At 47.0% G+C, this 57,671-nt stretch carries 56 protein-coding genes, 1 pseudogene and 1 riboswitch (2 of these 58 running past the window's edge); of the genes and pseudogenes, 30 read left to right on the top strand and 27 right to left on the bottom strand.

Going from position 1 to position 57,671, the window contains the following annotated elements; genetic code table 11:
• The 4 genes from P404_RS0107650 to P404_RS0107635 form a co-directional block, all read right to left on the bottom strand.
• Positions 1–553, bottom strand: partial view of a nitroreductase family protein gene (locus P404_RS0107650; RefSeq protein WP_014971677.1) — the 5' portion only. The gene continues 83 nt to the left of window position 1, outside the view; 553 of the gene's 636 nt are visible here — the first part of the coding sequence; the start codon lies at positions 551–553; the stop codon falls past the left edge of the window.
• A gap of 52 nt (positions 554–605) precedes the next feature.
• Positions 606–1,241 (bottom strand): nitroreductase family protein, encoded by a 636-nt coding sequence (locus P404_RS0107645; RefSeq protein WP_026830452.1) that lies wholly within the window; start codon positions 1,239–1,241, stop codon positions 606–608.
• Positions 1,242–1,256: 15 nt separating this feature from the next.
• Positions 1,257–1,712 carry a MarR family winged helix-turn-helix transcriptional regulator gene (locus P404_RS0107640; RefSeq protein WP_034774103.1) on the bottom strand — a complete coding sequence of 152 codons (456 nt, stop codon included), beginning with the start codon at positions 1,710–1,712 and terminating at the stop codon, positions 1,257–1,259.
• Between the two features lie 151 nt (positions 1,713–1,863).
• Positions 1,864–2,532, bottom strand: a complete 669-nt coding sequence (locus P404_RS0107635) for a YczE/YyaS/YitT family protein (RefSeq protein ID WP_014971674.1) — start codon at positions 2,530–2,532, stop codon at positions 1,864–1,866.
• Between the two features lie 150 nt (positions 2,533–2,682).
• On the opposite strand from P404_RS0107635, the gene P404_RS0107630 reads away from it, so the two are divergent.
• The 6 genes from P404_RS0107630 to P404_RS0107605 all read left to right on the top strand — a co-directional run bounded on the left by P404_RS0107630 (position 2,683) and on the right by P404_RS0107605 (position 8,390).
• Positions 2,683–3,468 carry a DUF817 domain-containing protein gene (locus P404_RS0107630; protein WP_014971673.1) on the top strand — a complete coding sequence of 262 codons (786 nt, stop codon included), beginning with the start codon at positions 2,683–2,685 and terminating at the stop codon, positions 3,466–3,468.
• 84 nt (positions 3,469–3,552) lie between these two features.
• A complete protein-coding gene (locus tag P404_RS0107625; RefSeq protein ID WP_026830450.1) occupies positions 3,553–4,815 on the top strand; it encodes a DUF2325 domain-containing protein in 1,263 nt (420 codons plus the stop codon).
• A 70-nt stretch (positions 4,816–4,885) separates the two neighbouring features.
• Positions 4,886–5,524 (top strand): DUF975 family protein, encoded by a 639-nt coding sequence (locus P404_RS0107620; protein ID WP_014971671.1) that lies wholly within the window; start codon positions 4,886–4,888, stop codon positions 5,522–5,524.
• Between the two features lie 123 nt (positions 5,525–5,647).
• Positions 5,648–5,753: riboswitch (SAM riboswitch) on the top strand.
• Positions 5,754–5,825: 72 nt separating this feature from the next.
• Positions 5,826–6,884 carry an LLM class flavin-dependent oxidoreductase gene (locus P404_RS0107615; protein ID WP_026830449.1) on the top strand — a complete coding sequence of 353 codons (1,059 nt, stop codon included), beginning with the start codon at positions 5,826–5,828 and terminating at the stop codon, positions 6,882–6,884.
• A complete protein-coding gene (locus P404_RS0107610) occupies positions 6,881–7,828 on the top strand; it encodes an ATP-grasp domain-containing protein (RefSeq protein ID WP_026830448.1) in 948 nt (315 codons plus the stop codon). Before P404_RS0107615 ends, P404_RS0107610 begins: the two co-directional genes overlap by 4 nt.
• Before the next feature lie 103 nt (positions 7,829–7,931).
• A complete protein-coding gene (locus tag P404_RS0107605) occupies positions 7,932–8,390 on the top strand; it encodes an SRPBCC family protein (protein ID WP_026830447.1) in 459 nt (152 codons plus the stop codon).
• Positions 8,391–8,490: 100 nt separating this feature from the next.
• Here P404_RS0107605 and P404_RS0107600 read toward each other — a convergent pair whose 3' ends face one another.
• On the bottom strand, positions 8,491–10,368 hold the full coding sequence (locus P404_RS0107600; protein ID WP_026830446.1) for a PhoX family protein: 1,878 nt from the start codon (positions 10,366–10,368) through the stop codon (positions 8,491–8,493).
• Positions 10,369–10,604: 236 nt separating this feature from the next.
• Positions 10,605–12,230 (bottom strand): ABC-F family ATP-binding cassette domain-containing protein, encoded by a 1,626-nt coding sequence (locus tag P404_RS0107595; protein WP_014971666.1) that lies wholly within the window; start codon positions 12,228–12,230, stop codon positions 10,605–10,607.
• 339 nt (positions 12,231–12,569) lie between these two features.
• On the opposite strand from P404_RS0107595, the gene P404_RS0107585 reads away from it, so the two are divergent.
• A complete protein-coding gene (locus P404_RS0107585; protein WP_236624350.1) occupies positions 12,570–13,403 on the top strand; it encodes a prohibitin family protein in 834 nt (277 codons plus the stop codon).
• A 102-nt stretch (positions 13,404–13,505) separates the two neighbouring features.
• Here P404_RS0107585 and pepT read toward each other — a convergent pair whose 3' ends face one another.
• A complete protein-coding gene (pepT, locus tag P404_RS0107580) occupies positions 13,506–14,741 on the bottom strand; it encodes a peptidase T (protein ID WP_026830444.1) in 1,236 nt (411 codons plus the stop codon).
• Positions 14,742–14,849: 108 nt separating this feature from the next.
• Between pepT and P404_RS0107575 the strand changes: the two genes are divergently transcribed.
• Positions 14,850–15,836, top strand: coding sequence for a zinc-binding dehydrogenase (locus tag P404_RS0107575; protein WP_014971662.1), 987 nt, complete (start codon positions 14,850–14,852; stop codon positions 15,834–15,836).
• Positions 15,837–15,946: 110 nt separating this feature from the next.
• Here the strand turns inward: P404_RS0107575 and P404_RS0107570 are convergent, their stop codons facing one another.
• Complete coding sequence (locus tag P404_RS0107570; protein WP_026830443.1) at positions 15,947–17,134, bottom strand: class I SAM-dependent rRNA methyltransferase; 1,188 nt, start codon at positions 17,132–17,134, stop codon at positions 15,947–15,949.
• A 355-nt stretch (positions 17,135–17,489) separates the two neighbouring features.
• On the opposite strand from P404_RS0107570, the gene P404_RS0107565 reads away from it, so the two are divergent.
• On the top strand, positions 17,490–17,897 hold the full coding sequence (locus tag P404_RS0107565) for a (deoxy)nucleoside triphosphate pyrophosphohydrolase (protein WP_026830442.1): 408 nt from the start codon (positions 17,490–17,492) through the stop codon (positions 17,895–17,897).
• Here the strand turns inward: P404_RS0107565 and P404_RS17435 are convergent.
• The 5 genes from P404_RS17435 to P404_RS0107540 form a co-directional block, all read right to left on the bottom strand.
• A complete protein-coding gene (locus P404_RS17435; RefSeq protein ID WP_051590471.1) occupies positions 17,872–21,030 on the bottom strand; it encodes a DUF3427 domain-containing protein in 3,159 nt (1,052 codons plus the stop codon). The genes P404_RS0107565 and P404_RS17435 overlap by 26 nt on opposite strands.
• A 145-nt stretch (positions 21,031–21,175) precedes the next feature.
• Positions 21,176–21,622 (bottom strand): OsmC family protein, encoded by a 447-nt coding sequence (locus P404_RS0107555; protein WP_026830441.1) that lies wholly within the window; start codon positions 21,620–21,622, stop codon positions 21,176–21,178.
• A gap of 106 nt (positions 21,623–21,728) precedes the next feature.
• Positions 21,729–22,661 carry an aldo/keto reductase gene (locus tag P404_RS0107550; RefSeq protein WP_026830440.1) on the bottom strand — a complete coding sequence of 311 codons (933 nt, stop codon included), beginning with the start codon at positions 22,659–22,661 and terminating at the stop codon, positions 21,729–21,731.
• 14 nt (positions 22,662–22,675) lie between these two features.
• The gene (locus tag P404_RS0107545) at positions 22,676–23,566 is read right to left on the bottom strand and encodes an aldo/keto reductase (RefSeq protein ID WP_026830439.1); all 891 of its coding nucleotides are present in this window, start codon (positions 23,564–23,566) and stop codon (positions 22,676–22,678) included.
• Between the two features lie 94 nt (positions 23,567–23,660).
• A complete protein-coding gene (locus P404_RS0107540) occupies positions 23,661–24,146 on the bottom strand; it encodes a cupin domain-containing protein (protein WP_026830438.1) in 486 nt (161 codons plus the stop codon).
• 145 nt (positions 24,147–24,291) lie between these two features.
• On the opposite strand from P404_RS0107540, the gene P404_RS0107535 reads away from it, so the two are divergent.
• The 3 genes from P404_RS0107535 (at position 24,292) to P404_RS0107525 (ending at position 27,089) form a co-directional block, all read left to right on the top strand.
• A complete protein-coding gene (locus P404_RS0107535) occupies positions 24,292–24,573 on the top strand; it encodes a putative quinol monooxygenase (protein ID WP_026830437.1) in 282 nt (93 codons plus the stop codon).
• 186 nt (positions 24,574–24,759) lie between these two features.
• A complete protein-coding gene (locus P404_RS0107530; RefSeq protein ID WP_026830436.1) occupies positions 24,760–26,163 on the top strand; it encodes a YfcC family protein in 1,404 nt (467 codons plus the stop codon).
• A gap of 104 nt (positions 26,164–26,267) precedes the next feature.
• On the top strand, positions 26,268–27,089 hold the full coding sequence (locus P404_RS0107525) for a DUF1028 domain-containing protein (RefSeq protein WP_014971654.1): 822 nt from the start codon (positions 26,268–26,270) through the stop codon (positions 27,087–27,089).
• Positions 27,090–27,158: 69 nt separating this feature from the next.
• Here the strand turns inward: P404_RS0107525 and P404_RS0107520 are convergent, their stop codons facing one another.
• Positions 27,159–28,790 (bottom strand): glycosyl hydrolase family 28-related protein, encoded by a 1,632-nt coding sequence (locus P404_RS0107520; protein ID WP_026830435.1) that lies wholly within the window; start codon positions 28,788–28,790, stop codon positions 27,159–27,161.
• Positions 28,791–28,935: 145 nt separating this feature from the next.
• Here P404_RS0107520 and P404_RS0107515 point away from each other — a divergent pair, with 145 nt between their 5' ends.
• The 5 genes from P404_RS0107515 to P404_RS0107495 all read left to right on the top strand — a co-directional run bounded on the left by P404_RS0107515 (position 28,936) and on the right by P404_RS0107495 (position 33,561).
• Positions 28,936–29,697: a hypothetical protein gene (locus P404_RS0107515; protein WP_026830434.1), complete on the top strand. Its 762-nt coding sequence runs from the start codon at positions 28,936–28,938 to the stop codon at positions 29,695–29,697.
• A 65-nt stretch (positions 29,698–29,762) separates the two neighbouring features.
• Positions 29,763–30,269 carry a hypothetical protein gene (locus P404_RS0107510; protein ID WP_026830433.1) on the top strand — a complete coding sequence of 169 codons (507 nt, stop codon included), beginning with the start codon at positions 29,763–29,765 and terminating at the stop codon, positions 30,267–30,269.
• Positions 30,270–30,558: 289 nt separating this feature from the next.
• Positions 30,559–31,542, top strand: coding sequence for a YhdH/YhfP family quinone oxidoreductase (locus tag P404_RS0107505; protein WP_026830432.1), 984 nt, complete (start codon positions 30,559–30,561; stop codon positions 31,540–31,542).
• A gap of 70 nt (positions 31,543–31,612) precedes the next feature.
• A complete protein-coding gene (locus tag P404_RS0107500) occupies positions 31,613–32,476 on the top strand; it encodes a hypothetical protein (protein WP_026830431.1) in 864 nt (287 codons plus the stop codon).
• Between the two features lie 146 nt (positions 32,477–32,622).
• A complete protein-coding gene (locus P404_RS0107495; RefSeq protein WP_026830089.1) occupies positions 32,623–33,561 on the top strand; it encodes an IS30 family transposase in 939 nt (312 codons plus the stop codon).
• Between the two features lie 71 nt (positions 33,562–33,632).
• Here P404_RS0107495 and P404_RS0107490 read toward each other — a convergent pair whose 3' ends face one another.
• The 3 genes from P404_RS0107490 to P404_RS0107480 all read right to left on the bottom strand — a co-directional run bounded on the left by P404_RS0107490 (position 33,633) and on the right by P404_RS0107480 (position 37,293).
• On the bottom strand, positions 33,633–35,168 hold the full coding sequence (locus P404_RS0107490; RefSeq protein WP_026830430.1) for a M4 family metallopeptidase: 1,536 nt from the start codon (positions 35,166–35,168) through the stop codon (positions 33,633–33,635).
• 178 nt (positions 35,169–35,346) lie between these two features.
• Entirely contained in the window at positions 35,347–35,778 is a 432-nt protein-coding gene (locus P404_RS0107485; RefSeq protein WP_014971647.1) for a GyrI-like domain-containing protein, read from the bottom strand.
• A 21-nt stretch (positions 35,779–35,799) separates the two neighbouring features.
• A complete protein-coding gene (locus P404_RS0107480; RefSeq protein ID WP_014971646.1) occupies positions 35,800–37,293 on the bottom strand; it encodes an HD domain-containing phosphohydrolase in 1,494 nt (497 codons plus the stop codon).
• Positions 37,294–37,571: 278 nt separating this feature from the next.
• Between P404_RS0107480 and P404_RS0107475 the strand changes: the two genes are divergently transcribed.
• From P404_RS0107475 to P404_RS0107455, 5 genes are all read left to right on the top strand, one after another.
• A complete protein-coding gene (locus tag P404_RS0107475; protein ID WP_026830429.1) occupies positions 37,572–39,956 on the top strand; it encodes an immune inhibitor A domain-containing protein in 2,385 nt (794 codons plus the stop codon).
• A gap of 268 nt (positions 39,957–40,224) precedes the next feature.
• Positions 40,225–40,425, top strand: a complete 201-nt coding sequence (locus P404_RS0107470) for a cold-shock protein (protein WP_012371797.1) — start codon at positions 40,225–40,227, stop codon at positions 40,423–40,425.
• A 127-nt stretch (positions 40,426–40,552) separates the two neighbouring features.
• Entirely contained in the window at positions 40,553–41,518 is a 966-nt protein-coding gene (locus tag P404_RS0107465; protein ID WP_026830428.1) for a ring-cleaving dioxygenase, read from the top strand.
• A 77-nt stretch (positions 41,519–41,595) separates the two neighbouring features.
• Entirely contained in the window at positions 41,596–41,895 is a 300-nt protein-coding gene (locus P404_RS0107460; RefSeq protein ID WP_014971643.1) for a DUF3817 domain-containing protein, read from the top strand.
• A gap of 102 nt (positions 41,896–41,997) precedes the next feature.
• Positions 41,998–43,230 (top strand): DEAD/DEAH box helicase, encoded by a 1,233-nt coding sequence (locus tag P404_RS0107455; protein ID WP_026830427.1) that lies wholly within the window; start codon positions 41,998–42,000, stop codon positions 43,228–43,230.
• Between the two features lie 51 nt (positions 43,231–43,281).
• On the opposite strand, the gene P404_RS0107450 is transcribed toward P404_RS0107455, so the two are convergent.
• The 3 genes from P404_RS0107450 to P404_RS0107440 form a co-directional block, all read right to left on the bottom strand.
• A complete protein-coding gene (locus P404_RS0107450) occupies positions 43,282–43,695 on the bottom strand; it encodes a DUF2231 domain-containing protein (protein ID WP_014971641.1) in 414 nt (137 codons plus the stop codon).
• Positions 43,696–43,771: 76 nt separating this feature from the next.
• Complete coding sequence (locus tag P404_RS0107445) at positions 43,772–44,944, bottom strand: sensor histidine kinase (protein ID WP_026830426.1); 1,173 nt, start codon at positions 44,942–44,944, stop codon at positions 43,772–43,774.
• Positions 44,937–45,614 carry a response regulator transcription factor gene (locus tag P404_RS0107440; protein WP_026830425.1) on the bottom strand — a complete coding sequence of 226 codons (678 nt, stop codon included), beginning with the start codon at positions 45,612–45,614 and terminating at the stop codon, positions 44,937–44,939. The genes P404_RS0107445 and P404_RS0107440 overlap by 8 nt, the downstream gene beginning before the upstream one ends.
• A gap of 112 nt (positions 45,615–45,726) precedes the next feature.
• Between P404_RS0107440 and P404_RS0107435 the strand changes: the two genes are divergently transcribed.
• From P404_RS0107435 to P404_RS0107425, 3 genes are read left to right on the top strand one after another with little or no spacing between them, the layout of a single operon-like run.
• Complete coding sequence (locus P404_RS0107435) at positions 45,727–46,041, top strand: hypothetical protein (protein WP_014971638.1); 315 nt, start codon at positions 45,727–45,729, stop codon at positions 46,039–46,041.
• A gap of 12 nt (positions 46,042–46,053) precedes the next feature.
• A complete protein-coding gene (locus P404_RS0107430) occupies positions 46,054–46,944 on the top strand; it encodes an FAD:protein FMN transferase (RefSeq protein WP_014971637.1) in 891 nt (296 codons plus the stop codon).
• The gene (locus tag P404_RS0107425) at positions 46,932–47,507 is read left to right on the top strand and encodes a ferric reductase-like transmembrane domain-containing protein (protein WP_014971636.1); all 576 of its coding nucleotides are present in this window, start codon (positions 46,932–46,934) and stop codon (positions 47,505–47,507) included. Before P404_RS0107430 ends, P404_RS0107425 begins: the two co-directional genes overlap by 13 nt.
• A gap of 11 nt (positions 47,508–47,518) precedes the next feature.
• Here P404_RS0107425 and P404_RS0107420 read toward each other — a convergent pair whose 3' ends face one another.
• The 5 genes and pseudogenes from P404_RS0107420 to P404_RS0107405 all read right to left on the bottom strand — a co-directional run bounded on the left by P404_RS0107420 (position 47,519) and on the right by P404_RS0107405 (position 50,987).
• Positions 47,519–48,304 carry an alpha/beta hydrolase gene (locus P404_RS0107420; RefSeq protein ID WP_026830424.1) on the bottom strand — a complete coding sequence of 262 codons (786 nt, stop codon included), beginning with the start codon at positions 48,302–48,304 and terminating at the stop codon, positions 47,519–47,521.
• 92 nt (positions 48,305–48,396) lie between these two features.
• Positions 48,397–48,534 (bottom strand): annotated as a pseudogene (locus P404_RS18210) (zinc ribbon domain-containing protein); the annotation flags it as partial.
• 162 nt (positions 48,535–48,696) lie between these two features.
• Positions 48,697–50,253, bottom strand: coding sequence for an ABC-F family ATP-binding cassette domain-containing protein (locus tag P404_RS0107415; protein ID WP_026830423.1), 1,557 nt, complete (start codon positions 50,251–50,253; stop codon positions 48,697–48,699).
• A gap of 27 nt (positions 50,254–50,280) precedes the next feature.
• Positions 50,281–50,454, bottom strand: coding sequence for a hypothetical protein (locus P404_RS18590; protein ID WP_014971633.1), 174 nt, complete (start codon positions 50,452–50,454; stop codon positions 50,281–50,283).
• An 86-nt stretch (positions 50,455–50,540) separates the two neighbouring features.
• Positions 50,541–50,987: a hypothetical protein gene (locus P404_RS0107405; RefSeq protein ID WP_014971632.1), complete on the bottom strand. Its 447-nt coding sequence runs from the start codon at positions 50,985–50,987 to the stop codon at positions 50,541–50,543.
• 142 nt (positions 50,988–51,129) lie between these two features.
• On the opposite strand from P404_RS0107405, the gene P404_RS0107400 reads away from it, so the two are divergent.
• The 4 genes from P404_RS0107400 (at position 51,130) to P404_RS0107385 (ending at position 55,042) form a co-directional block, all read left to right on the top strand.
• A complete protein-coding gene (locus P404_RS0107400) occupies positions 51,130–51,459 on the top strand; it encodes a hypothetical protein (RefSeq protein ID WP_014971631.1) in 330 nt (109 codons plus the stop codon).
• The gene (locus tag P404_RS0107395) at positions 51,456–52,679 is read left to right on the top strand and encodes a glutathionylspermidine synthase family protein (protein ID WP_026830422.1); all 1,224 of its coding nucleotides are present in this window, start codon (positions 51,456–51,458) and stop codon (positions 52,677–52,679) included. Before P404_RS0107400 ends, P404_RS0107395 begins: the two co-directional genes overlap by 4 nt.
• Positions 52,679–53,314, top strand: a complete 636-nt coding sequence (locus tag P404_RS0107390; RefSeq protein WP_014971629.1) for an NAD(P)H-binding protein — start codon at positions 52,679–52,681, stop codon at positions 53,312–53,314. Before P404_RS0107395 ends, P404_RS0107390 begins: the two co-directional genes overlap by 1 nt.
• Positions 53,315–53,548: 234 nt before the next feature.
• On the top strand, positions 53,549–55,042 hold the full coding sequence (locus P404_RS0107385; RefSeq protein WP_026830420.1) for a peptide MFS transporter: 1,494 nt from the start codon (positions 53,549–53,551) through the stop codon (positions 55,040–55,042).
• Between the two features lie 63 nt (positions 55,043–55,105).
• Here P404_RS0107385 and P404_RS0107380 read toward each other — a convergent pair whose 3' ends face one another.
• Positions 55,106–56,377 carry a purine/pyrimidine permease gene (locus P404_RS0107380; RefSeq protein ID WP_014971628.1) on the bottom strand — a complete coding sequence of 424 codons (1,272 nt, stop codon included), beginning with the start codon at positions 56,375–56,377 and terminating at the stop codon, positions 55,106–55,108.
• 160 nt (positions 56,378–56,537) lie between these two features.
• Here P404_RS0107380 and P404_RS0107375 point away from each other — a divergent pair, with 160 nt between their 5' ends.
• Positions 56,538–57,233 carry an alpha/beta hydrolase gene (locus tag P404_RS0107375; RefSeq protein WP_026830419.1) on the top strand — a complete coding sequence of 232 codons (696 nt, stop codon included), beginning with the start codon at positions 56,538–56,540 and terminating at the stop codon, positions 57,231–57,233.
• A gap of 203 nt (positions 57,234–57,436) precedes the next feature.
• Here the strand turns inward: P404_RS0107375 and P404_RS0107370 are convergent, their stop codons facing one another.
• Positions 57,437–57,671, bottom strand: partial view of a carbohydrate kinase family protein gene (locus tag P404_RS0107370; RefSeq protein ID WP_014971625.1) — the 3' end only. 701 nt of this gene lie beyond the right edge of the window; only the last 235 of its 936 coding nucleotides appear in the window; its start codon lies off the right edge, out of view; the stop codon is at positions 57,437–57,439.

The raw sequence follows: 57,671 nt of genomic DNA, 5'->3' as shown, positions 1-57,671 counted from the left end.
TGACAGGAAGGTAACGGTCTTTATCCATACCGAAGGCTTCAGCGATTTGATCTTTTTCGTAGCCGCCGATCGGATTTGTGTCATAGCCGTGCGCACGCGCGACGAGCATCAATTGCATCGAGACAAGACCTGAATCGATCAGGATGCTGTCACGAAGTGTATCCGTATCTTCCGGGCTGTAGAAGCCTTTGATAGCCGGTACTTGGCGATCGCGGACATCTTGTGGCATTAAGCCTTTTTCAACTGCCATATCGTAGATGGTATCGATGCTGTCGACGGCATTCATGTCACCGAAGACGGCGATGACAGCAGATGACGTCTCGACTTGGACCTGGTTGAACTTCGCAAGTGGAGCGAGTGTCGCTTTACCTTCTGCGCTGTCGATGACGAGGAAGCGCCATGGCTGCATGTTGACAGAAGATGGAGCAAGTGTCGCTTCTTCAAGGATGTGTGTCATCTCTTCTTTTGAAATCTTGACGTTTGTGTCGTAGTTACGGATTGAGCGGCGTCCTTTAACGATTTCCATAAAGTCTGTAGTTGTTTGAGTTGTCATAGTAATAATCTCCCTTTTATCTGATCTCTATTTTTTTTGAGTTACGTCGTACTTATTTCCAGTCTGTGATGTCGTTGATCGGCAGACGGACTGATGGGTATCCTGCGTCGACGGCTTTCCCGATTGATAAAAGCATGACCGGTACGTAACGGTCTTTATCCATGCCGAATGCTTCTTCGATTTGCTCTTTCTCGTAGCCGCCGATTGGGTTCGTATCATAACCGTGTGCCCGGGCAACGAGCATCAATTGCATCGAGACGAGACCTGAGTCGATTAAGATGCTGTCTCTCAGTGCGCTGGCTGGTACACTTTCATACATGCCTTGAATCGCAGGTACTTGACGGTCGCGGACATCTTGCGGCATGAGTCCTTGTGCGACGGCTGTATCATAAATGTTTTCAAGTTGGTCGACCGCATTCATATCACCGAAGACAGCGATGACGGCAGACGACGTCTCGACTTGGACCTGGTTGAATTTCGCAAGTGGAGCGAGTGTCGCTTTACCTTCAGCACTGTCGATGACGAGGAAACGCCATGGCTGCATGTTGACAGAAGATGGAGCAAGTGTCGCTTCTTCAAGGATTTGTGTCATCTCTTCTTTTGAAATCTTGACGTTTGTGTCGTAGTTACGGATTGAGCGGCGTCCTTTAACGATTTCCATGAAATCAGTCGTAGTTTGTGTAGTCATTTGAAAGTCTCCTTTTTAATTAACGGTTGTTTTAGGTAAAGTGAGGGCATTCGTTTCAATCCGTTGCATCATCTGTGTAAGCTGGTGTTGTTCGTCTGCCGTGAATCCTTCAAGCAACTGCTCGAGGAAGTCATCTTTTTGCTCACGTAACCGGGTGATCCGGGTTGCGCCTTCTGGCGTCAACGAAACGAGAATGACGCGGTTATCTGTTGCGGAACGGACACGTTCAATCATGCCGTTCGTTTCAAGATGCTTTAAGTGTCGTGTCACAGCTGCATTATCGACGTTGACCCGTTGCTGTAACTCTTTTTGACTAATCGTCGTGTCGACCTCGAGTTGGGCTAATAAGTCCATCCGGGTTTGGCTAAAGCCGTCCGTACAGAGATCGAATTTTTGAGCAATCGTCTTATTGACGGAGACGAGTGCATAAATCAGCCGTCCTTTTTCAGTACAGGAAATACTCAAGTTCATCACATCCTTCCCTTCGTTCGAAAAATCCTTGACGTATCAAAGATTGATATGTAAACGAATATAACGCGTCTGTTTCACTGTTGCAACGAATATGCTTGATCGACGCAAAAAAGATACCGTTTCAAGTGAAAGGGTATCCGAGTCAACCGACTTAACTGATTTTTTGTTGTTTCCGAGGAGTCGTCCCGGCATCAATCGCGGCAATCATCCGCCGGAAATGACCTAACCAAAACTGCAGGAACGGACCGATCAAGAAAATGGATAAGATCGTCCCGAAGAAAACCGGTCCACCGAGTAACCAACCGATTCCGCAGGCGGTGATTTCCATGAACGTCCGCATCATCCGGATCGACGTTCCAAAGCGTTCAGCAAGCGTCAAGGTCAGTCCGTCACGGGGTCCGGCGCCATACCCGACAGCGACATAAAGCCCCGCACCGATTCCAATGATGAAGATACCAGTGATCAGCCAAAGCGTATTTTGCCAAACGGATGAAAAGGAGGGTAAGAGACCAGAACCGAGGACTAAGTTCATGAACACCCCGACGAAAATCGCATTGACGAGTGTGCCGACCTGTGGGGTGATCCGGTCGAGCAAATACTTGACGAATACCAACAACAAGCCGACAAGGAGGATGATCGTCCCGACGGAAAACGGTGTTTTATTTTGGAGACCAAGGTGAAGAACGTCCCACGTCGAGACGCCAAGTTGTGCCGTGATCATCATCGATGAACCGACGGCAAGTAGAAAAAGACCAAATAAGAACAATGCCCATTTTAAGACGGAACGTAACAGCCAAGACGTTTGAAGGGTCTGCATCATTTACGGATAACACCTCACTTCTAGATTAAAATTGATTCATTAACTGTATCATGTTTGTGAACAAAATCGAAGCGAATCCGATATTTTCCATCTTTAGATGGAGGGAATGGGGATGTCGTATCCGTATACTAAGGAAAAGGGGGCGTCGTCTTGCAGAAAATTCGGCATTTCATCCGTTTTACATATCTTGAAGCCATCTGTTGTGTCTTCCCGGTCGCGATTTTCTTTGCGCTTGCAACATCCCGTTATCTGCCGTCTGAACCGATTGCCCGTTATGATTTGTTGCTGCTCTGGTGTCTCATCGTGCAAATTGTTTTGCTCGTGACACGGTATGAAACAAAAGAAGAGTTTAAACTGATCTTAATCTTCCATGCGATTGGTTTAGGTCTTGAATTGTTCAAGGTCCAGGTCGGTTCCTGGAGTTATCCGGAAGAAGCGTGGAGCAAAGTTATGGGTGTTCCGCTCTATGCCGGCTTCATGTATGCCAGTGTCGCGAGCTACATCTGCCAAGCTTTCCGCCGGTTTGATCTCCGTGTCACCGCGTTTCCACGTCCTGCACTCGCCTTAGTGATAGGTCTCTTAGTCTACTTGAATTTTTTTACCCATCACTGGTTACTTGATTTCCGCTGGATGTTGATGGGACTGGTTGCACTGGTCTTCTTAAAATCCTGGGTCTATTACCGCCTGAATGAGACCGTCTACCGGATGCCGCTTGTCCTGTCGTTCGGTTTGATTGCCTGGTTCATCTGGCTGGCAGAAAACATCGTGACGTTTTTTAAGGGATGGGTTTATCCGAATCAGGAGGAAGGCTGGGAACTGGTCGACTTCGGTAAACTCTCCTCCTGGTTCTTACTTGTCATCATCACGATTTTGATTGTTGCCGTCGAAAAATACCGCCTGGGTGATCCGTCAATCGAAATTAAACGTGAACCTTAAACAAAAAAATACCGGGTCATTTTTAGACCAACCTTGGCTAAACTCACTTGCTATAGTTGAAAAAAAGCAAAGGGGTTGTTGAAAATGATGCAACAGATCATGGAACGAGCGAAAGATTTGGTCGCAAGTAAATTACAGATTGTTGAAACGGCAGAAGACTGGGAGTTGCTGCTCGAGGAAATCCGGGGAATCGACGAATGGATCCAACTATCGCGTTATTACACACCACGCAAGAATCAATCCGGACTTGTCGAACCGGTAAAGGATGAACCGGCACCATTACTCAGTCAGAAGCGGGAAGTAGCGGAACCGACCTTCGAGCAACGATACGCGTACACGTTTGTCCGTGAGCTGAAAGGAGGCTCGTTACGGGAATGGCCGAACAGTCATATCTCCGAAAAAGAGATCCGTCAGTGGAATCTTGAGCATGGGATGGAAGTCCGTGTACAAATCAGCCATCAAGATCACCGCCGGACGTCACTGGAAGTGCTCGCCGTCATCGCAACCGATCAAATGAAGACGCTTGAGGAACGAATTGTCTTCGAGAAATGTATCGTCAAGAATCACGGTATCATCGAGTCGACAGTCGAAGGACCGTTGAAGGATGAGACGGGGAAACCGTTTTATTACGCAACACCGGTGGAAGACATGCGATACTTTCAATTGAAGGAAGGACAACTCGTCGATCTTGTCATGTGGAAAGGTCATCCGGAAACGCTGACGATTGTTTGGAAGTATGCCTTTCAATATGAAGAACCGATCGTCCAGCCGTTGAGCTCGTCACAGGATACGAAACGAGCAGGTTCAACCACCGAAGTGATCGTGACACCAGAATCAAAGAAATCTACCGGTCGTTACGCCAAACAAATGAAACGAAAACCAAACATCAAAAAAGCACGACAAGTCCGTCAGATCCGTGAAAAAAAGCAACAATCGATTGCGCCACTCGTCACGACTTCTTTACCGGGACAACCAATCGACTTCATCGATAAGAAGCCACTTGATTTTGCATCTTTTGAAGGAATGCGTCTCGTCATCGTCGGGAATGAACAACAGGCGCCCGTCTACCGGACCTTTTTCGCCGAGACAGGAATCGAATTGATTCATCTTGCGGGAGACGCCCAGTCGGCTAAGAAAATCGCCAGCCTGGCTAAAAAGACCGATGCCATCGTCGTTATCACGAGTCGTGTCTCCCATGCTGCGTCAGCACATGTCATTGCGCAAGCGAAAAAATATAATATTCCGTTTGCGATGGAACGACTGGACGGTCGCCGTTCACTTTATACGGCCTGTCAGCGTCAGCTTGAGAAAGCCCGCCTGAATCAGTTAAAAACAGGGAAATCCTGAAAATAACTGAAACTCCTTGTGCGATTAGCCGTAAATAGGAGTAGAACTTATTTTGAGGAGGATCTTATTCATGTCATCACAATTAAAAAAATCTGCGAAAGAAGCGCTGAGTGGTCGCTGGGGATTTACGATTCTCATGTTCGTACTGTTTTCTGTACTTCAAAGCATTCCAGGAAGTTTTGCATCCGATACAAATGATTCCTTTACTGCTGGTGATGGGGTTGCTTTTATCTTGATGATTGTCGCATTACCACTTTCAGTTGGTTGGACATGGATTACAATGTCGATCGCACGCAAAGAACAAACGAAAGTGACTGATTTATTTGAACCATACAAAATGTTCTTAAAAGTAGTCGGTCTAACCATTGTTCGCTCGCTTTTATTAGTTTTATGGTTCATGTTGTTAATAGTTCCCGGAATCATCAAGTCGTTTTCGTATATGTTAACGTTCTATATTCTACGTGATGAGCCGTCAATCGGTATTTTGGATGCGATTACGCGCTCACGCCAAATGATGGATGGACACAAGATGGAAGCGTTTCTACTGATTTTGTCGTTCATCGGTTGGTTTTTACTTGGTGTGATTACCATTGGAATCGGGTTCTTATGGATCATTCCTTATTTCAGCGTCACTCTTGCGAAATTCTATGACCGCATCCGCGGCGAAGAAGCACCCGTCGAACAATCGACGTTTGTAGCTCCGTATTAATTAATCAGGAACAGGATGAGAGCCCAGCTCTCGTCCTTTTTTATCGCTGTTTTTAATTCCGATTGGAAAACAAGGTTTAATGGTTGCTTTACTCTGCTAAAAAGTGTACGATAATTCCAATAATTCTTATCAAGAGAAGTCGAGGGAATGGCCCGAAGACACTTCAGCAACCCCGCAAGCAGCGGAAGGTGCTACTTCCTAAAGGAATCTTTTCCTTTACAGATAAGAGCAGACACGATCAATCCGTCGCTCTTTTCGATTTTCGAGAAGAGCGACTTTTTTAATGAGGGGGACATAGCGGATGGAGTATGGATTTTGGTTGCCGATTTTTGGAGGATGGTTACGGAATGTCGAGGACGAACAGATGCCGGCGACATTCGATTATGCGAAACAGGTCGCACAAACGGCTGAACGAATCGGTTTTTCGACGACGCTGATTGCGGAGTTAAATTTAAATGATATTAAAGGACTTGAAGCACCAAGCTTAGAAGCCTGGACGACGGCAGCGGCGATTGCCGCAACGACGGAACGACTGGAAATCATGACGGCCGTCCGCCCGGGGTTCCATAATCCGGCGACGACGGCGAAGATGGCAGCGAACATCGATCAACTCAGCAACGGACGATTTACGCTAAACGTCGTCTCGGCCTGGTGGGAAGAAGAAGCCCGGCAATACAACGGCATTTTTACGGCCCATGATGAACGGTACGCTCGGACCAAAGAATTCGTCACGATCATGAAAGGGTTATGGGCAGACGCCTCACCGTATAGCTTCGACGGCAACTACTATACGCTCGAGCAGACACAACTGCATCCGAAGCCGGTTCAACGACCGGGCATCAAGCTGTATGCCGGTGGAGAAAGCGAAGCCGGAAAGCAAACCATCGTCGAACAGTGTGATGCCTATGTCATGCATGGGGGAACGGTTGAGGAAGTGACCGTCAAGATTGAGGATATGAAAACGCGTCGACATGCAACAGGGCAACCACCGCTTGAAAGTTTTGGCCTTGCTGCCTACATCATCTGCCGGGATACAGAAGAAGAAGCGGTTCAAGAATGGCAACGGATCACGGACGTCAAAGAAGACAGTGCCGGTTACGTCGGCTACGACGACTTTGTCAGTAAATCGCAACTCGAGCAACAGGTAAAACGGAATGATTATTCGGTCTCAAACCGCGGACTCCGTCCGGATTTAATCGGGACACCGGAACAGATTGCCGAGCGGATTCTCGCCTTTGAAGACGTCGGTGTCACATTGTTGCTCCTGCAATTCTCACCGCAACTTGAAGAAATGGAACGCTTCGCACGCGACGTCATGCCGCTTGTCGAGGAAAAACGAAAGGTAGGTCAAACCAAATGACAAAAATTCATATCTTACACGAAAATCAGGAATGGACGGATCATCTGATTAAACGACTCGAGGAACTGGAGTTGCCGTATGAACAGTGGCATCTCGACGAAGGGCAAGTCCCGCTTGATGAAGTCCCGCCGGAAGGCGTTTTCTACAGCCGAATGAGTGCGTCGTCACATACGCGTGGTCACCGTTATGCACCGGAATTGACGGAAGGAGTGCTCGCTTGGCTTGAAGAACATGACCGGACCGTCTTCAACGGAACGCGTGCCCTACGTCTGGAAGTCAGTAAAATCAATCAGTATACGGCGCTTCGAAAAGCCGGTATCCGGGTCCCGAAAACAAGGGCTGCCGTCGGTCGCAATCAAATCGTTGAAGCGGCAAAAAATATTGGTGTGTCCTCGTTTATCACGAAACACAACCGTGCCGGAAAAGGACTGGGCGTCCAGCTGTTCCATTCGATTGAAGCGCTCGAGACGTATCTCGATGGTCCGACCTTTGATGAGCCGGTCGACGGCATCACGCTGATTCAAGAGTATATCCAGGCACCGGAACCATATATCACCCGCTGTGAATTCGTCGGCGGAAAATTCGTTTACGCCGTCCAAGTCGATACATCAGAAGGCTTTGAACTGTGCCCGGCGGATGCCTGTGTGATCGATGACTTGTTCTGCCCGGTCGGGGAAGAAGCACCGCAAACTCCGATGAAGTTTAAAGTCGTCGACGGATTTAATGATCCGATCATTAAAAAGTATGAAGCATTCCTGCAAGCGAACCAAATCGCGGTCGCCGGGATCGAGTTCATCAAGGATGCAGACGGAACGATTTATACGTATGACGTCAATACGAATACGAACTACAACTCGGATGCGGAAGCGGCTGCCGGTAAGTTCGGCATGTTGGAACTCGCGAAGTTCCTTGGGCATGCGTTAGAGCGTCAAACTGTAAAATAAGAACCATTCACCGATTGAAATGAGCCAAATACCCTGTATGTGACGTAGTCTGAAGTTAGAACTACACACATCAGGGTATTTTTTAATAAAAGGAGGTGTTGGGATGGTGACGTGGCACGAAGAAAAAATCCTCGACGTTCCGATCGAGGAAGCCTGGCATATCTTTGATCACGATCGGTTGCAACGCCTGATTCCGGGTGTCGTCCAGCACGAGGTGATTGAGCGGAAACCGGGTGTCGTCGGTTCGACGTACCGGCAAACGTATATGCAGGGGAACCGCCTCGAGACATACATCGTGACGGATCTTGCCTATACAAATCAACCGGACTTCAAGCAAAATACGATTGGCTTTATCCTCGCTAAGATTTTTAAGCTCGAGATGACGTTTACGTTAAAGCGGCTTGACGAAACAAGTTGTCAGCTGATTTATACCGGGAAAAACGAAGGGGCTAATTTTGTTGGACGAAGTCTGCTGTCGCTTGGAGGCGAACGGGAGACGGAAAAAATCGTTCAAGGATTACTCCGGCGTGTGGAAGAAGAGGCCGGTCAGTTGCGTGCGTGAGCAACAAAGAATCATTCTTTCACGCGAGACACAAGCCACCTCCCTTCATTCCTTTTAATCGAGAGACACCCTCATTTTTGAGTCAGCCTCTTTCGTTGTCTTAACGATGAGAATACGATTTCTGACCTGTCGGCAGACCAGACAAGTAACCGACACCACCTGTTTTTTGAATGCCAATTCCTTCTTGCATCGCTTGTTCCAGTTTCTTCGGATCAACGGCTGTGATCTGCTTCCCGTTTAACCCTTCACCCGGATGTTGGTAGTTACTGAGCAGGTAGCTGTATCCACCGACACGGTCAAGTGACCGGAGTCCTGTTGCTTCAGCACCGACCGGGACGGACAGAATCCGTGACAATTTCTTCGTTTTCAAGTTGTACGCCCAGACGAAGTTATTCGTATGCAACGAGCTGTCTTCACCGATGAAAAGTGTGTTTGATGTTGCCGAATAGGCCAGATTATCCGGATTTGCGACGAGATTCGGGTTCGCCGTATTGCCGTATGCATCCGGCTTCGCTAAATCCTCACCGATGACGAGTGCCTGCATGTTCGTTGGCACATAACGGCTGTCGATTCCTTTGGCACGCCCGAGATCGATTTCAAAGGTCGCACCGGATTCGCGTTTCTCAAGCTGGATATCGTCTTGAACGGCACCGTCTTGTTTTTCCGTACTGCCGGAAACATACGAAAGAGCGATATAGGCTTTTTTGTCCTCAGCGTTGACGGTGATGCCTTCCATCTTGTTGAACTCAGACGTTGCTCCGAGCAACGCACCGTAACGACGCGATTCGAGGAAAGCCGCTTCTTTTTCCTTGCCTGGTTTTAACTTCAGATACTCGACCTTTTTGCTGGCAGCTGTCTTGACTGCTTTAAAGCCAGGTGCTGGAGCATCAGCCGTCTCAAAGATGTCACTAAACTTAGTTCCTTTATCGATTAAACGTTTCACTTCTTTATCGGATGCATGTCCGAGCTTGATCCATTCAAGATCTCCGGCGCCGCCTTCTGTCGCCTTTGTTTGATTGAATTTAGCCGCGTACAGTGTTCCTTGTGAGAAGTCTTTCTTTTTATCGGCGACGTACATGAACATCATCGTGTTGTTGCCGTCATCGCCGAAGATGGCCGTTTTTTGGTCCGGCAGAATCTGCATCATCTCGTGTGAGAAACGACCCGTACTGTAGTGTTTGACGACCGACGATTTTCCTTTGCGGTCCACCGAAATTTCCGGCGTGAAGCCATAGAAATAAGGGTTCGCTTTTTCTTTTGTTCCGAAGTAACGTTCAGCAAAGGCGTTAACTTCTTTATAGGCAGAAGATGTCGGATCCGACTCGAAAGCCCGTGCGTCCGGTTCGTATTCTTCTGAGCCGAGGTGCGTGCCCCACGGCGTCGTCGAACCGTTACATGGTGTCCAAAGACCGTTGACGTTCTTGAAGTCGATTTTACTCGCTTTCTTGACCGCAAGTTTCCCGGTCTTTTTATCCTGTACGACTTCTGTCAAGGTCATCGAAGCGGGCAGTCCCTTGACCTCATTTCCGGCGTTATCGATTGAATCGTACTCGAAGTGGGAGACCATGTACTTTTTACCATGGACTTCAAGCAAACTGTTTGAATCCGGTGCATCCGAGACGAAGGCTTCCGGCTTGTCCGGGACGCTCCGGTCGATGATCGGATCGCCGTTGACATCGATTGGTGTTCCGGCGGCAATCATCGCACCTTTATTTTCGACGATCTTATCTTGTGATAAGAACAATTGGTTGTAGTTCAGTGGCTTGATTTCTGTTTTACCGTTTTGATACGTGACTTTAACCTTGGCTTCCGTATACGTTTTGACCATTTGATTGACTGTGCTTGGTGCATCCATCGATAGAAACTCAACTTTCTTGATATCGTGTGCTGCACGGGATGTATGGGCATCAGCGAATGTTGGAATCAGACTCGATGACAGGACAGCTGCGGATAGACCGACGATCAGTGTTCGTTTCATAGTGATTTCCCTCCAAGTTGTTTGTTGTCTTGCTACTTTCTCATTTAATCAGTTGATTATGAAGAGGATGTAAACATAACAGGACAGTTGTATTTCACTTGGTTAAGTTTCTATTTACAAGAGATGACGAGATCTTTGCTTTCAAAGTAGCATAGGTACGTGACGTTTTCTCCAATGATTTACTTCAGTTTACAAAAAAGAGACCCGATCCGCTAGGACAGGTCTCTGTTCACTGATTAGTTCGTTGCGTACAACGTAGTTAATTGCTGTTGAACGGATTCGTTGTTGAGGTATTCATCATACGTCGTTTCTTTGTCGACGATACCGTTTGGCGTCAATTCGATGATCCGATTCGCGATGGTTTCGACGAACTGATGGTCATGCGAGCTGAACAGCATCGCACCTTTATAAGTGATCAACCCATCGTTGAGTGCCGTGATCGATTCAAGATCCAAGTGATTCGTCGGATCATCCAAGACGAGAACGTTTGAACCGCTGAGCATCGCTTTCGATAACATACAACGGACTTTTTCTCCCCCGGATAAAACAGAAGCTTTTTTCATGACTTCTTCGCCTGAGAAGAGCATCCGGCCGAGGAAACCACGGAGGAACGTGTCGCTCTCATCGGCTGGTGAATACTGGCGTAACCAGTCGAGGATCGTTTTGTCTGATCCTTCGAAGAAAGCAGAGTTATCTTTTGGCAAGTACGATTGTGACGTCGTGACGCCCCATTTGAATGTCCCGCTGTCTGCTTCGACTTCACCCATGAGGATTTTAAAGAGTGTCGTGATGGCAATGTCATTTTGGCTGATAAAGACGACTTTATCTGTTTTGTTTAATGAGAAACGGACATTGTCGAGGACTTTGACACCATCGATCGTCTTCGAGATACCATCGACGATCAACAGATCATTTCCGATTTCACGTTCCGGCGTAAAACCGACGAACGGATAACGGCGTGACGATGGACGGATATCATCGAGTGTGATCTTATCGAGCAACTTCTTCCGTGATGTCGCTTGTTTCGCTTTTGAGGCGTTCGAGCTGAAACGGGCGATGAAGGCTTGAAGTTCTTTGATTTTTTCTTCTTTTTTCTTGTTTTGGTCGCCGGCCATACGTGAAGCAAGCTGACTTGATTCGTACCAGAAATCATAGTTTCCGATATACAGTTGGATTTTCCCGTAGTCGAGATCGGCCATATGCGTACAAACGTTGTTGAGGAAGTGACGGTCGTGGGAAATGACGATGACCGTATTTTCAAACCCGATTAAGAACTCTTCAAGCCATTTGACGGCTTTCAAGTCAAGACCGTTGGTAGGCTCATCGAGCAACAGGATGTCTGGTTTACCGAACAACGCTTGAGCGAGCAAGACTTTGACTTTCTCGCCGCCAGTTAACTCGGCCATCGTTTTCGTGTGCAGGTTTTCTTTGATGCCGAGACCCTGTAAGAGCATCGCCGCTTCCGACTCTGCTTCCCATCCGTTCATTTCTGCGAACTCACCTTCGAGCTCAGCGGCACGCATGCCGTCTTCGTCCGAGAAGTTTTCTTTCATATAAATCGCATCTTTTTCTTTCATGACTTCATATAGACGTTTATGTCCCATCATGACCGTTTCGATGACTTGGAACTCTTCATACTCATAATGGTTCTGACGAAGGACACCAAGACGTTCGCCCGGCGTGATGATGACGTCTCCTTGTTGCGCTTCGATATCACCGGCAAGAATTTTAAGGAATGTGGATTTACCGGCACCGTTTGCGCCGATGAGACCGTAGCAGTTACCTGGTGTGAACTTAATGTTGACGTCTTCGAATAATTTGCGGTCCGCAAAGCGGAGACCGACGTTTTGTACTGTAATCATATAAAGAAGAACCCTCGTTTCTAGTGTGTGATGTGCTGTTACGAGTGTACCACAAAATGATACGTCTCGTTTCAAGGACAAAGTTCTTTACATCTTAGACCGGATTCACCAAATTAGCAACCTCACTTTTTAAAAAATGAAACATTTTCCAATCTGAGGCGTAAGAGTAGTTAGAACATTCATGAAGGAGGAGGACGGCATGGCAGTACTTTTCACGTTGTTATTTTTTGCACTGATCGTCTTGCTGGCCATTGAACTGTATAAGTATATTCAGGATAAAATTGATAAAGGAGACTCCAAATGAGAGAAATTAAACCGAAAAAACGTATTAGGCCGTCGATGATCATCGCAGGTGTGATTGTCGTCGCACTTCTTGCGATGACACCATTCATCGTCGAACAAATCGAACCGGGACAGGTCGGGGTCGTCTACAAACCGTCAAGTGGTGTCCAGGATGAGACACTCTCGCAAGGATGGCATATCGTTTCGCCGATTACACGCGTCACGGAATATCCGATCCGGACACAGACCAAGTCACTCGACAACATGACACTGGCAACAAAGGACGGTAAAAACATCGTCGTTGACTTTACGTACAGTTTTTCTGTCTCGCCTGATCAAGTGACGGAAGTATTCAATAAATTTGGTCCTGTTGAAATTGATGAGATTGCAGCCGGTTACTTAAAACAGCGTCTTTATGATGCGTCACGTGAACAGATTTCGAAAGTCACCGTCCTCGAATTATTCGGAGAACAGTCGGGTAACGTCTCAACAAGCATTCAGACACAATTTGCCGAAGATGTGAAAAAGATTGGCTTCATCATCGAAGACGTCGCACTCGGTGCACCAAAACCAGATGTGAAAACGCAGGAAGCAATCGATGCACGGGTGAAAGCTTCACAGGAACTCGATAAAAAGAAGACGGATCTTGCGATTGCGAAAGCAGAAGCGGAACGTCTGCGGGTCGAAGCGAAAGGGGCAGCGGATGCCCGACTCATTGAAGCACAGGGGCTCGCGAAAGCCCAAAAAGAATTACAGAAAACGTTGACGGAAGAAATGATTCAGTATGAAGCCGTCAAGAAGTGGGACGGAAAATCACCGCTCGTTAGTGGATCGGGCAGCATGGTCCAACTACCGATTCCGGATCAGCAAACAACAACAGAAGAAAAGTGAATCCATTTGGTTTCATAACGCGTATCTATCTTCTGGAGAAACCATATGGACCATGAAAAAAAGCAGATTCTCATATCGAGAATCTGCTTTTTTTATGTCATCTTATTCAGCTGACTGCGCGAATCGTTCAGCAATTGCCACAATGACTTCCGTTGCTTTCACCATATTGTCGACAGAGATGAATTCAAACTTTCCGTGGTAGTTTTCGCCACCCGTGAAGATGTTTGGTGTCGGGAGTCCCATATACGACAGTTGCGAACCGTCCGTCCCGCCACGGATTGGTTTGATAATAGGTGTGATACCACGTGACTCCATCGCCGCATGTGCGATATCAACGATTTCCATGTGCGGCTCGATTTTTTCGCGCATGTTGTAATATTGATCATTTAGTTTGATTTCGACACTGCCTGCCCCGTATTTCTTGTTCCATTCTTCGACTAAAGCCGTCAGGAAGTGTTTCCGGGCTTCGAACTTCGTCCGGTCAAAATCACGGATGATGTACTGGGCAGTCGTTTTTTCGACCGAACCTTCAAACGAAATTAAATGGTAGAATCCTTCGAAACCATCCGTAAATTCAGGTGCTTCATCACCCGGTAACCGATTTTGGAAAGCCATCGCGTGTTTTTGTGAATTGACCATCTTATCTTTTGCCGTACCTGGATGAACGTTTGTTCCGTGAAAGATGATTTTTGCAGCTGCCGCATTAAAGCTCTCATATTCGAGTTCACCAAGTGGTCCACCGTCGACCGTATAGGCGAACTTGGCATCAAATGCTGCGACGTCGAAATGATGCGGACCACGTCCGATTTCTTCGTCTGGTGTGAAGGCAACACGGATCCGACCGTGTTGGATTTCCGGATGGGTGATGAGGTGATGCATCGCCGTCATGATTTCTGCAATACCGGCTTTGTTGTCTGCTCCGAGCAACGTCGTACCATCTGTCGTCATCAACGTATGACCGACGTAGTTTTTCAGTGCCGGAAAATCGTTTGGTGACAAGATGACAGGAAGCGTCGCGTTGAGGACTAAGTCTTCTCCGTCATAGTCTTCGACGATTTGCGGATTGACGTTTGTTCCCGTGAAGTCGGTCGCCGTATCAAGGTGTGCTAAGAATCCGATCGTTGGGACGTCCGCATCGGTATTCGCAGGGAGAGTAGCCATGACATATCCATTTTCATCGACGGTCACATCACTCATGCCAATGTCGTTCAGTTCATCGACCAGTAGTCGTGCGAGTGTCCATTGTCCTTCGGTTGTGGGGACGGTCGTGCTGGCATAACTGGATTGTGTATCGATTTTCGCATATGTAGTCAGGCGACGAATCAAATCATGTTTCAAGAAAAAAACGTCCTTTCTGAGTTAAGGTAGTTTCATCATAGCATGAAGCAGGAAAGTTAGAGTATTCTGAGCCATGGTAAACAAGGCTTCAAAAAGGGGGAGTTTTGCATGAAAGCATTTGTCGTCGAACAGTACGGAAAAGACGCTACGTTAACGGAAAAAGACGTCACACTCAATCAAACGGGGAACTACGATGTAAGGATTAATGTGGAAGGAACGAGCTTGAATCCACTGGACACAAAAATGTTTTTTGGTCATGTGGCAGCAGCGCCGTCAACTGGAATTCTCCAGGGCGATGTTACGGGGACAATCGTTGAAATCGGAGAGAGTGTGACGTCTTTTTCCGTCGGCGATCACGTCATCGCATTTGGTGGTGGACTCGGAAACCGGTCCGGTGCACTGGCAGAAGAGATGTTAGTTCCGGAGAACATGGCTGTCCACAGACCGGACAATCTGGACATTGCCGCAGCAGGTTGCCTGCCGGTCATCAGTCTGACGGCGATGGAAGCACTGAAAGAACGGGCAACCGTTCAGCCGGGGATGCGATTATATGTAGCAGGGGGAACGGGTGGAGTCGGACATCTTGTCGGACAACTTGCCAAACATTACGGCTGTGACGTAACAGCGAGTGCTGCAAATGATGAAAAAGCCGCATGGTTAGACAAACATGGCATTCATCCGCATCGGTACCGGGAGGAATCGGCTGAACAATTGCTAACACGTCTCGGTCATGACGGATTTGATGTCATCATTGATACAGTTGGTGGCGATCACCTCCAAGAGTCCTTCATCCTTGCGAAAGAACGTGGAAAAATCATCTCCATCGCGACGCGGACGACACAAGATTTGACAATGATGCACAGTAAGGCGTTGACGCTCGAAGCGGTGTTCGTAGCTCTCCCTTTACTCAAAGGGAAGGAACAAGAGATGATCCGTCAAAGAGAGCATTTGGCAGAAGTCGCAAAACTCGTCGCAGATGGAGTCATCGATCTCGTCATCGAAGAGCACGTGCCGCGCCAGGTCGATGCGTTGAATGCTGCCTATCAGACATTTGATCGACAGTCACATTTTGGAAAAGTAAGTATCACTAAGTGACTGCTCATTTTTCCTAAGAATAGTGATTCGCTATTCAGTATACTTTTCCTTTTAATCCAAAAAAAATTCTGCTGATGGTTTTTTCATCAGCAGAATTGTTGGATTATCGATTATTTACGTCGGACTAAGACGGATTTTGATTCGACTTCCTTTAAAGAAGGATGTTCTGGGAAGTCAGCTAACGGCGTACTTTCCCAAACGATTTCGTACGTTTGGCGAAGCTTTTTGAAGGCTTGATCGACCATCTTCATAAAGCGGACTTGATCAAACAGAGGACAATCCGTCGTAATCAGTAATAACCCTCCGCGATGCGTCATATGGATCGTTTGTTGAATCAATGCCGGTAAATCGACCTCAGCCCGGAAGTGGCGTGCCTGTGTTTTGACGAGTATCGGTGGATGGATGATGACGAAGTCGAACCGTGTTTTTTTATCCGCATGATCGATGTAATCAAAGGCATCTTGGACAAGGATCATCTGCGTCGCTGCATCCAGTTGATGCAGTTCAAGTTGTTCAATCGTCTTATTGCGGCTCCGCGTTGAGAAATCGACGCTTGTCGTCTCGACTGCACCACCAAGTAAGGCAGCTGCCGTTAACGTACCGGTATCAGAAAACAGATTCAGGACACGTCGATCTGCGGCATGTTGTTTGACGACGGAACGGAGTTCGCGTTGGTGGATATCGAGTCCTGTTCGCATACCGGCATCGAGATGGTACAACAGCGGTGTGCCGTTTTCTTGTAAAACTTCCGGGAAATCACCGCGTTCACCGGCTAAGAAATCGTCTCCCTTGACGGGTTGACCATCGATTTGGAACGTTCGTTTTTCGTAAATGCTCTTAAAATGAATGAGTGACTCGAGCGCCGAGACGATATCGGATTTAAACGAGTAGATGCCTTCGTTCTCGAATGTAATCAAGTAATGGTGATCAAAACAATCGATGGTCAATCCGCCGATGCCGTCACCGGAACCATTAAAGACCCGGAATGTATCAATCAAATCGTTCTCAAAAAAATCATTTCGACGATCGAGGGCAACCTCGATTTTTTCTTTGAAAAAGATATCATCGATGTCTTGCAGTTCATCGGTTGAGAGTAACCAACCGAGTCCTTTTTCCTGCTTGCCAAAATAACCGGTCGCAAGGTATTCTTTATCTTCTGTAATCAATCGAAGCAACGCGCCTGCTTCTTTTAAATGATTACTCTTTTGGAACAGCTCTTTATATAGAAGGGGTTGTCTATTTTTAATTTGTTCGATGGCCATCGCTTTGACGACGACGGGATAGATTTCACGTGGCACATAAGTTCCTCATTTCTAGTTGTGGATAAGTTCAGTTATTATACCATAGGGTAAGTTATCCACATGTGGATAATTTGAATTAAAATAAGATCGAGCCAAATGGTTGTAAATATGTGGATAACTTTTGAAAAATGAAAGAACAAAAAAGAATCACTTCTTCTTCATGCGCTTTCCTCAGGCGAGACACAAGCCAGAATTCTCGATTCAATGGAATCGAGAATCGGGTCTTGTTTGTCTCTGACAGCGCAGATTCCTGCGCTTTTTCCTGTAGGAGTCGCATGAAAGAAGTGATCCTTTTTCACGAGTCATCGTGCAGGGGAGAAATAAGTGATCGATTAAAGAGAGGATGAACATGATGTCAAAAAAGACAATTCCAGTTGTCGGTGCAGTCATTACCAATTTAAACCATGAAGTATTGTGTGCTCTTCGAAGTCCCGTCATGTCATTACCGAACCTCTGGGAGTTTCCAGGTGGGAAAATCGAACCGGGTGAACGTCCTGAAGAGTCTCTCTTCCGCGAAATTCAGGAAGAATTAAATTGTACGATTCAAGTAGGCGATCACATTGAAACGACACGGTACGAATATGAAAAAGTGATTGTCGAGTTATCGACTTTTCAATCAACGATTGTATCAGGTGCACCTGAAGCACTGGAACATGCCGAACTACGCTGGGTACCCGTCAAACAGTTGGATTCTTTAAACTGGGCGCCAGCTGATGTGCCATCTGTTGAAAAAATTATGAAAGCTTTTTCCACGAAATAAATTCTTCACTAGTTAAAGGTTCTTTTAAAATCCATTCAACATTAATCGGTTTAGATCCGTGACTGTGTTTATGAATCAGTTCACCGAAGTACGTAAACGGTAAGGACCGGCCTTGTTCTTTTTCAGCCTTGCGGATAAACAGATGAATCTTGATTCCGAGTTCTTCGTGGTGGCGGTACAGCTCCCCTGCTTTTCCGTGAGCTGTAGCAATACTTTGGGATTGCCAGTGGAAATGATCTTTATCAATAAAGTAGTCTTGGTAATTCAACTGATCTTCAATCGATTCATTTTTGTGTAAATTAACGAATAATACATAATCATTTCCGGCCTGAGCGACACCTTCACGCCATGAACCTTCCTGGCTTGGAGATTGTAATAATCGCTGGATGACAGACCGACTGTATGTCATTCTCGAAATCAGCGATTGACGGCTAGTCAACCAGTTTTCACCTCCAGAAAGTTGCTCAAATGAGTGGAGACCAGCTTGAATCAGCTCCTGCAAATAGTCGACTAACTCTGGTGACAAGGCTAAAATCCGGGTCATCTCTTCCGAGAATGTATATTCACCAGTGGCAGATTCCACGAGCAAAATAATCCGATCATGTTTTAAAGAAGTAGACCAGCGATTGAATAAATGTTGAATCAAAGGCAAACGATGTGTTAAGGCTTCCGGTGAAACGGCAAAGCGGCTTGCTGTCGCTTGAATGACATCATCAGCGGAAATGGTTTGCTGGTTGAACAGCAATTGAACCATCAACAAGCTGAACGGTTCGCGGATCGGGAACCAACTTTCGAGATGTTGAAGAACACGTCGTGTATCCGGATTAAGCAACAAAGCAACTTCTTCATCTGTCGCTACTTTCTCCAGTTGTTTTAATCGCAGGACACTTTTCCATTGTTGAATAATCGTTTCAATGGCCGGTGCATCCGGATGTGTCACCAAATCGTTTAGTGATGGCGTGTCGCCGATCATGGTCATAAGACGCTGGTAACTTTCACGCAACTGTTTACTGGCCGAGAACTCAATTTTTTTCATTTGTTCAATGATAAATGTTTCTGTCACACGATCCAAAATCGCTAAAGATCCTTCAGGCAAAATTGGAAAATGATTTTGAACAGCATTCGCTACGTGATACCGGTCGATCGAATGGAAAGATTGCTGACCGGATAACACAAGCGGTGCGACAAAAGCACGTTGACTATTGCCGATAAAATCTAAAATTGTGACGTATTCTTTGGATTCATGTTTCCGTAAGCCGCGACCGAGTTGCTGAATAAAGATGGTTGGAGATTCTGTTGGACGTAAAAACAGCATGACATTAATTTTGGGAATATCGACACCTTCATTAAAGAGATCGACTGTAAAGATAAACGATAACGGATCCCGATCATCTTCCAGCCGTTGAATGGCTTGTTCCCGTTCTAATTCCGTTTGTTTACTTGTGATGGCCAGTGATTTAATCTGGTGTCGGTTAAACTCAGCAGCCATGTATTCGGCGTGATCAATATTGACACAAAAACCAAGACCAACTTGATTTGCGCCGCTGTGACCAAACTTAGTCATCATCTCAAGAATATACTCTGTTCGAGATGAACGTTCGAGTGCTTCCACTAAATCTTTTTCAATGTATAACCCGTTTTTTTGCGGAATGGCTTCATAATCAATGGCTTCATCATCTTGAATACCAAAGTAATGGAACGGTGTTAATAAGTCTTGGGCCAGAGCATCATATAATCGAATTTCATACGCGATATTGTGGTCGACCAACTTAAAGATATTTAATCCATCCATTCGTTCCGGCGTTGCCGTAATCCCGAGTAAAAATTGTGGTGTGAAGTAGTTGAGAATTTTTTGATAGGATTCGGAAGCGGCATGATGGAACTCATCGATGATGATGTAATCGAAGGTGTTTGGATCGAATTGTTCCAAATGAACTTCTTTTGAAAAGGTTTGAATGGTCGCAAACGTAAATTGTTTATCGAGATCTTTTTGATTTGCCTGATACCGACCAAAAGTGGCATGAGCATCCGTAAAGATCTTCTTAAATGTTTCTTCAGCTTGAGACAAAAGTTTTCCGCGATGGGCGACAAACAAAACACGTTTAGCTGCAAACTGTTTGACGTCGAAAGCAGCCAAATACGTTTTTCCTGTTCCGGTCGCTGCAATGACCATGGCTTTGGTTTGGTGCTTTAATCGCAAGCGGTGTAATTGCTCCAAAGCTGGAAGTTGCATTTCATTTGGTTGAATCACTTCGTATTCAACAGTTGGTTCTGCGACTCGATCATTCACAACAAACTGTTTGATTTTCGGAGAGTCTAAGTGATGTTGTTCATATTGATCTAAAATAGCTGAGGTGCAGGAAATAGCTTCGTCACTGTTCCAGAGATTGTTAAATAACATTTGTGCTTGAGAAACTAAAGACGTGAGAGGAGAATGGGGAATTCGCACATTCCATTCTAATCCATTTGTTAAAGCAGACTTTGATAAATTGGATGAACCGATAATCGCACTATGTAAATTGGCTTCCCGTGTAAATAAATACGCTTTTGGATGGAATGCTTGATTTTTTTTGATTGGTTCATAAATTTTAATCTCGATATTTTTAAACTGCATCAGGGTGCGTAATGCCTTGGCTTCTGTAATGTTCATATAAAATGAAGTCAAAATACGAATCGGCTTATGTATACGTTCTGCTTCTTGAAGAGAAGGGACCAGAGCTTGAATTCCGGAATGGCGGGTAAAACTGACCATCCAGTCCGCGGATTGAGCTGTCGATAGTTCATCAATCAAGTGATGCAACAGTTTTTCTTGATTTTCTTGACCCGGTGCAATTAAGTCCCAAGCTCTCAGTGATCGTTCATATTGTACAGGCAGAGCTGCAGACGAAGTTAATTCCCGGTGCAGGGGAGCGGCTAAAAGCGGTTCGTTTAATGCAGAGAGCCAATGATTTGTTGTTTCAATCATTTCTCCTGTCAGTTGATTTTGTTGAAGCTCCACAATCGATTTATAGAAGAGTTCATTTAAATGTGTGAGTAATTCGGCTGTGTAATCGGCTGGCTGAACCGGTGAACTTTTTCCAGATAATGAAGCTGCGGTATTTTGACTGCGTAACTTTTCTTGAAACGATGACATCTGATGACCTCCAATAAATTCCAAACTAAGTTCAGTATACGAAGGAACGGAAAATCGTGCAGCAAGAATCGAATTAAACTACAAAAAACTTCATTTCCAATTAGGAAATGAAGTCAAAGGTGTCATACTGCGTAAACATGGAAGATTAACCTGCCAACTCCACGACTGCTTCTAACGAAACGTTCACATTACCCGCAAGTGCCCGGGTAATCATACACGATCCTTCCGCTTTTTCGGCAAGACGGCGTGCTTTTGTCAGGTTCGCTTCCGTTGTGTCCGCTGGAAGAATCAAGGTCGGTCGATGAATGATGGCGTCATAAGTAAAGACACCATTCGTGACGTCGACGATTCCTTCCGATTCCATTGTCAGTGACACTTTCGGAATGTTGTTGCGTTCAAGCATCGCGGCCAGCGTGATGATGTAACACGTTGCTGCCGCACCCAGTAACATTTCGTCCGGATTGGTTCCGACACCGGGACCGTCCATCGCGTCCGGAATCGAAATTTTCGTTTTCAGTTCACCTGTCTCGATCTGTCCGACATCATTCCGATTGCCGGGCCAGTCGGCTGTGAGATGAAAATGGTGTTTCATAAATAATCGCCTCCTGTTTCTTTATCATACGAGCGTTCCCAAAGATTTTCGCTTAATTTGCTCAAAGCAACACCACGCCAAGTCAAAATGGCGTGGTGTTTTTGTGTCAGCTGAAGATTTGATCAATTTGGCGGATTTCCTCTTCCATCAATTCTACATCAAGTGTTCGGATTGTATCCGTGACTTGATCAGCTCGTTTCGCACCTGGAATGATGGCGTCGATGCCGTCCTGTGCTAAATACCAGGCGAGGACGATGTGGGCGACTTCGGCATCTTTTGCTTCCGCAATCGGACGCAACAAGTCGACTTTTGCCAGATTGTCTTTAAATACATCCTCTTGGAACAACGGATCATTTTTCCGAAGGTCATCAAATTTCGTTTCGGCATCGTATTTTCCGGCAAGCAGACCGGCTGCGAGCGGGAAGTAAGGCACGAACGAAATGCCGTGTTCCCGGATGTACGGGAGAATCTCTTTTTCAGCGTCACGTTTAAAGAGATTGTACTCTCCTTGATAGACGTCGATATGACCGTCTTTGTTCGCTTCTTTTAATTGTTCGAGCGAAAAGTTCGAGACCCCGATCGCCCGAATTTTTCCTTCGGCTTTCAACTCGGCAAGCGCGGCGACCGCTTCGTCTTTTGGCGTCTGCTCGTCCGGGAAGTGAATGTAGTAGAGGTCGATATAGTCTGTTCGAAGACGTTTCAGACTGTCTTCGACCGCTTGTTTTAAAAATTCAGGTGAGTTGTTCATGACGACATTGCCGTCGATGAGTTGGTGTGCCCCTTTTGTCGCAAGAATGACTTCTTCACGCTCCACCGTTTCACTCCACACTTCTCCGACCAGTTCTTCTGAACGTTCCGGACCATAAATGTAGGCGGTATCCAAAAAATTGATGCCGTTCATTAAAGCAACGCGGACAAGATCACGCCCGGCCTGCTCATCGAGATTCGGATAAAGGTTATGTCCACCGACAGCATTCGTTCCAAGACCGATTGGGTTGACCATTAAATTGGATTTTCCGAGTTTGACTGATTTGTTCATGACTGTACTCCTCCTTAGACGATATCGAGTGGTTCTTTTTTCGTTGGTGCCGGGAACGCTTCGTCGAGTGCGGCCAATTCTTCTTCCGTTAGATCAATCAAAGCCGCCTTCCCGTTTTCTTCCACATGTGGCGCTTGTCCGGCTTTTGGAATCGCGATGACATCGCCGCTTCGGATGGCCCAGGCAAGCAGGATTTGTGCCGGTTGGACGCCGTGTTCTTCGGCGAGTCGTTCGACAGTCGGATGGTCCAGCAACTGATCCCGTAAACTGCCGCCTTCGGCAAGCGGACAGTACGCCATAACCGGTATACTGTGTTGTTTGAGAAGCGGCATCAGCTCATACTCAATCCCGCGTGAACCGAGGTGATAAAGCACTTGATTGACGGCACACTGATCGCCTTTGTCGAGCGCGAGAAGTTCCTTCATGTCCTTGACGTCAAAGTTTGAGACGCCCCAACGGCGAATTTTTCCTTCGGCTTTCAATTGTTCCAGTCCATCAACTGTTTCCTGTAACGGAATGCTGCCACGCCAGTGCAACAAGTAGAGATCGAGATAATCCGTGCCGAGGTTTTCGAGTGTCCGCTCACATGCGGCGCGCAGTTTTTCGCCGCCTGCATTATGGGGATAGACTTTCGAGACGAGAAACACTTCGTCGCGTCGCTCTTTGAGCACTTCACGAATCAGCTGTTCGGATGCACCTTCCCCGTACATTTCCGCGGTATCGATCAGCTCCATCCCGCTGTCCAGTCCGACATGTAAGGCGTCGATCTCAGCCTGACGTTTCGTTTGATCTTCTCCCATGCGCCATGTTCCTTGACCCAGTGCACGAACATGTGTCTGATCCGGAAGCGTGACGGTTTTTTGTTTCAGTGCCGCCAGTATGACGGTCCGTTCTGTCTCATTCATTTTTCTTCCTCCTTTTAAAAACACAATAGTAGGGTTTACCACTGATGGAGCAGAAAAAAACGTTCGCTTTCCAATGGACGGAAAGCAAACGTGTCTACCAGTGTTCAAATAAGGGGCCTTCTTTTCCGTAAACGGGATCCGTTTGCGGCCGTTCCACTTTTACAATCCGTTCCAGATTATCCGGGCGTTCACACGGATCACCCGTCAACGTATCGTAGTCTTGACCATTTGGGTATGCACCAACGACTTTGAACTGCCGGCTCGTGTGTAACGCCTTATGTCCCGTGCCGGCAGGAAGGATGACGACATCACCAGCCGTCAACGTGAAGGTCTTCCCGAGTGGTCCACCGAGTTGGATACTGGCATGTCCTTCAAGAATACCGATGACCTCATGGGCGACGCTATGATAATGATGGAAATCAAATATGCCGTCGATCCAACTATTTTGCCAATTGTGGGCATGAAACGTATCCTCGATCGATGAAGGGTCGTCAAAGACATGACGATAAACAAGTACAGGGAATTCTGGATGATTCGGAATCTCGCCATCATCCTCGAAATAAAAAATTTCGACCGTCATGTGAATCGACTCCTCTCTGTTGCCAAAATGATATATTTTTTTACCCGAAATATAACTTCCTTAATCGTACAAGCATCTTAATGGAGAATGGGAAGGGAAGGTGCTACGATACTTGCGTTAATGAAATTTTAGAGGAGGCTTTCCAATGATCGCCATTGAAGCAAAATTAGAAGTACAACCTGCCAAACGTCAAGAATTTTTAGAAGCAACAAAAACGTTGATTGAAGGATCACGCATGGAAGCGGGCAATATCAGTTATGATCTCTTTCAAAGCATCGAAGACGAAAATGTCTTCATGATGATTGAGAAATGGGAAGATCAAGCAGCGATCGAATCACACAACACAAGTGCGCATTTCGGTCAGTTCGTAGCATTTGCTCAAACAGCGCTTGCGAAACCGTTAGATGTTCAATCATTTAATGCATAAGTTTTAATGTATAAATAACGAAGAAAACCTGACAAGCGGTCGGGTTTTTTTGTTTTTCTGTAGAGGAAGCAGTCATTGATATATTACAAAAAAATTAAATGACGAAATACGCTGTTATTTTTTCCATAAATAGGGCATTATCTCTTATGAGAGTAAAATTTTAAAAGTCAGTCAGGAGGCAAGCGAATGAATGAACGGAAACCACAGACAGATGCTTCTGCCCGGTCTTTCTTCAAGATGCCTCACACATATGCTATCATCATGGGAATTTTACTGATTGCAGTCATCTTGACGTATACGTTACCGGCAGGACAGTTTGATCGGGAGAAACAAGACGGACAAACGGTCGTCATTGATGGTACGTATCGTGCGGTTGAGTCAGCACCCGTTAACTTATTCGGTTTATTTGAAGCAATCCCGAAAGGAATGGAAGCAGGCGCAGCCATCATCTTCTACATCTTCCTGGTCGGAGGTGTCTTCGGAATCATCCGGCAAACGGGTGCGATCGAGTCGGGCATCAATCAACTAATCAATCGTTTTGGTCAAAAGGGACATATCATGATTCCGATGACGATGTTTGTCTTTTCGGTGGCGGGCGCAACGATTGGGATGGCGGAAGAAACCATCATCTTCGTTCCGATCGGCATCATGCTGGCACGTGCGCTTGGGTACGATGCGATGACGGGTGCGGCCATCGTCAGTCTCGGGGCAGCCGTCGGATTTGCCGGAGGGATGCTGAACCCGTTTACGGTCGGTGTCGCTCAATCGATTGCCGAAGTACCGCTATTTAGTGGACTCGGTTATCGGACAGCAGTCTATCTCGTCTTTTTAGTCGTCACGATTGTATACGTGATGAATTACGCGCAAAAAGTAAAAAAAGATCCGACAAAGAGTCTGGTTCATGATCTGGAACAACACCGGAAAGAAGAGACGACAACGTTCTCACGTTTTTCGAAAAAACACCTCTTTGTCCTTGTTGTATTGGTGGGTGGAATCACGCTGAACGTCATCGGTATCTTCGAATGGGGTTGGTATTTGACGGAACTGACGGCGTCATTCCTCATCATTGGTCTCCTTGCCGGGATTGTGACGATGGGCGTCAACCGGACGTTCGAGAGTTTGATTGATGGGGCGAAAGCCGTCACATTTGGTGCTTTAATTGTAGGATTCGCCCGAGCAATCGTCGTCATCTTAGAAGATGGTCGTGTCATCGATACGGTCATCTACGGCTTGTCGAATGCCGTCGGACAGTTACCGACATCACTTGCGGTCATCGGGATGTACATCGTCCAACTGATTACGAACTTCTTTATTCCGTCTGGTAGTGGACAAGCGGCGACGACGATGCCAATCATGGCGCCACTCGCTGACTTGCTTGGAATCGAGCGCCAGGTCGCCGTTCTTGCCTTTCAGTACGGTGATGGACTGACGAATATGATCTTCCCGACGAGTGCCCATTTGATGGCATTCTTAGCGATTGCCGGTATTCCTTATGACAAATGGTTACGGTTCGTTTGGAAATTATTTGCGATTTGGATTGTCCTCGCTTGTGGGGCATTGTTACTTGCTGTTTTCTTAGGTGTTCAATGAAGATCGACCTTCCGTTCCAAGTGAACGGAAGGTTTTTTACATGCAGGAAACGGGAACTTGTACGACGAACGGTTAGTTATGACAATAAGGGGGATTTTTAGAACATGACATATTCAATCGTTGGTTATTGTGAAAAAGAACAAGCTTGGGGTGTAGCGGTTCAATCTAAATTTTTAGCAGTCGGCAGTGCGGTTCCATTTGCGAAAGCCGGTGTAGGTGCCATTGCGACCCAATCCTTTGCGAATACAGCTTATGGACCGGACGGACTACGAATGATTACAGAAGGCAAGTCGGCGGATGAAGTCTTGAAACGTCTGACGGAAGCGGACGAAGGGCGAGCGGATCGCCAGGTCGGAATCGTGGATGCCTCCGGTAAAAGTGCGACGTTCACAGGTGAAGGTTGCAACGACTGGGCGGGCGGGATTGCCGGGAAACACTTCGCAGCACAGGGAAATATTTTGGTCGACGGGAACACAGTCAAAGAAATGGCTCGTGTGTTCGAGACGACGGAAGGACCGCTCGCGGAACGATTGTTGCGGGCGCTCGCAGCCGGTCAAGCAGCGGGAGGGGATTCGCGGGGGATGCAGTCAGCCGCCTTGTTAGTCGTCAAAGAAGGTGGCGGATACGGCGGATTCAATGACCGGTACATCGATCTGCGGGTCGACGATCATACGAGTCCGATTCAGGAACTGGAACGGATTTATCAATTGCATACTCTCTATCTACAGCCAAGTAAACCGGAAGAAATCAAGCCGATCGATGATGCGCTGGAGTCAGAAGTGATGGATAAGTTACTCGAACTCGGCTACCGCGGCTCGTTCGACGAAGCATTCCGGACGTATCTGCATACCGAAAACTTCGAGATGCGGGAACAACCAGATCGTTCGATTGATACCCGGGTATTGGCGTATCTTCGCGCACAATAAGATAAATAAGGCTGACTCGACATGCGTCGAATCAGCCTTATTTTGTGTTCTGAATCATCCGGAAACCAGTTATGTCGAATGCGTGCGGACCGGTACTTTATAGCCGGTCGCGATAAACCGTTCGAGTTCAGGTTCGGACTTGGCATTCAGACCAACCGTCCCATCCCCTTTGATGGCGACGTTCGCTAAACGGACACGTTCGATGCTTGGTCCAATCGTGATGCCGTGTTTGGCAGAGTCCTCGATCCGGACATCAAGCAAGCGCACATCCTCAGCGCGATTGTTTCCGCCAAAGACTTGAATGTCCGTTTTGGCCTGCCGGAAACCACTCATCTTGACTTGGCTTAATGTCACGTTACGTGCTTTGTACTGAATCCCAATCATGGGTTGTTCTTGATAGTCATAATAGGGGTCACCGAGCACCGTGAAGTCGTGAATGACGACGTTCCGGTACGCGGAGACGATGAGTGCCCGCGGCTTTGAATTTTGATACAGCGCCGTATATTGCGGTGTCTGGGCGATCAAACGGGTCGCGACGATGTTGTATGCGGTTTGCGATGTCGGGTCCGTTGCTTGATGATGGCCGATGTGACGGAAGTTGAACGACCGGTGATCATCGACGGACAAGTGACCGACGATTTTAACGGTCGATGCAGCAGACGATGTTGCATGGGCTTTGATTTCAAGCCCCCCGAAACAACGGGTCGTCGCATTGTTGAACAACCAGACATCACGTGAACCGTCATCAATCTCAATCCCGTTTGAGTTCGAGAAACCAGCGGCATGGGCACGCCCACTTGGATCCCGCATAAAACAGTTCGAGATGAACAAGTGATCACTGTGGTGGGTCGTGATGCCGTCGTCACCGAAACCGGATCCGGTCAGACCATCAAACCAGATGAACGAACTGCTGAGGTTGGCACGTGCACCGTCCCCATTATAGTTGTAGTAAGGCGTCGAGATATCAAAGCAGTGCAGACCCGGGTTGACGGCATCGACGTCAAAGACCCAGCCGTACGTGACATGGGCATAGGTCAAACAACTCGAATGATTGCCCCACGTGCTGCTTTTTTTAGCGTCCCCGATCCGCTCGATGTTCCAATCAAGTGTCATCCGTTCGACGAGCAGATGATGATTACCGAGTAAGTAATTTTGATTCGTGATCAACCGGCGTCCTTTTGGTGCCGCATCATGAAGTTTTAAAATCGTTTGTCCTTTGCCGTCACCGGTCAAAATCGTATAACTCGGCAGACGAATCCCTCGGACGAGATACGTACCGGCCGGGACATGGACTTGGCGGTGTCCGTCAGCGAGTGCTTCCTTGAAAGCGAGTGTATCGTCCGTCACACCGTCCCCGACTGCTCCATACGTCCGGACATCGACTTTTTCGACCTGGCTGATCAACTGTTCGAATTCATACGTCAGCCGTCCGAACCAGCTCGGACGGACTTCATCCTGTTCACTGACAAAGGCTTTCGTCAACGGCAGAATATGTTTATCCCGATCCGTCAAAAAGAGCGGTGAAATCAAGGACCGGAGATAACGGCTTGGATGCGGTGTTCGGCGCGGTGCAACGAACGGACTGTCTTTCATCAGTTGCTCCGCCCGAAGGACAGCCTCTCCGTTCGACTTCGTTTCGGTATATTCTGCGATCAGTTGCCCATTCTGATACGGATCATGTGTTTCATCTAATCTCAACATCTAGAAACCCCTCTCTAAAAATCACTCTTTTCCTTTTCCCGTCCCCTTCCGTATTCAAGCCCCTTTCTGTCAAAAACAAAAAATTCCGATAATTAGGTCGTGTTTCGGATATAATGGATAAAAATGACATTATAGAGGTGGGGACATGCGCTTTCGAAGTCGGTTGTTCATTTTGATTGGTGTGGTCATTCTAGGGCTGGGCATCATGAAACCGTTAGTTCAGGCAGGATACAAGACGTTACAAACCGTTGAAGTATTTCCGGGGGGCGGTGCACAACAAAAGTGTGTAAGAGAGTGTGAATCCGAACCATTGACGTTTTGGTGGTCGAACTTGTTTAAGAAAAAAGAGCCGCCAAAGGAAAAAATCATCTATGGATATGAGACGGGCGAAAAGGGAGAAAGCGGAGGAACACCACGGAAAACAAAGTTTATTTCACTCGGATTCCATCCATTTTCGAAAGAGAAAGGCGAAGAGGGCGACAGCGGCTTTCCGTATCTGCTGGTCGCAACCGGTCTCGCCGGTTTAATCGGACTGATTCTGATTGTCCGTCGTCTTCGTAAGCGACAGAAGCGGAACGGAACGTTCAGGGAGTCGCAGCAACGCCCGGTTGGAATCAAGAAGCGGATGCGCGAAACAAGTATGGAAGAGGAACTGCCGCCATTACCGGTCGAGCAGGTCCGGCAACAGGTTGTCTTGTTTAACCGTCATCTCCCGCAGAAACTGAAACGACGGGAGACCGAGTCGTTCCGGGAATGGTTTGCCCGAATTGGTTTTCAGCCGTCACCTGAATTGCAACGGTTGTATGAAACGGTCCGCTATGATCCGAACCAATCAACCGATGTGACGGCAACGGTATTGGTGGACATCGAAAATGATTTTTCCAAGTATCTCGGGCAACTCAAATGAAACCTTTCATAATCTCAGGACGTAATAGACACTAGAGCAGGATTAGGAAACGGGGGGACTGAACAATGTACTTAGCAGATGCCGTGAAACTTAAAAGTATCTTACGGAAACAACTCGAACAATTAGTCGAAGAAGTGGACCGGATTGCGTTCATTGATCTTGAAAAGGGAGAAGCCTTACCGACCGGTCAAGAGCGGACGTTACTGGATGTCGAATCGGCAATGGACGAAGTTCGCCGGGATATGCGGATACTGGACCGGCTAGTCTACGCTGCGAACTTGTCGACAATCATCGAGACGACAGAAGGTGAAGTACCGCTCGTCGAAGCGATTGAACTGGCGACCCAGCTCCGGGCAAAAGCCACACAGTTCCAGGAACTCGCTGCCCGTCCGAAACGCGAATTCCAATATGGATTTGAAGGAACGACGGTTATCCGTCATGCCTTGTACGACCCGGATGCGTACCGGATCAAAGCGCAGGAGATAGAGCGGGCGGCGCACCGGATTTCGAATGCGATCAATGCCGCCAACTATCGGACGGAAATTGATTTTGACGGGACACGTTACATGTAAGACCCTGGTCAGGTGAGACTCCTGATCAGGGACGGCGCTTCTGACACAAAACCTCTTCCAATAGGGAATTTCAACGGCCACGGCACACCCATGACCACTGACCGATGACGTTCTGACCTGTCACCAGTGACTACCTGCGGAAAAACGTTTCTTTTCGTCAGACGCCAAAAACCGTGAGTGCTTCGGCATTCACGGTTTTTTTGTGGGAACAAAACTCGAATAAAGGGTATGCCGACGACTGTGTTCGGGTATAGTTTACTGGAAGTTATTCATGAAGGAGGACTTGGATATGAAAAATACATTCAAAGCATTTGTTGTCCGGGAACAGAATGGTGACTTTACTGGAACACTCGAACAGAAACAGGTCGTGGAGTTGCCGGCAGGAGACGTGTTGATTCGCGTCGACTACTCGTGCGTCAACTATAAGGATGCGTTGTCCGTCGCGGGAAACCGGGGGGTGACGAAACAATATCCGCATACGCCGGGTGTCGATGCAGCAGGTCATATCGTCAGCTCGACCGATGTACGGTTTCATGAAGGAGAGGCAGTCGTTGTCAATGGATTTGATTTTGGCATGAATACATCTGGCGGCTTTCAAGAATACATACAGGTTCCGGGCGACTGGATCACACCATTACCGGACGGACTCACGACGTTTGAAGCGATGGCGTACGGCACGGCCGGTTTGACTGCCGCGCAATCAGTGGATGAACTGTTGCGACGGGTGAAGCCGGAAGACGGTCCGGTTCTCGTCACAGGTGCGACGGGTGGAGTCGGAAGTATTGCTGTCGCACTGCTTCTTAAACTGGGATTCACCGTTCATGCCGTCACGGGAAAAGAAGCGGAAGCGGATCGTTTGAAACAAGTAGGCGTGACGGAAGTCCTGTCCCGGCAATCGTTTTTGGACGAAACGACACGTCCATTGAAAAAAGGAAGTTATGCCGGCATCATCGATACGGTCGGTGGACCATTACTCGCGTCCGTCATTCGGTACGTACAATATGGTGGATCGGTCACGACATGCGGCAATGTGGGAGGGGCTGAAATGACACTGACCGTCTATCCGTTCATCTTGCGTGGTATACGCCTGATTGGAATCGATGCCGTCCAATTGCCGATCACGGAGCGTATCCGCCTCTGGCAACTGCTTGCAACCGACTGGCGGTTACCGGTCCTGAAATTGGTCGAAACGAAAAGTTTACATGATCTTCCGGACGTCGTGGCTTCCCTGCTCGACGGCACCCATCAAGGCAGAACTGTCATCGAAATTTAACCACTGTCGAGACGCTAATCGATGGTATAGTGGTTAAAAAGTGTCTAGGTCAATTCAGGAGGAACAATAGATGGATCAACATGAACAACAGAAAGAACAAGAACGATTGTCCCGGAAAGAGCGCCGCAAGCAGAAACGCAATCGGCGTAGTGTCGCCCTTGGTGGTGTCTTAGCGACGGTCCTGATCGTTGGTAGTTGGGGTTATATGGTGTCGACGAACGATGCGAGTCATGCGACATCAACAGTGGAATCACCTAAGTCCGTCGACGGCGAAAAAGAAAAAGAGCCAAAAACAGAAAAGTCAGCCTCGACTGATCAAAAGAAAAAAGAACCAAAAGCGAAGAAGAAGGCGGATAAACCGGAAATCAGCCAAGCCGCATGGGTGACACGTCCCTTTGTTGATGTGTATCAGGATGCCAATCGGAGTAGCGTCATCTATAAAGCCGATTTAGGAGACGTCTACGAAATTCTGGATACAGAAAATGGCATGCTTCACTTAAAACTAAGTGACGCCGTCGAAGGATATATCCCGGAAACGGACGTCCGGATGGATGTCCCGTCAGCGGTTAAAGATAAGACACTTCTTGCGACGTTGCAACAGGTTGTCGCGAATCAACCAATCGAGAAGCCGGAGCAATATCTTGGTCAACCGCTTGAGAAATTTGAAGCGAAGTACGGTGCACTTGGAAACACGCAAAAGGATGCCGTCAACACCTATCACTTCTCGAATGCCGGGTACCTTTTAGTCGTATCAGACGGAATCGTCGAGGCGATCGACTGGACGAATGCGTCGGCTTCCGGCTTGTCCGCCCTGGGAGAACCGGTCGTCGAAACGAGTTACGGTACGTGGTACCAAGGTGAAAAATTACAACTGAAAGCTTTCCCGGACAATGGATCAACGCGATTGCGTCTCGCGCGTGATCCCGGAAAATAAGTAAAAGCGGTCTGTCTTTGACAGGTCGCTTTTTTTTTTACGACGAATTGTAATATTAAGTGCAACACCTGACGGAAAACACAAAAAGCCCATAACGGCCTCGTGTAGAATGGAGTTACCACACCACATTCAACGGAGGATTTGTTATGAGCTATATTCATCTTACCACATCAGAAAGAGTCAAAATAGAAACGTATCTCGATTTAGGTTTATCCGTCCGAAAGATTGCGGGACGCCTGGGGCGTCAACCTTCTACGATTTCACGAGAATTAAAACGAAACCCTTACTATGATGCTTCTTGTGCTGACCAGCGTTATGTTGAGCGCAAAAAGAAGTGCGGTGCACGGACGAAGTTCACGCTAGAAAAAGGAGTTCGTATCCTCGAAAAGTTACGCGAGACATGGTCGCCTGAACAGATTGCCGGACGTTTATTCCAAGAAGAAGGACTATCCTTCAAGACAATTTATCGCTGGATCTATACGGGCCTCGTCGAGACCAATTCTAGTTTTCTTCGCCAAAAGGGAAAGCGTCAGAAACCACGTGAGACGCGTGGACGCTTCAATGTCGGATTACCAATCAGTAAACGTCCAGCCGACGTCAAAGGGCGCCAAACGTTTGGACATTGGGAGCTGGATACTGTCGTCTCAGCCAGAGGGAAATCCAAGGCATGTGTCGCAACGTTCGTCGAGCGAAAGAGCCGTTTCTATCTCGCTGTGCCGATGGAGGATCGGTCCGCTGCCTCGATGGAGTCAGCGATTAAAGCATTGCATCTCTACTTCCCGTCGGGAACGTTTCAAACCGCGACGACAGATCGTGGAAAAGAGTTTAGCTGTCATGAACGAATTCGTGAAACGTTAGGCGTACCGATGTATTTTGCGGATCCGTATTCTTCTTGGCAACGTGGAAGTAACGAGAACGCCAATGGTCTTCTCCGTGAATTTTTCCCGAAGGGGACGGATTTCGGAAAGGTCAGTCGTTCTGAACTCGCTCAAGCGCTCGCCTGGATCAATGGGAGACCACGGAAATGTCTCAACTGGAAAACTGCATACGAGGTCTTCTCGGAAGAAGTGTTGCACTTAATTTGACAAACCGTCTTACAAAAAAACCTCCCGAGCTATCGACTCGAGAGGTCAAAAATCCTTGGGAGGAAGTTTTCTTAGTAGACGCCAACTGCATCAAATGATTTTGCTGCTGCTGTTGCTTCTGCACTTGTTGAACCGTAAAGATCTTTTGCTGACTGAATGACTGCCGCACGAAGTGAGCTGAAGTTCGAGTTCGGAGTCAAGTAGACGTTAAGCGCACGGTAGTAGATCGCACCAAGTTTCGGTACACCGATTCCTGTAACGGATACATTGTAGAATGTGCCGCCGTTTGCAAGGAGGTACGCTGATTTGTTGACGATACCAGAGTTGGTGTGGACACCACCGTTATCTTGCGTTCCTGTGTAGCGTTTTGAGTAGTGGTCTGGATCACCGTAAGCTGCCGGGTTCGACATTGAACGGAGTGCGTCACCGCTGACACCTGGTGTATAGATGTCTTCACCAACGAGCCAGTCGAAGTTTGATCCGACAGAGTACTCGGCAACCGTACCCATGATATCGGAAACCGCTTCGTTGATCGCCCCAGATTCATTTTGATAGACGAGACCAGCTGTGTATTCTGTGACAGCGTGTGTCAATTCGTGCGCAACGACGTCAAGTGCACCAGAGAGAGCGACGAATGTTGTTCCGTCTCCATCACCGTAAACCATCTTCGTTCCATCCCAGAATGCGTTGTTGTAGCTTGTTGAGTAGTGGACGGTAGAGTTGAGTGCAGCACCTGCGTTGTCATAACTGTTCCGGCCATATGTGTTCTTATAGAAATCATATGTTTTAACAGCGTTAACTTGTGCACTGACAGCAGCGCGGTCATACGTCGCATTGAAGACGTTATCAACATCAGACCAGAGTGTACCTGGAAGTGAGGTCCGATTTTTCGCATCGTACGTGTAGATGCCTTTACCACGTGTCGAATCTTGAAGATAGTAATAAGAACCGCTCTTCACTGTATTGAATGTCGCGCTTGTTCCAAGAACTGTCGTACCTGTACCTACTGAAGTTGTTCCTGTGACAGTGTTAACAGGTTTTGCATGCACAAGTTGATCGTATTTATTAAGTACTTTTCCTGAATTCGCATCGATGAAGTACGTCCAGCGTGACGGCTCTTTGCCGGCGAGGACAGTTGATGTGACTTTGTAAGCATAGACTGCGTCATTTTTTACAGGATAGATGACGAGTTCAGCTTTTGGAGCCACTTCGAATTCAGTTGCCTTGATTGCTTTTTTGTATAGTTTGAGTGCTTTCTTTTCAGAGATGGTAGCTTTTTTAGCAAGACCTGGTTTCCCTTTGACGTCAACGGCGTCGTTGACGACTGCTTTTAATGTACCGTCTTTCGCAACGTTACCGACGACGACACTACCGAAGACCGGGACGCCATCCACTTCTTGTTGGAGACGTACGATGTTAGAAGATCCATCTTTTTGGACATCTTGGACAGAGAAATCACCTTTTTTGTTGACGTACTTTTTAACGATCGATGCAGCGGGTTCTGATGAAGCTTTCGTCAGCTTACCAGATTGAAGACCTTCTGCTCCGACGACTGTAGGAACGACAAGTACACTTGCGACAAGCGATGTAGCGAGAAACTTTTTCAAAATAAATCGCCTCCTTGTTTGGGTTGAGTCTAACTATGCCAAAGAAAAGGAAAAGCGAGAATAAGCCGTTCGTATTAATTAGAATTTTCTGAATATAGTACTTAATACCTGCACTGAATAGTTAAGTGACAGAAAAACATGGAAGATGACATCAAAAAAACCGCTTCAGACAGCGGTTTTAGAGAATTCTTTGATAGAGATGATGTGTCTTGTCACGTGTCTCGTCGATCTTGAAATCAAGAGGATCGAGTGTGATTCCTTGTTTTTGAGCAAACCGTTGAATCTTTTCAAACGACTTCCAAATCTCAATATCAGGACCTTCATGTTTCCAAAACACATAACGGGCCGACGGAACATGGTGTCCTTTCATCCCTTTTGGCACACGGTCGAGTGAAGCGACAGGGAGTCCAATACATTGTGTGTGTGTCGTTCCACGTTGACCAAGTGATACATCGAGCGGATAACTACCCGGCTCAGCAGGAATTTCATGTGAGCGACGGGAGAACTCACGCCATAGTTCCGGCATCAATGTATGCAATTCATTTTCTTCGCAAGTCAGACCAAGACCGATGACATATAGTTCGTGACGATCCACAATTTTTGGATGCATGAGAAACTCCTTTCGTGAAAATCAAGAGGCTGTGGTGATGGAACGTCTTTTCAAGTCCAGAAACAGTTGGGTAAAGGAAGCGTCCCACTGCGTCCCACTACCTTCTTCTAAGATGGCCAGTGCGCGTTCGACAGGCATTCCTGTACGGTAGGGACGATCGGATGTCATGGCATCATACGCATCGGCAATTGCCATGATGCGTCCGAAGACGGGAATCGCTTCACCGGCTAATCCTTCTGGGTATCCTTTTCCATCGTAGCGTTCATGGTGATACTTTACCCCAGGAAGAATCGGTTGTAACTTCATCGGGAGATGAACTTGCGATAAAATGTGGACACCGATGACGGGATGTTGTTTGATTTTGTCGAATTCTTCCTCGGTCAATCGTCCTTCCTTCAACAACACATCATCCCGAATCCCAATTTTCCCGATATCGTGCAAGAGTGCTGATTTACGTAACAGCTCGATCTGCTCGTCGGGTAAACCAGCAGCACGGGCGATTTCAACCGAATATTCGGATACACGAAGAGAATGCCCGGCCGTATAAGGATCACGTGCATCGAGTGTGGCGGCAAACAAGGTGAACAGACTATCGAGCAGCTGCTCGTTTTCTTGATCGCGTCCTTGAATCCCTTCAACCATCAAGTTAAATCCGCCGATCAGTTGAGAGAACTCGTCAGAAAAAGGATTGGCGATCGTATTCAATCGTCCGGACTCGATTTGTGAAACACCTTCCTGTAAAGCCAATATCGGTTTTTGGATATTTTCATATAGAAGCAGGCTGCAAAATGTCGCAAGACATAGAATGACGATCAAGATCAGGGTCGACCAACTCCAATAGGACCGTAAACTCTCATTTTCCGTCAACTGGACAGCAGAGGCGAGAACGAACAATAAAATTGGAAAAACACCAATGATGAGTGTGCTGATCAACATTTTTTGACGGAGACTGACGAAGTCTTTTTTGGTCAAGATAAGCTCACCATAACCACGTGCCTTGGTTTGAGTCGTTAACTCGGCTAACATTGCTTCCGTCACACGATACGTCAGGAAAAATTCAATCAAGGCATGCAAAATCGCAACGAGTATCGCGCCGAAACAAGCAAGCCCGATTAAGTAATACGGCATATCGAGCCAACCGAAGTAAATCGAAAGAGCCGTTAATACCGATGAAGGAATCGATAAGCCCAAAAAGTGAGGACCGAGAATCCGCTTGATCGTCAATAATGGAAAACGATGCGTCGTCCGAAACGCAGCAGACAGTTGTTCCTGACTGGGGACGGATGTCTGAAAGACGTGATACAGCGGACGCATATGTTTTCGATAGACCGTATATTCGAAGCTGAACATCAAAATGACGGAGAGGGTCATGATGGCCAGCAAAATTACGCGCTCCCGTATATCAAATGTCAGTGTTTCAAAAATGAACAGACAACCGACACCAAACACGGCGACGAATGAGCCGATCAGATAGTTCTTTAGCAGTTGTCGTTCGAATTTTTGTAGCGGTGTCATAAGGTTCCTCCTTTAGGGATAAGTGATGTTTTTAGCGTATCGCGGTAGCAGGATGCAATCTTCTTTATTTTAGAAATAAGGGCAAGGATGAATGAACGTTTATTAACATTATCGGCAAATTTCCGTATAAATGAACTAAATTCCAAAAATAGGTATAGTTACAAAGTACTAATTGTTCAAAAAGTAATTGATTAACCAACTAAAACAACATATGATTTGAATATTCAGAAAAGTTATCTCAGTCATGCTTTTCACTACTACATAGGGGGTCAGTTCACGTGGGAAAAAAGAAACAGCTTAGCTTAGCCGTCTTGTCCGGAATTACGGCAGCCGCTTTTGCCGTTGGTCCAGTTTTACCTGGTGGGAAGGTAAAATCTGTTGAAGCTGCTGAAAAATCAGTAGCCGGCGCACCGATGGATTTAAATACGGTTGATCAGGAACGTTTATTGAAAGTATTGGAAAAACGTGGGGTCGTCTCAAAAGCAGCATCTGCAGCTGAAAAACAAAAGGCGGTTCAAAAATATCTTGATAAAAAGGCAAACGGGAAACCGGAAGCAGATCATGATCATGAGTCGGAAAAAGAAGCGAAATTTGATCAAAAAACAAAAGACTTCTTGACGAAACAAAAAGAGCAGCTCGCAAAACAGCTCGCTAAAAATCATAACAATTACAAAAAAGGGAAAAAAGATGGGTTTGTCAAAGTCGATAAAGCCAAACAAGCGACTTATAATGGCTCTACTCGGACAGATGAAGTACTCGTTCTACTCGTTGAGTACAATGACTTCAAGCATAACAACGTCGTCCAAGAAGAAGGCTACATGTATTCAAAGGATTTCAACCAAAAACATTATCAAGACTTAATGTTTGGTGATAAAGAATTTGAACTATTTAATGGCGACAAGGTCAAGACGTTCAAACAATACTATGAAGAACAGTCTGGTGGTAGCTACTCTGTTGATGGTACCGTCTCGAACTGGTTGACGGTTCCAGGGACGGCAAAAGACTATGGTTCAGATAATCCTAAAGGTGGTAACGATAACCTTCCGGGAGCAAAAGGACCACGGGGTCTCGTCAAGGATTCATTGAATGCAGCGGTCAAATCAGGAATCAATTTAGCAGACTACGACAAATTTGATCTATACGATCTCGATGGAGACGGTGAATTGAACGAACCGGATGGCCTTGTCGATCACTTGATGATCATCCATGCGGGTACGGGACAGGAAGCCGGTGGTGGTACGCTCGGTGACGACGCAATTTGGTCACACCGCTGGACACTCGATGGTGTTTATCCGGTTGCGAACACGACTTCAAACTCGACGAACTGGGGCGGCAAGATGGCAGCCTATGACTACACAGTTCAACCAGAAGATGGAGCAGTCGGAGTCTTCGCACACGAATTCGGTCATGATCTTGGGCTTCCAGATGAGTACGATACACAGTACACAGGTCAAGGCGAGCCGGTTGCCTCATGGTCGATCATGAGTGGTGGTAGCTGGAACGGAAACATTGCCGGAACAGAACCAACCAGTTTCTCACCACAAAACAAGGAGTTCTTCCAAAATGTGATGGGCGGAAACTGGGCGAACATTCAAAACGTCGATTTTGATTCGCTCTCAAAAGCAGGAACGGCTTCATACCTGGATCAAAGTGTCACGAAATCTAAAAATCCAGGCATCATCAAAGTGAACTTGCCGAAAAAACCGGTCAAAGGGATTGCACCGGCATTCGGTAAAAAATATTATTACAGCACAAAAGGGAACGATCTCCATACGTCCATGACATCACCTGAATTCGATTTGACGGCAGCAAAAGCTGCGAAATTTGATTACAAAGCCTACTTCGATGTCGAATTTGACTATGACTTCTTGAAAGTCACGGCAACAGCTGACGGCGTATCAAAAGTTATCGATGTGATTGGTGACGAAGATACGGATGGCGATCAACGTGCCGAATCTTCAAAAGGTGCATGGGTCGACAAATCATACGACCTCAGTGAATTTGCCGGCAAAAAAGTCACATTGACGTTTGACTACACAGGGGATGCCGGTCTTGCCCTTGACGGTTTTGCGCTTGATAACGCAAAATTGACAGTCGACGGAAAAGTCGTCTTTGAAGACGATGCAGAAGGCACACCGAAGTTTAAATTAGACGGTTTTGTCGCTTCGGATGGTTTCAGCTATGCAGATAACGCCTACTACCTCGAATGGCGGAACTATGCAGGCTCAGATAAAGCACTTGAGCATGCACGTGGTGTCAAATACAACACAGGTCTTGTCGTCTGGTATGCTGATAACAGCTTTACGGATAACTGGGTTGGTGTTCACCCGGGTGAAGGATTCCTCGGTGTCGTCGATTCGCACCCTGAAGCAATCGTTGGAACGCTCAAAGGACAACCGGTCGTTGCAGGAAGCACACGTTACCAAATCGCGGATGCTGCTTTCAGCTATGATAAAGCACCGGCTTGGGTCATCGATTCTCCGACACGTGGTCTGTATGACTACAAAGGACTTGCTGGTGTCACGACGTTTAATGATTCAAAATCGTACATCAATCAGTTGATCCCGGATGCAGGAAAACTGCTCCCGAAAAACGGTCTTCAAATTCAAGTCATCGGTGAAGCGAAAGATAACTCTGCTGGAGCGGTCTGGATCCATCGTTAAGTAAAATAAGCAGATTCGGAGTGCTCCGAATCTGCTTATTTTTTTTGTGTGTGAAGTGGTATGAATTGGGAAAAAACTGGTCAGACAACTTGACTTTTAAAGCGCAATCATTTTATACTAACGGTAGCTTAATATTGTTATTGTCACTACTGATTCACATCGCGTCACGAACAATCTTTTCGTCGCTCCATGTATTTCGGGACAATAATGAATTTCTTTCATATGCCTTGCATATGTATTAAGTAATTTATTTTTGGAGGTTGTTCCCATGAACACAGGTAAAGTAAAATGGTTTAACGCAGAAAAAGGTTTCGGTTTCATCGAAGTTGAAGGCGGAGAAGACGTATTCGTACATTTCTCAGCAATCACTGGTGAAGGGTTCAAATCACTTGACGAAGGTCAAGAAGTTGAATTCGAAATCACTGAAGGCGCACGTGGAGCACAAGCTGCTAACGTCGTAAAACTTTAATCTTAACTATTCAATCGTCCTTTTTCGGAAGGGCGATTTTTTTTAATGATTTAATATCTTGAATTCAAGATATTTGTGCGTTATACTGACGATACAAACTACAAATCAAGAAAAGGACGTGGCAACTATGGAATTACTTGGTATTCATCATGTGTCGATTTTAACAGGAATGGCAGAGCGGAATTATCAATTTTATACACAAGTATTAGGGATGCGTCTTATTAAAAAAACGGTCAATCAGGATGATACGACGTCATATCATCTCTTTTACGGCGATGCAGAAGGGAATCCGGGAACGGACCTGACGTTTTTTGATATCCCACATCTAGGGACGGGTGTTCCGGGTGCATCGAGTATCTCTTCAACCTCCCTCCGTGTCAAAACGACGGCATCGCTCACATTTTGGGCAGAACGTTTTGAACAACAAGGTATCGATCATGATGGCATCATCGAACGGGCAGGTCGACAGACGCTGGCGTTCCGCGATCAGGAAGGAACCCGGTTGATTCTCGTCGCAGAAGACGGTGAAGAAGGCGTAGCGGGCGGTGTGCCTTGGAAACACGATGAGATTCCAGTAGAACATGCCATCGTCGGATTAGGTGCCGTGACGTTGACAGTCAATGATCCAGCACCAACAGCACTCGTCTTGACAGAAGTGCTTGGCTTTAAAAAAATCGGAAGTTATCCTTCACTTACCGGTGATTTTGCAGAAATCGAAGTCTATTCGACGGGTCAAGGCGGAATCGGAGCGGAAGTCCATCTCGAAGCGCGACCGGACCTTGACCGGGAACGACTCGGACGGGGCGGAGTCCATCATGTCGCGTTCCGTGTTCCGAACAGTGAAGAATATGATTTGTGGGTGGAACGACTGAATCAGTATCGTCTGCCGAACTCTGGAAAAGTCGATCGTCATTATTTCCAAGCGCTCTATTTCCGGGAACCGAACCATATCTTATTTGAGTTATCGACGGATACACCAGGATTCGCAACGGACGAATCGGTCGAGATGCTGGGTGAGACACTGGCTCTTCCACCGTTCCTCGAACCAAAGCGTCAAGAAATCGAAGCGCGACTCCGCCCACTCGAAATCTGACAATCCTGTGACACCGCTCACAGACCGAGTAACGTCCCGTATACTAAAGACAGTAAAGAGGAAAAAGGAGTGACGGGATGTTAGGAACTACGTTAGGTCAATTTCGATTGATTGCTGTATTAGAGGGGATTTCATTTTTAATCCTGTTGTTGATTGCGATGCCGTTGAAGTATATGGCAGGCATTCCTGAAGCTGTTTCAGTCGTCGGTGCGATGCATGGTGTATTGTTCGTCATGTATGCGTTATGGCTCGCCGTCGTTAAGTTTAAGTACCGTTGGTCATTCCTAAAGGCTGGAATTGCTTTTATCGCATCGTTCATTCCGTTTGGTACGTTTGTACTCGATCGAAAGTTAAAACAGGAAGCAACGAACGCGTAAATTGTGTATACTAGTAAAAGCACGGCTGTGGATAACTGTTTTTGTCTATTCGAAGCAGGTTATCCACAGCTTTTTTCTGTGGATAATTTTTAGGAGGATACTATGTCAACATTTGAAGCGTTACACATTCAAGAACTATGGGTTAAAAAATTACAAAAACAAGGTATCAAGCAACCAACACCGATTCAGGAACAAGCTATTCCGCATTTACTGGCGGGACGTGATTTAATAGGAAAAGCACAGACCGGTACAGGAAAGACACTTGCCTTCTTGTTACCGATTCTCGAACAAATCGATTTAGACAACAAAACCGTCCAAGCCTTGATCGTCGCACCGACACGAGAACTCGCACGCCAGATTGCGGATGAGACACACAAGTTGATCCGGAACATGGAAGACGTACGTGCCCTTGCCGTATATGGTGGGCAAGATGTCTTTAAACAAATCCAACGTCTCGGCCGGATGCCACAAATCATCATCGGGACACCTGGACGAATCTTGGATCACGTCGGCCGGGGGACACTTGATTTGAGTGACTTGAAGACGCTTGTCTTGGATGAAGCCGATCAGATGCTCCAAATCGGATTTTTACCGGAAATCGAAGATATCATCGCATCAGCACCGGTTGATCGTCAGTTCGTCATGTTATCGGCGACGATGCCACCAAAAGTCGAACAGCTGGCGAAAACGTATCTCCGTGATCCGATTGAAGTCCAAGTCGAATCAGAAAAAGTAACCGTCGATGCAATCGAACAATTTGTCGTCGAGACGACGGATCGCCGGAAACAGGCGACGCTTCGGACGATGCTTGACGAGATGCGTCCCTATGCGGCGATCATCTTCTGCCGGACACAACGCCGGGTCAGCAAGTTGAACGAAGAATTACAGATGCAAGGATATCCGACGGATGAATTACATGGTGGATTGACACAAGGTAAACGTGAAAAAGCGATGGCAAAGTTCTATCAAGGCAAAACACCGTTCTTGATTGCGACCGATGTCGCCTCACGTGGTCTGGATGTAACGGGAGTCACGCATGTCTTCAACTATGATCTACCGGACGACGCGGAAAGTTATGTCCACCGGATTGGTCGGACAGGACGCGCCGGCAACGATGGTGTCGCCATTTCGATCGTCACACCAAAAGACGGACGGACCTTCCGTGATATGGAACGGGAACTTGGTGTCGACGTGACACCAATCGTCGTCGAATTATCAGACGAGATGATTCGTGCGCAGCATGACCAAAGCAAAGGGACGAAAGAACCGGCTGAAGGTCGTGGTAATACACGCCGTTCGACTAATCGTCGCCCGGGACGTACGCACCGTAAATAAGACGAGAAATGCCCTCTTATCCACAAGCTTCATGGATGAGAGGGCATTTTTTTATTTGGCATAGACCATCTGTCCACCGAGATGACCCGTATAGGCAAGCAAGCCGCTTCCGACGACCGCTATGAGCAAACTCAGCATGAGCATTGTTTTTTTGTTGGAGCGGTAGCCGAGCAACAGGAGAACAAAAGCGGCTCCAAAGGCAATGAGGCTGAACAATGCGAAATTTTCATGATTCGCGATGGCCGTATGCGTCGCACTGCTGAGGTTGGCTTCTGCATATTCTTCTGCTCCGTCGCCAGATAAATAAGCAGCGACGCCGGACAGGAGACCGGCAAATAAAGTAATCAAGGCAAACAGTTTAGCTTGTACCCATTTCAGACTGAATACCAACAGAATCGTTGCAAATAATAAAAGAGCGATTGGCGCATGTACAAGTAATGGATGAAGCGGTACACCGGCTAACATAAAAAGACCTCCTCGGTAAGTATTAAGAACATACTGTTACTTTACCTGAGCTATCTGACAGTTAGCTGACGGACAATCAAGGAGTTGGAAAAAGAATCGTAAAACGAGTTCCTTGGTGCAGGGTCGACTCCAAGAGAATCGTGGCTCCGTGCGCTTCAGCAATGGAACGGGCAATCGCAAGACCGAGACCCGTACCTGATCCGTGTCGCGCATGGTCTCCACGGAAAAACCGTTCAAACACCTTATCCTGATTTTCTGGGGGAATCCCGATTCCTTGATCGGCAATCATCAACCGGACATCGGATGGCGTTTGTTGTAGCGTCACCTCAATATCGGCATCACTATAAGCGACCGCATTTTCCAAAAAGATGGTCAACAGACGGATCAACTGGTTCGAATCCCCCTTTACTAATAGGCCTGGAGCGACGTCAAGGTGGAGTGTACGACCGACTACTGTATGACGGAACCGGTCAGTGGTTTGTGTAACGAGTGTACTCAAATCAAGTGATGACATCGGACCCGGGTGACCTTCCCGGGCAAGAAGCAGCAAGTCGGAAACTAAGTATTGCATCGATGCCGTTTCTGCTTTTAAATCCGATAAAATCGTTTTCCCTTCCGTGCTCAGTGGTTCTGTTTCAAGCAACTCAATTCCGCTGTATAAAATCGTCAACGGTGTGCGTAATTCATGCGAGGCATCCGACGTAAACCGTCGTTGTCGATCAAACGCCTGCTGGACCGGTAGAACCGAACGGCCGGCCAAGACATAACTGATGCCCATCAGAACGAGTGTAGAAAGAACCGTAATACCAAAAAGCATCGCGATTAAACGTTGCAGCGTATCTTCTGTCGCGGAGATATCCTTCATCAAGACAATCAAACCGTTTTCATCCGTGTTGCGTTGATACAGCAAAAAATGTCGATCTTCTAGTTCGAGCTTTTGTGTTTCCGTGTCAGAAGAAACGAAGCGGTCAATTGTTTTTTTAGAGAGATCATCCGGGAGGCGTGCATATCGTTCTGTGCCGTCGGAATCAAGAATTTGAAAAAAGATGGGATCACGAATCAACCGATCTTCGCCATGTTCGATTCGTTCAAACAGTTCCCGGTCGGAAACCGATTTTAATTGATTCAACTCGGTCTGATCCAGCAGGCGAGCCGTCGTGAAATAAACACCTAATAAGATCAAGATCAGCAACAGCAAAAACGTGCCACTGAACAATAACGTCAGACGTTTTCGAATCGTCTCAAGCATGGGGACCACCAAGGCGGTAACCAAAACCACGGACCGTTTTGATCAGCGAGGGGGCACCAACAGCCTCTAATTTTTTTCGCACAAGTCGGACGAGTGCATCGAGGGCATTATCGGTAATGTCAGCCCCGATTCCCCAGACGACCTCGATGATCAATTCACGTCCCATGACTTGTTCCGGACGACGGAGGAGCAACGATAAAAATTCGAACTCACGTCGCGTCAAGTCAAGGGGGTGCTCGGCATACGCAATCGTTTGTGTCGTAATATCGAGTTCAAGTCCCTGATAGGAAACAAGCGAGACAAATGCTTTTTTTTGACGGCGGCTCAGTGCCCGGAGTCTGGCCAAAAGTTCGTTTGCCTGAAACGGTTTAACGAGGTAGTCATCGGCACCGCTGTCAAGACCATGGACCAAATCAATTTCCGTATCGCGTGCCGTCAGCATGAGGATCCCGCCTTCAAAGCGTTCTCCACGTAACTCGGTTGCGACTTCGATGCCACTTTTGTACGGCATCATCCAATCGAGGACAAGTAAGTCATATCGAAACGTCTGGCATTGTTCGAGCGCCTGGATTCCGTCGTGTGCGACATCGACTTGATAACCGGCACGTTCGAGATGGAGGCGTAACATTTTAGCGAGACGCTCATCGTCTTCTGCAATCAAAATCCGCATCTTGATTCCTCCCGTTCTGTATTTTTTCTTATTATCCCATAGTTGGTATCAGCTAGTTGTCAGTTTTTATCGTTACAGTAAAGATAACAGGAAACGAGAGGAGAGGAAAAAGGTGAAACCAAAACCAGTTGCAAAATGGATTGTTGGGTTAAGCAGTAGTATCTTTTTAGGTCTTGCAATCGGACAGTTGAGTGTCGCTTCGGGTGACCAACCAACGAATCCGGTGAAGACCGGCGATTCGTATTCCGATGAGACGACGATTCCGACTCAACCCTCTCAAGGCGATGACGATGAGTGGGGAGAATCGGAGGATGAGGATGGATATTACGAAGCGGAAGATGAGGATGAAGCATGGCAAAGCAATGACACATCCGGATTTGACCAGCCGAGTGGTGGAAGTGATGGACAATCCAGTCATTCGAAATAGGAGGTGAACTATATGGATCGTCAATTGTACTCGATGCACAATATCATTCGTTTCGTCACCGATCAACCGATTTTAGATAAGGAGTGGCAAGCCATCCATCACTTTTTTCAATATGTCGATCGTCAGTGGTCCCGCTTTGATCCGGCAAGTGAGATCAGCCGGTTGAACCGACTGTTGATTGGTCAATCGTTGACGGTGTCCTTACCACTGGCGCGCTTATTACAACGTGCGATTCGTTATTTTGAGCAGACGGAACATTACTTTTCGCCCTTCCTACTGGAACAACAATATGCCAATGGGTATGATCGATCGTTTCCCTTCCACGCTGCGACCGAAATCGAAGGAACGGTCCCGCCTGACATCAGCCCGTTTCTGGTAGAAGGATGCGAAGTGACACGAGTCGGTGGTGGTTCGATTGATTTAGGCGGAATCGGAAAGGGCGCAGCAGCGATGATTGTTGCACAACGTCTTCGAAAAAGTCATACACGTGGTTTGATTGAAGCAGGAGGAGACGTCATCGTCTGGTCTGATGCGCATCCTTGGAAAATCGCCATCACGGACCCGCAGACAGAACAGGCCATCGCAGAAGTTCGGCTACGGCAAGGAGCAGTCGCGACATCGAACCGGATTTACCGTTCGTGGAAAGTAGGCGAGCGGACGAACCATCATCTGCTGAGTGGAAAGACGGGACGACCGATTGAAACACGGTACGTTCAGATCACGGCGTCAGCACCACAACTCTATGAGGCAGAAGTCATGACGAAGCTCGCTTTTCAAATGACCGAGACAGAGCGGCAAGACAAATTATTTAAATGGTTTCCAAACGGACGACTCTTGTTGATGGATGACTCAGGAAAAATGGTAGCAGAAGAGAAGGGAGGACAATCAATATGGACTGGATGAAGTGGTTATTTTCGACATGGACGATGATCCGCTTAAGTGGACTGACCGGTCATTTTTTTCTGACATTATCCGTTTTGGCCGGATTGTTGGGCTCTTTCCCACAGCTCAAAAAACAGAAGGCACGCCTCCACAACGTTCACCTCTACAGCGGCTGGGCTGGATTGCTGGCGATTGTGCTACACGCGACGTTAATCGTCGTCGATACGTACGCACCGTTGACGCTTCTTGAGATCTTGATCCCAGGCAAGGCCTCATATGAACCACTTTGGAACGCCTTCGGAACCATCAGTCTCTACCTGTTTGGTTTTGTCTTGGTCACTTCTGATTTCCTGAAAGAAACATTAGGAAAAACGTTATGGAAATTAACACACTGGTTAGTTTTACCGGCATGGGGCTTGATGACACTCCACGGCATCTTCATCGGAACGGATACGGGGACGCTCTTCACGACCGTTTGGTATGCGTGTTCGACACTCACCTTGTTCACCTTCATTTTGTACCGGATGCAGCTGCGCCCAAAAGTAAAGACACCCCAAAAACAAGCATCCTCACGGGCAGAATGAGGATGCTTGTTTTAACGTTGCTGTAACCAAGTCGTCCAAGCCTGAAATGCCGTTTCTCGGTTGTCGATATAGTTATGGTCACTGTCAACGATGATTTCTTCAAACGTACTCGCGTCCTGCAGTAAATCATGATGGAGTGACTTGATCGACGTCTCGTCGCGCTCAGACGTCACGAGTAAGGTAGAGCGTGTACGGAGCTGCTCTTTTAGAGCGAGTAAATTCCACTCGGCGTGGTGTCGTTTCAACTCTTCGAGCAACGTGTCGCCATCGGTATCCGATAAGAACGTGGCACCCCGACTGAGAACTCCACGTAAAGCGTCCTCATGTTCCGGATAATCGAGGACCAGTTGTCCGACTAAGCCGAAGTTAAAGGGAGAGATTCCGATGTAATGGGCGATGTCCGGTACATCCGCAAAGGCATGTAGTCCGGCGAACCCGCCCATGCTATGTCCGACGATTGTAATCTGGTCGGCTAAGATATCATGTGCTTGCGTAAAAGTAGAGGAAACGACATGTTTCATGATGGCTGTCGCATCTTCGAGAGTATGCCGAAAACGAAACGCACCCGGGCTACCCATCGTTCCACGATAGGAGGTGACAAGAACATGAAAGCCAAGTTCTTGCAGGCGGACGGCCCAGTCCATGTTCAATTGTTTCCCCGGGAACCCATGAAACAGGACGACCAGTGGAGCCGGACTTGCTAAAGTTGGCGAGTAGAGACGACAAAATAAGGATTCTTCCCCGCCGCTTGGGAGCTCAATCAGTGAGAGGCTCGCTTTTTTTGTGATGGTTTCCATGACATCCACTCCTTTTATTGAACTACCTCTACCTACGCTTCGTTTAGAGGTGGAGGATTCCTGAGTGATCCGACCTAACGGTCGAAACCTGATCAGGCTAGCCCCGTCGTCCCGACGGTTGAAGAAGCTAAGATACGTTGGGCTTCTTGTTTGAGATTCAGTCCTGCGTTCACATCCCGGTCGTGATGGATCCCGCAACTCGGGCATGTCCATTCACGCAAGCTGAGATGAATCGCCTAATTTTGATAAAGTTTCTTATGATATAGTCTGATACAAATTCATGAACAAGGCAATTGTTAAGTCTATGAATTAAAAAAGATTAAAAAAATGACGGATTGTTTGATTTCGATGAGACATCGAAATCAAACAATCCGTCTTATGCTCGTCCGCATTTAGAAGACTTTCGTCGTCCATGACTCACAATTCCATAAATCCGTCGCAACGGCTTCATAAAATTCAGGTTCGTGCGAAATCAAAAGGACAGTTCCTTTATAGGCTTGGAGTGCCCGTTTGAGTTCTTCTTTGGCTTCGACATCCAAGTGATTCGTCGGCTCATCGAGAACCAGAATATTCGATTCCGTATTCATCAACTTACAAAGGCGGACCTTCGCCTTTTCGCCACCACTGAGGACTTCGATTTTCGATTCGATGTGTTTCGTCATCAGTCCACATTTCGCGAGCATCGCTCGGACTTGTTGCTGTGTCAGGGACGGGAACGTGCCCCAAATCTCTTCGATACACGTATTCGAATTCTTTTCCTTGATCTCCTGCTCGAAGTAGCCGATATGAAGGTTCTCTCCACGTTCGACCGTTCCTGAAACCGAAGGAATCTCACCGAGCAGGCTTTTTAGAAGCGTCGATTTCCCGATCCCGTTTGCCCCGTGTAACGCGATTTTTTGCCCACGTTCGATCATCAAATCAAGTGGACGAGATAACGGTTCGTCATACCCGATGACCAGTCCTTTGGCTTCGAACATCAGTTTACTTGGTGTCCGTGCTGTCTGGAAATGGAACTCTGGTTTTGGGCGTTCTTGTGCCAGTTCGATGACATCCATCTTGTCGAGTTTTTTCTGACGGGACATCGCCATGTTACGTGTCGAGACCCGTGCCTTGTTCCGGGCGACAAAATCTTTGAGTTCAGAAATTTCCTGTTGTTGACGTTTGAACGCCGACTCATGTTGTTTCTTTTTCGCTTCATGGACAGTCAAGAAATTGTCATAATCACCGACATAACGGTTAAGCCCCTGATTTTCCATATGGTAAATCAAGTTGATGACGCTATTTAAGAATGGAATGTCGTGCGAAATCAGAATGAAGGCATTCTCATAGTCATTGAGGTATCGTTTCAACCATTCGATGTGCTGGACATCCAAATAGTTGGTCGGCTCATCGAGTAGCAGGATATCTGGTTTTTCAAGCAATAGTTTTGCTAACAGAATTTTTGTACGTTGCCCACCACTGAGTTCTTGCACATCACGATCGAGCCCAATTTCGTCGAGACCTAATCCCCGTGCGATTTCTTCGACTTTCGCATCAATCGTATAAAAATCATTGTTCGTCAGGATGTCCTGTAAGACCCCGACTTCTTCTAGCATTTTTTCGAGTTCATCCGGTTCGACTTCACCCATTTTCGTATAGAGGTCATTGATTTCCTGTTCGATGTCGAACAGGTATTGGAATGCCCCTTTTAAGGCGTCGCGGATCGTCACTCCCTTAGCGAGAACTGCATGCTGATCCAGGTAACCGACACGGACGTGTTTCGCCCACTCGACTTTTCCTTCGTCCGGCTCGAGCTGTGAAGTGATGATGTTCATGAACGTTGATTTTCCTTCACCGTTTGCGCCGACGAGACCGATGTGTTCTCCTTTTAATAAACGGAAGGACACATCTTCGAAAATCGCTCGATCGCCAAAACCATGGCTTAAGTTTGATACCGTTAAAATACTCATAACTACTCCCTTATTTCACGAATTCAATTAGACACCTGTCCGTTTTTTCTGGTTGTTCGTTTTTTTCGTTTTTTGGCTTGTCATTTGTTTTGTTTCTGTTCCGCGCAAACCAGTCGGACGTTTTGTTTGTGATTGTTTTTTTGCTTTTAATTGCTCCATCATTGCTTCTTGAAGAGACAATTTTTTTGGTTGTTCGCTCATGTGTGTTCACCTCGATTAATTCGTTCTTACCATCTAGTATGCCAAAAAAAACGTGTCTTGAAAACGAACTATGCTTATTTCTTTCGTTAGACGACTTCTTCGCCCAAATAAATGACGTAACAATTCCGGTCTAAATCAATCTCACAGCTGTCTCGTTCGAAGACGCCGGTGTCGGGAACGTTTAATTTATCTTTAATCAAAAAGCGCATCGCCTGGATATGATTCGGGACGGTCACTGTTTTGATGACAGGGTGTGGACCACTGTCTTGATACCGTCGAAATTCCAAATGAATCTGATGGGGGGGATAGACGCGGTCACTTGGATCACGCGGTGAAGCTTCGACATGGTCGACGATCAACTGATCGTATTCGCCCTCCATTTCATTGGAACGTAATTCATAGAGGTGACCTTCGATGATATGAAATTCACATAATTGGTGGGCGATGATTTCGTCCGGTTCAATCGCAAAACGGCTGTATTGATAAATCGATTTGAATTCATTTTGGTCTTCGACATAATAGGCAAGTGACATCTGATTTCCTCCTTAAGTCTTCTTAGTTGTTCTACTGGATTAAGCAAAAAAAGTTCCGATAAGACTTAGAAACTTTTTTGGTGGAAAAAGCGTATACTTAGAATAACAAATTGTCACGAAAGGGGTATGAGATGTGAGTTGGATGAAACAGGCATCACTTGCGGCAACGTTATTGATTGGGACGACGCTCAGTGGATGCGGATCAGATAATGCCAAGGCGGAACGTCCGGACGATCCGGATTGTGACGATTATGAATACGATAATGATGAAGGTGTTTGGTATTGCGACGATGCAAACTCGACACATTCCGGTTTCTTCTATTGGGGAGGCAGTTATTTTGCGTCGCGTGCCCTGATGCATAGTGCGATGCGAACAAAAGGTTACACTCCTAAATCAAAAGAGGTCAAAAGTTACAACGCGAAGACAAAAGGGTTTGGGACGGGGTCGTCGTCCGGTTTCTTCGGCGGATGAACGAACGTCAGAAACTGTATGGTGATATCGAATCGTTTTGGGATTTGCTGGATGGCGACATCTATGCATTGACAGAAGTGATGCCGGTTTCCAAGGAAACAATCGAAAACTTACGGGTGGCGGCACGGGATGCCTATTCGATTTTTGAAAAGGTGATTCCGATTTTGTGGACGATGGATGATCAGGGATTACTTGAACTTGGTTTTCCGGAAGCAGCTGTACCGTTTTTACGGTTACAGACGATGCGCCCCTTATCCGTCATCAGTCGGTTTGATTTTATCGTCACCGGTGAAAACATCTCCGTCATGGAGTGGAATGCGGATACACCGACGTTCATCAAGGAATCCTTTGAGGTCAATGACCGGATTGCTAAAAAAGTAGGACTTCAGCCGATCAATCCAGGGCAAGCGACGCAACTCGCTGAAAGTGTTTGTCGTGCCGTCGAGGCGGCGGCACACCGGATCAGTCAGCGGCCGCATGTCGTCTTCACGTCACACGGTGACAACATCGAAGATCGCTTGACGACAGAGTATTTGCAACAGTTTGTTGCCGGTGCCGGATATTGCCCGCTGGATGAGTTAGAGATTCGTCCGGAGGATGGACTGTACGATCAAGACGGGAAACGGATCGATATCTTATACCGACAGACTTTTCCAATCGAAATGGCGCTTCTCGATCGCGATGAAGACGGGAAAGAATTAGGTGCATTATTGCTTCAACTCGTCGAAATGGGTTTGCTTGAGATCATCAATCCACCGTCTGCGTTCTTGATGCAGGCGAAATCGGTCTTGGCGTTGATTTGGCTGTTACATGAATCAAACCACGCCTACCTGACGGACCAAGAACACGAGATCATTGAACGCTATTTTCTACCGACCTACTTAAGTCCGGCATCCTTTTTAGAGCGACGTCAAGCGTTCGTCGAAAAACCGATTTTCGGAAGAGAAGGAGATACCGTGACGATCCATCAAGGGAATGGAGACGTCATGTATAGCAACGAACAACGTTCATTTGTTGATCAATCGGCCGTTTATCAACGTTATCAAGAATTACCGACCTGGCAGTTGGAAAACGGAACCGAAGTCGCATATATGTTCGGTGTATTTGTCCTCGGGGGACGGCCGAGTGCTATCGGCGTGCGGGCGGGTGAGCGAATCACAGGGAACCGCTCTTATTTCTTACCCATTGGACAACAGGAACATCAAGAGGAGGATAAATGATGAAGGCAGCTATTTTAGGGGCGACTGGATTAGTGGGTCAAGAGCTCGTCGATCAACTACTGGCGCATGAAGACTATCAGGAAGTACACGTGCTTGTCCGTCGTCCGATGAACCGGTTTCATCCGAAACTGGAAGAATGGGTGATTGATTTTGACCGGGTGACGGAAATTGAACTGCCGGAAGTGGATCATGTCTACTGTGCACTCGGAACGACGATCAAACAAGCCGGATCACAAGAAGCCTTCCGGCAGGTGGACTATACGTATCCGATCGAAGTCGGTCGTGAACTCATGGATTTAGGTGCTACACGATTTGCATTGATCTCTGCCCTCGGTGCCCATCCGAATGCCAAGACGTTTTATAACCGTGTCAAAGGCGATACGGAAAACGGTTTGCGTGTACTCGGATACGATGCCTTACTTATTTTCCGACCATCGCTATTGCTCGGGGAACGGGATGAGTTCCGGTTCGGAGAACAGGCGGCAGCGCGTGTCTCGACCGTACTCCGTCCATTACTAAAACGCAGTACGTTTGCTCCGATTGAAGCGGAGAAGGTCGCACAGGCCATGATTCATCATACATTACACGCACCACCCGGGGTGACGATCATTGAATCAAAAGAAATGCAGACTTGAGCGAGCGACTTTTCGTATCGCTCTTTTTTTGTAACAAAATTAATATTTGACTCATCAAATGATTTACGGTTGAATGATATAGTGCTGTCTCACAAACAAAAAAAGAAGTGAGACAATTCAGGCAAAACAGTGTATTTACGTTCAATCGGTTGGTTCACGCTTATCGTTTGGGGAAAGCGGGAAAAAGATTGAACAATGTGCACATATTGAAGGTAGACGAAAGGAGCCGATCATATGGCAGAGTTTGATCGCGATCAGGTCTATAAGACTGTTCCGCAAAAAGGATTCTTCGGGAATCCGAAAGGGTTGTTCACCCTGTTCTTCACCGAGTTTTGGGAACGTTTTTCCTACTATGGAATGCGTGCCATCCTCATCTTCTATATGTACGATTCTGTCGCAAATGGTGGTCTTGGCATCGATAAAACGACGGCAGCGTCGATCATGGCAGTTTACGGATCACTTGTTTATATGTCAGGGATCATCGGAGGATGGGTCGCTGACCGTCTGTTAGGCACCTCACGAACCGTCTTTTATGGTGGGATTCTCATCATGCTTGGTCATATCGTGTTGGCATTGCCGGCAGGGATTACAGCCTTGTTTATCTCGATGGGACTAATCGTCATCGGAACAGGGTTCTTGAAACCCAACGTTTCGAACATCGTCGGGGATCTTTACAGCAAAACCGATAATCGTCGTGACGCGGGCTTCAGTATCTTCTACATGGGGATCAATGCCGGAGCATTTTTAGCCCCACTCATCGTGGGTGGTGTTTCGGATCGCGCTGGTTACCACGCTGGTTTTGCGCTGGCCGCTATCGGAATGTTCGTCGGTCTTATCGTGTTTGTCTTGACGAAGAAAAAGAATCTGGGTCAAGCAGGAACATATGTCTTGAATCCGCTCGAAGGAAATGAACGGAAACGTTTCTTCACGATTGCATCCGCTGTCGTTGTTGTCGTAGCCATTCTTGGGACGATTGCAGCATTCACAGGATTGTTGACGATCGATCGTTTTACGTTGATGGTGACGTTCTTTGGAATCCTGATTCCGATTGCCTACTTCACATTCATGTTACGGAGTCCGAAAATTACGGATGACGAACGTTCACGTCTACTCGCATACATCCCGCTCTTCATTGCGGCAGCGGTATTCTGGGCAATTCAGGAACAAGGTTCGTATGTCCTCTCGATTTTTGCCGATGAACGAACAAATTTATCATTCCTTGGTTTTAGTCTTGAACCGGCATTCTTCCAGTCACTTAACCCGCTCTTCATCATCGTGCTGGCACCTGTCTTTGCAAGTTTTTGGGTCAAACTCGGTGACCGTCAGCCAACGACGATGCAGAAGTTTTCGTTTGGTTTGATTTTCGCTGGACTTTCATTCATCGTCATGATGCTACCAGGAATATTGTTCGGAACAGATACGACGGTCAGCCCACTTTGGCTCGCCCTTAGTTTCTTCCTCGTTGTTATTGGTGAATTGTTCTTATCACCTGTCGGATTATCCGCGACGACAAAACTTGCCCCAGCTGCATTCTCCGCACAGACAATGAGTCTGTGGTTCTTGACGAATGCGACAGGACAGGCGGTTAACGCCCAAATCGTAAAATATTACGGAGCAGATACGGAAATCGCTTATTTCGGAATCACCGGCACGGTTGCCATCATTCTCGGAATCATTCTGTTTGCTTTCGCACCAAAACTTCAGAAGTATATGCGTGGTATTCGTTAAGAATATGACACGAAAAAAGACAGCTGGCTTGGATGAGTTCATTCCAAGAGCAGCTGTCTTTTTTTAATCATTCGTTCGGATGTGACGCAGTGATTCAGCGAGCAAAGCGACAAGCGTCCCAAGTACGAGACCATTCGACATCAATGTCGTGACGAGTGGAGGTAAGTCAGCCGTCGCGCCTTTTGGGAGGAGTAACGAACCGATTCCGACGAGTAATGGAAGTCCGACTGTAATCATCGCTGTCTGTCGATTCAGTTCTCGCGAGGCTTCCGTGACACCAATGATCGCCATTCCTGCAACGATCGGAGCGACCATCGCATATCCGACCGCGACCGGAATCTTCGCAATCAGTCCGACGAATGGTGTGACGATACTGAGAAAAAGACAGATGACATTGGCGACCGCAAAGGCTCTACGGTCCGTGTTATCCGTTGAAGCGATAAAGCCAGCTGTTCCGGAAATCGCGACCGGACCAACTGTTCCGAACATTCCGGCGAAAATTTGTCCGATGCCGGCTGTGACACCCGCTGTCGCGACTTGCCCTTTGACCTGTTCGCCACGTTTTGCACTGATGATACGTTCAATGACTTTGATATTTGCCAGAACGTTTGTCATCAGTAACAATGAGATGATCAATGCTGTTGGAAGCAGGCTCCAGTCGAGATGAATGCCACCAAACGGCATCAGGTCTGGGAACGTAAAGAATGGACCGTCGAATGTTGGCATTTCGGCCCGACCGATCAAGGCGAACATACTCCAACCGACGAGCAAGGTAATCAATAACGCATACTGGCGTAACCGGTCACTGCGTTCAAGATACAGGGAGATGACGACAGTCAAAACAGAAATGATAGCAGGAAGTACCTGAATTTTTCCGTCTTCGATGTTGAGTAATCCCTTCATGACGGAACCGGATAACTGAGCAGATAACAGTAACATGTAAACACCGATGACTTGGGGCGTGAACAACGGAACAAGTCGACGCAGCACACCGGTCAGGGTTAGGATGATACAGATGATTCCGCTCAAAATCAGTAGAAAACCAAGGGATTGTAAAGTGTTGGAATAGCTGCCGTATAACGTGATTCCAATGGAGGAGTAGAGGGCAAAGACTCCCCACCAAATGCCGGCAGGTCCTTCCATGATCGGCAGACGGTGACCAAACAACACTTGAATGAGACTTAAAATCGCAAAAACGAATAAACAGCGTGAGAGGAAAGCGAGTGTATCTGCACTTGACAGTTCAAATGCGGCAGCAATCGCAAGCGGCGGGGCAATGTTAGTACAGATAATAAACAAAAACCACTGAATCGTGGAGACAACAGTACGTGGCAAAACAGATGATTCCCCTTTCGAATAACCGATACTTTTTTTATCTTAAACCAAATATTGAAAAAGAGATAGAGACGCTTACATTAACTGAAAATTCAAAAATTGTTTTTCATATGTGATTTAGCACATTTGATGGGGTACTGTAAAGAGAGGAGGGATGGCTATGAAAAAGTGGTTAAAACGGATTAGCATCGGACTCATCATTGGTTTGGGTATGCTAATTGCCGTCTTTATGATTTGGGCACAATTCGATTATGGTCCGACAAATGAAGCAAAACAGTATACCGGTGAGTCGGTGGGACAAGGATATCAGTTTGGGGATCCAGGAAGTGAAACCGGTTTTATATTTTATCAAGGGGCGAAAGTCGATCCTGCAGCGTACAGTTACATCGGTCATCAGTTAGCAGAAACAGGATACTTTGTGGCAATTCCCAAATTACCGTTTAATATCGCCTTGCTTGATTCAAAAGCCGGCTTATCCATTATCGAAGATCATCCCAAAATCAAACGTTGGTATCTGATGGGGCATTCGTTAGGCGGAAGTGCTGCTTCAACGATTTTGGAGGATAGTCCGAAAATCAACGGGATGATTTTTTTGGCTTCCTATCCGATTGACGCGATTGATACACCTTCGCTGACGGTGTATGGTGGGCGCGATGGAGTTTTGCCCGTAAAGGATATCGAAGCGAGTAAAGAAGACGTCCGGTCTGACGCAACGTTTCATTTGATCAAGGACGGAAACCATGCAAACTTCGGCATGTACGGCAAACAAAAAGGGGATATCACGAGCCCGTTGACGGCAAAAGAACAGCAGGATGAGACGATAGCGGTCATCGAAGAATTTTTGTCTGCCCAGTAAAAGGGGGGCCGATCGTTAAAAAATGGTTGAGTCACTTGACTCTTACAGGGAAAACGTTAGTTCCAGCATTGCGAGAGACAAAGTAGACCCTCTGTCTTTATCCATTTCCGGATAAAGCAGAGGGTCTACTGTCTCAAATGAGGAACGTACATGAATGTGTTAGTTACTTTGATGATACAACTGCTGCTCGGTTCAAGTGGAGTTTAAGTCAGTCGCCGTGATACTTCGTCAAGCGTCGGCAAGGCGACCATCGCTCCTTTGACGGATGCAGCAAGACCACCAGAAATCGCAGCAAAACGACCGATGTCCTGCAATTCATCTTCACCCCAATCAAACGAAAACGACCGGATGGCACACTGATGCAATAGACCAGACATAAACGCATCCCCTGCGCCTGTCGTATCGATGGCATCGACGGAAATAGCTTTGATTTCCGCC

It is taken from the genome of Exiguobacterium antarcticum DSM 14480, from assembly GCF_000685865.1.
Lineage (GTDB): Bacteria > Bacillota > Bacilli > Exiguobacteriales > Exiguobacteriaceae > Exiguobacterium_A > Exiguobacterium_A antarcticum.
The sequence above is the reverse complement of the archived record's forward strand: the minus strand, read 5'-3'. Positions and strand labels throughout refer to the sequence as shown.

Bases quoted from the DNA above. Each gene is read 5' to 3' on its own strand.
- P404_RS0107635 (WP_014971674.1), bottom strand. From the start codon at position 2,532: ATGATGCAGACCCTTCAAACGTCTTGGCTGTTACGTTCCGTCTTAAAA.
- P404_RS0107395 (WP_026830422.1), top strand. From the start codon at position 51,456: ATGAACGAACGTCAGAAACTGTATGGTGATATCGAATCGTTTTGGGAT.
- P404_RS0107510 (WP_026830433.1), top strand. From the start codon at position 29,763: ATGTACTTAGCAGATGCCGTGAAACTTAAAAGTATCTTACGGAAACAA.
- P404_RS0107565 (WP_026830442.1), top strand. From the start codon at position 17,490: ATGTCAAAAAAGACAATTCCAGTTGTCGGTGCAGTCATTACCAATTTA.
- P404_RS0107640 (WP_034774103.1), bottom strand. From the start codon at position 1,712: ATGAACTTGAGTATTTCCTGTACTGAAAAAGGACGGCTGATTTATGCA.
- P404_RS0107620 (WP_014971671.1), top strand. From the start codon at position 4,886: ATGTCATCACAATTAAAAAAATCTGCGAAAGAAGCGCTGAGTGGTCGC.
- P404_RS17435 (WP_051590471.1), bottom strand. From the start codon at position 21,030: ATGTCATCGTTTCAAGAAAAGTTACGCAGTCAAAATACCGCAGCTTCA.
- P404_RS0107545 (WP_026830439.1), bottom strand. From the start codon at position 23,566: ATGAATGAGACAGAACGGACCGTCATACTGGCGGCACTGAAACAAAAA.
- P404_RS0107505 (WP_026830432.1), top strand. From the start codon at position 30,559: ATGAAAAATACATTCAAAGCATTTGTTGTCCGGGAACAGAATGGTGAC.
- P404_RS0107445 (WP_026830426.1), bottom strand. From the start codon at position 44,944: ATGCTTGAGACGATTCGAAAACGTCTGACGTTATTGTTCAGTGGCACG.
- P404_RS0107375 (WP_026830419.1), top strand. From the start codon at position 56,538: ATGAAAAAGTGGTTAAAACGGATTAGCATCGGACTCATCATTGGTTTG.
- P404_RS0107575 (WP_014971662.1), top strand. From the start codon at position 14,850: ATGAAAGCATTTGTCGTCGAACAGTACGGAAAAGACGCTACGTTAACG.
- P404_RS0107645 (WP_026830452.1), bottom strand. From the start codon at position 1,241: ATGACTACACAAACTACGACTGATTTCATGGAAATCGTTAAAGGACGC.
- P404_RS0107520 (WP_026830435.1), bottom strand. From the start codon at position 28,790: ATGTTGAGATTAGATGAAACACATGATCCGTATCAGAATGGGCAACTG.
- P404_RS0107595 (WP_014971666.1), bottom strand. From the start codon at position 12,230: ATGATTACAGTACAAAACGTCGGTCTCCGCTTTGCGGACCGCAAATTA.
- P404_RS0107485 (WP_014971647.1), bottom strand. From the start codon at position 35,778: ATGCATCCAAAAATTGTGGATCGTCACGAACTATATGTCATCGGTCTT.
- P404_RS0107550 (WP_026830440.1), bottom strand. From the start codon at position 22,661: ATGAACAAATCAGTCAAACTCGGAAAATCCAATTTAATGGTCAACCCA.
- P404_RS18590 (WP_014971633.1), bottom strand. From the start codon at position 50,454: ATGAGCGAACAACCAAAAAAATTGTCTCTTCAAGAAGCAATGATGGAG.
- P404_RS0107385 (WP_026830420.1), top strand. From the start codon at position 53,549: ATGGCAGAGTTTGATCGCGATCAGGTCTATAAGACTGTTCCGCAAAAA.
- P404_RS0107465 (WP_026830428.1), top strand. From the start codon at position 40,553: ATGGAATTACTTGGTATTCATCATGTGTCGATTTTAACAGGAATGGCA.
- P404_RS0107430 (WP_014971637.1), top strand. From the start codon at position 46,054: ATGGATCGTCAATTGTACTCGATGCACAATATCATTCGTTTCGTCACC.
- P404_RS0107625 (WP_026830450.1), top strand. From the start codon at position 3,553: ATGATGCAACAGATCATGGAACGAGCGAAAGATTTGGTCGCAAGTAAA.
- P404_RS0107450 (WP_014971641.1), bottom strand. From the start codon at position 43,695: ATGTTAGCCGGTGTACCGCTTCATCCATTACTTGTACATGCGCCAATC.
- P404_RS0107530 (WP_026830436.1), top strand. From the start codon at position 24,760: ATGAATGAACGGAAACCACAGACAGATGCTTCTGCCCGGTCTTTCTTC.
- P404_RS0107540 (WP_026830438.1), bottom strand. From the start codon at position 24,146: ATGACGGTCGAAATTTTTTATTTCGAGGATGATGGCGAGATTCCGAAT.
- P404_RS0107400 (WP_014971631.1), top strand. From the start codon at position 51,130: ATGAAACAGGCATCACTTGCGGCAACGTTATTGATTGGGACGACGCTC.
- P404_RS0107405 (WP_014971632.1), bottom strand. From the start codon at position 50,987: ATGTCACTTGCCTATTATGTCGAAGACCAAAATGAATTCAAATCGATT.
- P404_RS0107525 (WP_014971654.1), top strand. From the start codon at position 26,268: ATGACATATTCAATCGTTGGTTATTGTGAAAAAGAACAAGCTTGGGGT.
- P404_RS0107470 (WP_012371797.1), top strand. From the start codon at position 40,225: ATGAACACAGGTAAAGTAAAATGGTTTAACGCAGAAAAAGGTTTCGGT.
- P404_RS0107615 (WP_026830449.1), top strand. From the start codon at position 5,826: ATGGAGTATGGATTTTGGTTGCCGATTTTTGGAGGATGGTTACGGAAT.
- P404_RS0107555 (WP_026830441.1), bottom strand. From the start codon at position 21,622: ATGAAACACCATTTTCATCTCACAGCCGACTGGCCCGGCAATCGGAAT.
- P404_RS0107440 (WP_026830425.1), bottom strand. From the start codon at position 45,614: ATGCGGATTTTGATTGCAGAAGACGATGAGCGTCTCGCTAAAATGTTA.
- P404_RS0107480 (WP_014971646.1), bottom strand. From the start codon at position 37,293: ATGACACCGCTACAAAAATTCGAACGACAACTGCTAAAGAACTATCTG.
- P404_RS0107420 (WP_026830424.1), bottom strand. From the start codon at position 48,304: ATGGAAACCATCACAAAAAAAGCGAGCCTCTCACTGATTGAGCTCCCA.
- P404_RS0107605 (WP_026830447.1), top strand. From the start codon at position 7,932: ATGGTGACGTGGCACGAAGAAAAAATCCTCGACGTTCCGATCGAGGAA.
- P404_RS0107455 (WP_026830427.1), top strand. From the start codon at position 41,998: ATGTCAACATTTGAAGCGTTACACATTCAAGAACTATGGGTTAAAAAA.
- P404_RS0107535 (WP_026830437.1), top strand. From the start codon at position 24,292: ATGATCGCCATTGAAGCAAAATTAGAAGTACAACCTGCCAAACGTCAA.
- P404_RS0107415 (WP_026830423.1), bottom strand. From the start codon at position 50,253: ATGAGTATTTTAACGGTATCAAACTTAAGCCATGGTTTTGGCGATCGA.
- P404_RS0107460 (WP_014971643.1), top strand. From the start codon at position 41,596: ATGTTAGGAACTACGTTAGGTCAATTTCGATTGATTGCTGTATTAGAG.
- P404_RS0107610 (WP_026830448.1), top strand. From the start codon at position 6,881: ATGACAAAAATTCATATCTTACACGAAAATCAGGAATGGACGGATCAT.
- P404_RS0107500 (WP_026830431.1), top strand. From the start codon at position 31,613: ATGGATCAACATGAACAACAGAAAGAACAAGAACGATTGTCCCGGAAA.
- P404_RS0107600 (WP_026830446.1), bottom strand. From the start codon at position 10,368: ATGAAACGAACACTGATCGTCGGTCTATCCGCAGCTGTCCTGTCATCG.
- P404_RS0107390 (WP_014971629.1), top strand. From the start codon at position 52,679: ATGAAGGCAGCTATTTTAGGGGCGACTGGATTAGTGGGTCAAGAGCTC.
- P404_RS0107425 (WP_014971636.1), top strand. From the start codon at position 46,932: ATGGACTGGATGAAGTGGTTATTTTCGACATGGACGATGATCCGCTTA.
- P404_RS0107515 (WP_026830434.1), top strand. From the start codon at position 28,936: ATGCGCTTTCGAAGTCGGTTGTTCATTTTGATTGGTGTGGTCATTCTA.
- P404_RS0107495 (WP_026830089.1), top strand. From the start codon at position 32,623: ATGAGCTATATTCATCTTACCACATCAGAAAGAGTCAAAATAGAAACG.
- P404_RS0107585 (WP_236624350.1), top strand. From the start codon at position 12,570: ATGATCATCGCAGGTGTGATTGTCGTCGCACTTCTTGCGATGACACCA.